The organism is Streptomyces sp. NPDC059224, assembly GCF_042754285.1.
GTDB lineage: Bacteria > Actinomycetota > Actinomycetes > Streptomycetales > Streptomycetaceae > Streptomyces.
In genome coordinates this window covers 81,924-133,321 of sequence record NZ_JBHZAN010000020.1, presented here as the reverse complement: position 1 = coordinate 133,321, position 51,398 = coordinate 81,924, and the positions used below count along the sequence as shown (strand labels likewise).

Below are 51,398 nucleotides of genomic sequence, written 5' to 3'. Positions count from 1 at the left end.
GGGTCATATGGGCGTCCGCGCCAGGGGGGGGGCGGGGGGGCGGCGGGGGGGGCTCGCGCTGGCGCGGAAGCGGTGTGCCCGCCGGGCGCCGGACACACGGCTTCCGGTGGTCCTCAGCCCACCGTCACTTCCTCCGGCTCCCCGCTGGACCGGGGCTCGGGCGGTCGTGTCGGCCGCTCCTCACGGTGTGCCGGGTCCGTCACCTCCCCCACCAGCAGTTCCAGCACGTCCTCCAGTGCCGCGAGGCCCAGAACCCTGCCGTGCGCGTCGGCCACCTGCGCAAGGTGCGTCGCGGCCCGGCGCATCACCGTGAGCGCGTCGTCCAAAGGCAGCTCCGCCCGCAGGGTCGTCATCGGGCGCCACAGCTGCTGCGGCACCGCCCGGTCCGAGTCCTCCAGGTCGAGCACGTCCTTCACGTGCACGTAGCCCATGAACGCGCCGGACTCGGCGGCGACCGGGAACCGGGAGTAGCCCGTGCGGGCGGTGAGCTCGACGATCTGGCCCGGGGTGACCGACGGCGGAACCGTGATCAGGGACTCGCGGCGCAGCAGGACGTCCGTCACCGGGCGGGAGCCCAGTTCCAGCGCGTCCTCCAGGCGCTCCCGCTCCTCCGGGTCGAGCAGGCCCGCCTGGCCGGAGTCCTCCAGGAGCCGGTTGAGCTGCTCGCTGGTGACGACGGCCTCGACCTCGTCCTTCGGCTCCACCCGGAACAGCTTCAGGATGCCCTGGGCACAGGCCCCCAGGGCGACCGTGATCGGCCGGCACACGCGGGCGAAGGCCACCAGGCCGGGACTCAGCCACAGCGCAGCCTTCTCGGGCGCCGCCATCGCCAGGTTCTTCGGCACCATCTCACCGATGACGAGATGGAAGAAGACGACCCCGGCGAGCGCGATCACATAGCCCAGCGGGTGGATCATGCCCTCCGGCAGCCGCACCGCCTCGAACAGCGGTTCCAGCAGGTGCGCCACCGTCGGCTCGGCGACCGCGCCGAGCGTCAGCGAGCAGACGGTGATGCCGAACTGGGCGGCGGCCATCATCTGCGGGAGGCGCTCCAGCCCGTAGAGCACCTGGCGTGCCCGGGCCGTGCCCAGCGGTTCGATCTGGCTGCGGCGAACCGAGACCAGCGCGAACTCCGCGCCCACGAAGAAACCGTTGGTGAGCACCAGCAGGGCGGCGAGGACCAGTTGGAGAACGCTCATCGGACGGCCTCCGCGACGGCGGGGGCGGTGCGGACCAGGCGGACCCGCTCGGCGCGGTAGTGGCCGACCCGGCGGACCGACAGCCGCCAGCCGGGCAGCTCGGCCCGGTCGCCGGGTGCCGGGATCCGGCCGAGCAGGTCGGCGACCAGGCCGGCGACCGTCTCGTACGGGCCCTCGGGTACGTCGAGGCCTATCCGCTGGAGGATGTCGACGCGGACACTGCCGTCGACGTCCCAGGCGGGCCTGCCGTCCTGGGCCGGGGCGGCCGCGAGTTCCGGCGCGTCCGGGCTGTCGTGCTCGTCGCGGACCTCGCCGACGAGTTCCTCGACGATGTCCTCCAGGGTGACCACCCCGGCCGTACCGCCGTACTCGTCGACGACGACCGCGATGGGCTGCTCGGACCGGAGCCGGGCGAGCAGCGGCTGGACCGGGAGGGTCTCGGGGACCAGCAGCGCCTTGCGGGCGATGCGGCCGACGGGGGTACGCAGCCGGTCGTGGACCGAGACCGCCAGGGCGTCCTTGAGGTGGGCCATGCCGACGATCTCGTCGATCTTCTCCCGGTAGACCGGGAAACGGGACAGGCCGGTGGCCCGGGTGAGGTTGACCACGTCCTCGGCGGTCGCCGAGTCCTGGAGCGCGCTGACCTTCACCCGGGGGGTCATGACGTGCTGCGCGGTCAGCTCGCCCAGGGACAGGGTGCGCACGAACAGGTCGGCCGTGTCCTGTTCCAGCGCGCCGGCCCGCGCGGAGTGCCTGGCCAGCGAGACCAGCTCGCCCGGGGTGCGGGCGGAGGCCAGTTCGTCGGCGGGCTCGACACCCAGGGCGCGGACGAGCCGGTTGGCGACCGTGTTCAGCGCGGCGATGACCGGCCGGAACAGGCGCGAGAAGCGGGACTGCGGGCCGGCGACGAAGCGCGCGACCTGGAGCGGCTTGGAGACCGCCCAGTTCTTGGGCACGAGCTCGCCGATCACCATCTGGATCGCCGAGGCCAGCAGCATGCCGATGACGACGGAGATGCCCGAGACCGCGCCGTCGGGCAGACCGGTCGCGGTGAGCGGGCCGCTCAGCAGTGCGGCCAGTGCCGGTTCGGCGAGCATGCCGACGACCAGGGAGGTGATGGTGATGCCGAGCTGGGTGCCGGAGAGCTGGAAGGACAGTTCCTTCAGCGACTCGACGACCGTACCGGCGCGCTTGTCGCCGTCGGCGGCGGCCTTCTCGGCCTCGGGTCGCTCCACGGTCACCAGACCGAACTCCGCGGCCACGAAGAAGCCGTTGGCGAGGATGAGCAGGAACGCGGCTGCCAGGAGCAGCAGGGGGGTGGTCATGATGCCGCCGCCTCCGAGCCTTCACGGACTGCGAAAAGGCGTTCCGCGGTATGTCGGGAGGGGGCGGCGCAGGTACTACAGGACGATCCGTCCATCGCCGGAGAGGGTCACTCCTCGGGTAGCAGGAACCCCTGTGCGCGGGGCGCGCGACAGGGGCGGAGGCGGGACGTGAAAAGCCTCCGCCAACAGATTAATCAAGACAGGGCCCGCAAGGGCAGGGTGGACGACCCCGAGGCGGCTCCGAAGTTGCGTGATTTCAGCCCTGGTGCTGCTCGGGGTCGTGGCTCGCGTGCGCCTCGGCGAGGGCCCGCAGCGCCTTGGCGTCGGCGATCGCGCGCTGCTTCGCGATGCCCGGCTGGATGCCGAGCGCGGGCAGGCTGGTGCCGTCGCTGAGGTTCAGGAACACCCACGGGTCACCCGGGCGGAGGTTCACCTGGACGATCTCCGCCCACTCCAGATGCCGCCGGCTGGCGACGTTGACGACGGTGACCCCCGACTCGTCGGCGACCACTTTCACCCGGGCCAGCTGGGCCAGCACCCAGAAGATCAGCGCGCCGGTGACGACGAAGCTGAGCTGCTCCCCCGGGCCGAGCTGTTCGAGGAGCAGCGCGACCGCGGTGATGGTGGCGAACATGGCGAGACCGGCGGTGAGCAGGATCACGCGGGTGTGGCCCGGCCGGAAGGTGACGGGCAGGGAAGGAAGCTCGGACATCTCTCGGGGGCGTTTCAGAGGCGGCAGGCGTGGATGGCCGTGGTCAGGATGGCGCGGGCGCCGATGTCGTACAGGTCGTCCATGATCCGCTGCGCGTCCTTGGCGGGGACCATGGCGCGGACGGCGACCCAGCCCTCGTTGTGCAGCGGGGAGACGGTCGGGGACTCCAGCCCCGGGGTGAGGGCGACGGCCTTCTCCAGCTGCTCGACCCGGCAGTCGTAGTCCATCATCACGTAGGTCCGCGCGACCAGGACGCCCTGGAGGCGGCGCAGGAACTGCTGGACCTTGGGTTCCTCGATGTCGGCGCCCGCCCGGCGGATGACGATCGCCTCGGAGGTCATGATCGGCTCGCCGAAGACCTCCAGGCCCGCGTTGCGCAGCGAGGTGCCGGTCTCGACGACGTCGGCGATGACCTCGGCGACCCCGAGTTCGATGGCGGTCTCGACGGCGCCGTCCAGGTGGACCACGGAGGCGTCGACGCCGCTGTCGGCGAGGTGCTTGGCGACGATGCCCTCGTAGGAGGTGGCGACCGTCTTCCCCGTCAGGTCCGTCAGGGCGTCGGCCGCGCCGGGCTTCGAGGCGAAGCGGAAGGTGGAGCGGGCGAAGCCCAGCGGCAGGATCTCCTCGGCGTGGGCACCGGAGTCGATGAGCAGGTCCCGGCCGGTGATGCCGATGTCCAGGCGGCCGGAGGAGACGTAGATCGCGATGTCCCGGGGACGCAGGTAGAAGAACTCGACGTCGTTGACCGGGTCGACGGTGCGGAGTTCCTTGGACTCCCGGCGCTGCCGGTAGCCGGCCTCATGCAGCATGTCCGCCGCAGGGCCTGAGAGGGAACCCTTGTTGGGGACGGCGATGCGCAGCATGAGGTCGGCTTCCTTCGCTCGAAAAAAAGGGGTTTGTCGGAAAAGGCTCTACAGGTGGGCGTACACGTCGTCCAGCGAGATTCCGCGGGCGACCATCATCACCTGGACGTGGTACAGCAACTGGGAGATCTCCTCGGCAGCGGCTTCCTTGCCCTCGTACTCGGCGGCCATCCAGACCTCGGCGGCCTCTTCGACGACCTTCTTGCCGATGGCATGGACCCCCTTCCCGACCAGCTCGGCGGTACGGGACGTGGCGGGGTCGCCGTGGGCGGCCTTGTGCTGGAGCTCGGTGAAGAGCTCCTCGAAAGTCTTGTTGGACATGGTGAGCGCCAGACTACGCCAAACCCCGCGTCGCTCAGTGCCAGGGTTCAGATACTGAGCGGAGCGTGGCCGCCGTCGCCACCGCCGCCGTCACCGCCTCGTGGCCCTTGTCCTCGCGGGAGCCTTCCAGTCCCGCCCGGTCCAGGGCCTGCTCCTCGTCGTCGCAGGTGAGCAGGCCGAAGCCGACGGGGACGCCGGTCTCGACGGAGACCTGGGTGAGGCCCTGGGTGACGCCCTGGCACACGTACTCGAAGTGCGGGGTGCCACCGCGGATGACGACCCCGAGGGCGACCACCGCGTCGTAGCCGCGGCCCGCGAGGACCTTGGCCGCGACCGGGAGCTCCCAGCTGCCGGGGACCCGCAGCAGGGTCGGCTCGTCGATCCCCAGGTCGCGCAGGGCGCGCAGGGCGCCGTCCACCAGACCGTCCATCACCTTCTCGTGCCACTGGGCCGCGATGACGGCGACCCGCAGGTCGCTGACATTGCGTACGGACAACTCCGGTGCGCCCTTGCCGCTCACGTCTCTCCTCCGTGCTCTTTCTTTACTGGTTGCCGCAGGTGGAAGCCGCCCCGGAAGGGGCGTCCAGCCACGGCAGGTCGTGACCCATCCGGTCCCGCTTGGTGCGCAGGTAGCGGAGGTTGTGCTCGCCCGCCTGGACGGGCATCGGCTCCCGGCCGCTGACCTTGAGGCCATGGCTGAGCAACGCCTCGGTCTTGTCGGGGTTGTTGGTCATCAGCCGCACGCTGCGGACGCCGAGGTCGGTCAGGATCTGGGCGCCGGCGGCGTAGTCGCGGGCGTCCGCGGGCAGGCCGAGTTCGAGGTTGGCGTCGAGGGTGTCGCGCCCGCGCTCCTGGAGTTCGTACGCGCGCAGCTTGGACAGCAGCCCGATGCCCCGTCCCTCGTGGCCGCGCAGGTAGACGACGACACCCCGGCCCTCGTCCTGGATGCGGTCCAGGGCGGCGTCGAGCTGGGGGCCGCAGTCGCAGCGCGCGGAGCCGAAGACGTCTCCGGTGAGGCACTCGGAGTGGACCCGGACCAGGACGTCCTCGCCGTCGCCGAGCTCGCCGTGGACCAGGGCGACGTGCTCGACCCCGTCGGTGGTGGAGTGGTAGCCGAACGCCGTGAACGCCCCGTGCCTGGTGGGCAGGCTGACCTCGGCCTCACGGCGGACGGTGGGCTCGGCGGAGCGGCGGTAGGTGATCAGGTCGGCGATGGAGATGATCGTCAGGCCGTGCTTGCGGGCGAACGGGATCAGCTCGGGAAGACGGAGCATCCGGCCGTCCTCGCCGGCGATCTCGACGATGGCGCCGGCCGGCCGCAGGCCCGCGAGCCGGGCCAGGTCGACGGCGGCCTCGGTGTGCCCGTCACGGGTGAGGACGCCACCGGGCCGGGCGCGCAGCGGGAACACGTGGCCGGGGCGGACCAGGTCCGAGGGCTCGGCTTTCCCGCCGGCCAGCAGCCGCAGGGTGGTGGCGCGGTCGGCGGCGGAGATGCCGGTGGTGACGCCGTGCGCGGCGGAGGCGTCCACGGAGACGGTGAACGCGGTCTTCATGGACTCGGTGTTGTCCTCGACCATCTGCGGCAGCTGGAGCCGGTCGAGTTCGGCACCCTCCATGGGGGCGCAGATCAGGCCGCGGCACTCGCTCATCATGAAGGCGATGATCTCGGGGGTGGCCTTCTCTGCGGCGATGACGAGGTCACCCTCGTTCTCGCGGTCCTCGTCGTCGACGACCACGATCGGCCGGCCGGCCGCGATGTCGGCGATGGCCTGCTCGACGGGGTCGAGGGTGAGGTCCTCGATGCCCTCGGTGCGGTAGAGGATGGGTGCCGCGGTCATGCGGGTGCTCCTTCCAGAGCGGGCCGCGTGCCCTGGCGGGAGCGCAGCCACCAGTCGCGCATGCCCCACAGGACGAGCGCGCCGTAGATGACGTAGACGAAGCCGGAGAAGGCGTAGCCGTTGGCGAAGTTGAGGGGGACGCCGACCAGGTCGACCAGGAGCCAGGCGATCCAGAACTCGACCATGCCGCGGGCCTGGGCGTACATGGCGACGACGGTGCCGACGAAGATGTAGGCGTCCGGCCAGGGGTCCCAGGACAGGGACGGGTAGGCCTTGAAGAGCAGGGCGACGGCGACGGTACCGACGGCCGCGGCGGCGGTCATCGCGCCGCGCTCGCGCCAGGTGGCGAACCGGGGCGCGATGTGGCCGTCGGTGCCCCCGCCCTTGTTCCGGTTCCACTGCCACCAGCCGTACAGCGCGACGGCCATGACGACGGCCTGCTTGCCGGCGCTGCCGGTCAAGTGGCCGTAGAAGGCGCCGAAGAGGATGAGGCCGGAGGCGAACTGGACCGGCCAGCTCCACAGGTTGCGGCGCCAGCCGAGCGCGAGGGCGATCAGACCGAGGATGTTGCCGATCATGTCCGACCACAGGATGTGCTGGCCGAACAGGACGAAGGCCTCGGAGTTCAGCCAGTTCACCGGCCTGCTCCCTGCGTGTTCGCGAGCAGCCGCTCCACGTACTTGGCGACGATGTCGACCTCGAGGTTGACCGGGTCGCCGGGCTGCTTGCGGCCCAGAGTGGTCAGGTCGAGGGTGGTCGGGATGAGGCTGACGGTGAAGTGGTCGGGGCCGGCCTCGACGACGGTGAGGCTGATGCCGTCGACGGTGATGGAACCCTTCTCGACCACGTAGCGGGCGAGGTCGGCGGGGAGGGAGATCTTGACGATCTCCCAGTTCTCGGACGGGGTGCGGGACAGCACCTGACCGGTGCCGTCGACGTGGCCCTGCACGATGTGGCCGCCGAGCCGGGCGCCGACGGCGGTGGGGCGCTCCAGGTTGACGCGGGAGCCGACCTCCAGCGCGCCGAGCGAGGAGCGCTTCAGGGTCTCCTGCATGACGTCGGCGGTGAACTCGTCGCCCTCGTGCTCCACGACGGTCAGACAGACCCCGTTCACGGCGATGGAGTCGCCGTGCTGCGCGCCCTCGGTCACCACGGGGCCACGGAGCCGGAAACGGGAGGCGTCGCCGAGGTTCTCGACGGCGGTGATCTCACCCAGCTCTTCGACGATTCCGGTGAACACTTCCCGGGTCCTCCTGCCTCAATAGGGCACGGACTCCGGGGCCTGTCGACGAACGACAGAAAGGACGGAAGAGCACACCGGGAACGACGCCGACAAGGTCCCGCCCCTGACGGACGAGACCAGATACGGCGGCGCGCACAGGTTCATGCTCGCCCGCCGCGCACTGCCTCCCATCCGGACTTTAACCGTCGGTCCAGGAATTTCACCTGGTCAACCGGCCGCTGGAAGCGGACGGGTCGCGGACTGTAACCGCCGGTTCGGACTTTCACCGACCCCGGAGTGCGCTGCTTCTGGTACACGGCCAGTGTGCCACGCCCGAAGGTGGTCCATGCAGGGGTGCCGTGTGGGCTGCCTCACAGACCGTGCCGCTGGACTTCCCAGACGGGCCGTCATATGCCCGAGCGGCACCCAACGGGCCCTCGGACCAGGCAACTTGACTTGATCCGCAACCCTTGACCCTACTGGTCTAGTCCATTTATCGTTCGGGCGGGCCCGGCGACGGTGACGACGGCCCTTGCCCGTCGCCGGGTCGCCCAGCCGGGCGGTCGGGTCAGCGGTCCCGCGGCGCGAACAGTTCGTCCTGCGCCCGCTCCCGCGCCGTCAGAAGCGCTCCGCGCAGTACGGCCCCGCCACCGAGGGCGCTCGCCCGAACCTCGGTGGCCAGCGGGGACATCCGGCGCAGCCGTTCCTCCACGCGGGTGGCGAGCGCGGTGCCGCCGGCCGCGCCGATCTCGCCGCCGAGGACCACGCAGCCGGGGTCCAGGACGGCGACGACTGCCGCGACACCGATGGCGACGCGGTCGGCGAGGGCGTCGAGGAAGCGGGCAGGGGATTCCAGGTGAGGTGGGCACCCGTCTGCGGCCAGGTCGTGGCCGGTCGCGCGGAGCCCCTTGCCCCCACGGGGCGCTGACGGGTCGTCGCCGGCTTCACCCGTGCGCCGGGCCGCCTCCCCCACCAGCCTCGCGGCCGCGGGCTCGGGGGCCGTCGACTCTGCCGGAGGCAACCCGTGTTGCCCGGCCAGCTCGGCGATCGCGGCCGCGCCCACCAGGGAGTGGTAGCCGCCGGCGCAGTCCGTCGCCGACGGCAGCGCGCGCGTGCACGGCACCGGCAGGAAGCCGATCTCGCCCGTGCCACCGGAGGCGCCCCGGCGCAGGCTGCCGTCCAGGACGACGGCCGCGCCGCAGCTGAGTCCCAGCCAGAGCAGCACGAAGGTGTCGCGGTCGCGGGCTGCGCCCTCCCGCTGTTCGGCCAGGGCGGCCAGATTGGTCTCGTTCTCGACGCTGACCCGAGCCTGCGGGAACCGCTCCTGGACGGCGGCGACCAGCCGGCGGTGCCAGGCCGGCAGGCCCGCCGAGTCGCGGAGCTCGCCGCTCGCAGGGTCGATGAGTCCGGGCGCCCCGATGCCGACGGTGTGCAGCCGCCCGCCGCCGCAGACCCCCGCCTCCTTGGCCGCCCGCTCCACCAGCTCCACCGCCCGCTCGACGGCCGCTGCCTCGCCCGCCTCCGGCCCGACCGGCACCGACCCCTGCGCCAGCACCCGCCCCACCAGGTCGGACACCAGCACCGAGACGCTCTCGGTGCACACATCGAGGGCGGCCAGACAGAAGCGGTCGGCGACGATGCCGTACAGCCGGGCGTTCGGCCCCCGGCGCTGTGCGCCGGACTCGCCGACCACCGTGATCAGGCCGGAGGCGGTGAGCCGTTCGACGAGGTCCGCGACGGTGGGCCGGGACAGCCCGGTCAGCTGCTTCAACTGCCCTGCCGTCAACGCGCCTTCCTGCTGGAGCAGGGTCAGCGCGAGCCGGTCGTTGATGGCCCGGGCGGTGCTCGGTGATGCGGGCATGACGGGCATCCTCCCAGATCTGCGCGGCCCAGGACGGCCGCATCGCTCCTATCTATCAGGCAGGGTCCCTGATAGTTTACGGCGCGACAGCGGGGCGGCACCCACCCGGGGAGGGGCAGGACCATGAGAGCCATGAGAGACGCGGACCACGGGGTGAAGCGGGCGCGGTACGCCGTCGCCGCCGTGTTCACCGTGCACGGTGCCGTCACCGGCTCGTTCGCGACCCGGGTGCCCTGGATCCAGGACCACGCCGGCCTGAGCACGGGGCAACTCGGCTTCGCGCTCGCCTTCACCGCGTTCGGCGCATCCTGCTCGATGCCGCTGGCGGGTCGGATCAGCCATCGCTTCGGCAGCCGTACGGCACTGCGCGGGCTGATCGCGATGTGGACGCTGTCGCTGGTCCTGCCGTCCCTCGCGCCGAACCTGTACACGCTCTGCCTGGCGATGTTCGTGTACGGCGCCAGCGCGGGCATGGCCGACGTCGCGATGAACGCCCTCGGCGTGGAGGTGGAGCGGCTGCTCGGGAAGTCGATCATGTCGGGACTGCACGGCATGTGGAGCGCCGGTGCCCTGATCGGCTCGGCGGCGGGCACCCTCGCCGCACACCTCGGCGCGGACGCCCGGCTGCACTTCGCGCTGGCCGCCGCCACTCTCACCGTGCTCGGTGTCCTGGCGGCCGGCTGGGTGCTGGACGTGCAACCCGCCGAGGACGAGGAACCGCCGCCGCGGTTCGCGCTGCCGCCCCGGTCCGCCCTGCTGATCGGCGCGGTCGGCTTCTGCGCGGTGTTCGCGGAGGGGGCCAGCCTGGACTGGTCGGCGGTGTTCCTGCGGGACCGGATGGACAGTTCGGCGGGGCTCGCGGCGGCCACCACCACGGGGTTCATGCTGACCATGGCGATCGCCCGGATCAGCGGGGACGCCGTGGTGAACCGCTTCGGCACGGTGCGTACCGTGCGCGCGGGGGGTGTGCTGGCCGCGCTCGGCGGGCTGCTGATCGTCCTCGCCGGGCATCCGGCGGTGGCCATGACCGGGTTCGCGCTGATGGGCCTCGGCATCGCCGTCGTCGTACCGCTGTGCTTCGCGGCCGCCGGGCACGCCGGGCCGAACCCGAGTCAGGCCATCGCGGGTGTCGCGACCATCACCTACACCTCGGGGCTGGTCGCGCCCAGTCTGATCGGCGGGGTGGCCCAGGCCACCAGCCTGGTGGTGTCGTTCGGTGTGGTCACGGCCCTCACCTGCGGTCTGGTGGTGTTCGCGGGCGTGCTGCGGGCCGGGGAGCGCGGAGCACCGGCGGAGGTCAGCCCGCCGGCCGCAGCAGTTCCCGGCCCGCGGCCCTGAAGCGCTCGCTCCAGGGGGCGGGGCGCAGGGTCGCCGCGTCCAGCCGGACCAGGACCCGGGTGCCGTGCGCGTAGGTGGTCCGGCCGTCCGCCGAGCAGAACCGGAAGCCGTAGGTCAGGCCGGTGTTGCCGAGCCGTTCCAGCCACAGGTGGACGGCGTAGGTGCCCGGCCGGGTGACCGGCGCCTCGTAGCCGATCCGGAGTTCCTTGACCGCGTTGCAGGCGTCCTCGGCCGCGGCCCAGTCGCCCTCGAAGGCGAAGCCGTGTTCCTGCCAGAGCTCGGCCCAGGCCCGCTCGACCATCACCGGGTAGCGGGCGTTGTGGAGCAGCCCGAGCGCGTCCAGGTCGTCGAAGTGGACGGTGACGGGGATCAGCCGGCCGTAGGACAGGGCGGGCGCGGGCGGGGCTTCGGCGGTCACGGGTGGGGCTCCTGGGCGTTGCTGACATTTCGCTGACCTTCAGCTGACGCCAGTCTAAGCGAGCGCTCAGGAACCCCGTCGGCGGCCTCAGCCCGCGATCGAGTCCAGCTGTTCGGCGGCCGGGCGCAGCGCCCAGAGGTCGCCGCCGGGGGGCGCCTCCAGCCGTCGCACCGCCCGCTGGGCCGCCCTGTCACCGGCGTCGGCGGCCGCGTGGACGACGTCGGACGCGGCGTAGCGGTGGAACTCCAGCTCCGGATACGGCCAGGCGGCGGCTCCGGTGGCGGCGGGCAGCAGGTAGTCCACGGCCTTGGACAGGCTCTGCCCGTCCGGTCCCCGGTAGGTCCAGAGGTTCACTCCGACATGCCGGCCGATGGCCGCGAGCCGGGTGTAGGCGACCAGGTCGAAGGTCGAGTAGTGCCAGCTCCTGGTCCGCGCCAGCTCCTGCGGCTGGCTCCCGTCGCCCGCGATCTGCGGGTCGATCCGCCCGGACCGGGCGTCCAGCACGGTCTCCCTCGCCAGCGCCTTGTCCCCGGTCGCGTAGGCGAGGGCGGCGAGCTGCATGTCGTAGAAGGTGCCGTGGTTGTTGGCGGCGGCGCCCTCCTCCTGTCCGAAGGCGCTGTTCTCCAGCCAGTCGCGGAAGTCCGTGTTCCAGCCGTGCATCCCGGCGCGGTCGGCGGCGCTCCAGCCGGGTGCGCCGGTGGCGAGGATCGCGAGCGCGTCGACCACGCTCGTGTACGACTGGGAGAAGTCGATGACGCCGATGGCCCGGCCGTCGTACTTGCACGGGATGAACTGGGCGTGGTCGAGGTTCGGGTTCATCCGGGTCGCCGGGTCGAGGAACCAGGTGCGCAGGACCCGCCCGGCCTTCTCGGCGTACTGCCGCTTGCCCGTGTAGTACCAGGCGAGGGAGAGGTCGTAGGCCGAGTCGAAGACCTTCTCGACGTCCTGGCGGTCGGTACCGGTGTCGACCTCGGGATTGCGCTGTCCGTCGCGCTGGACGTAGGGGCAGCCCCAGGGGTTGCCGGCGGTGGGCGTGGTGGTGGGCCACCAGTAGGGGGCCTGGCTCAGGTATTCATGGACGTCGCCGCCGGGGGCGGGCCTCGGCTTGTCGACGACCGTCCAGGGGCCCTGCCCCAGCCAGGCATCGGCGCGGCTCGTCAGGTCCTTGACGGCGCGGCGGAGCCGGGGGTCGCCGCGGTCCAGGTCGGCCTTGGTCCGCTGGAGGCGGGCACCGTCGAGCACGGCTGTGTCGGGGGCCTTCGGGGCCCGCGCGGTCGCGTGGGCGGAGGGAACGAGGACGGCCCCGATGGCCGCGAGTGCCGTCAGGACGACGGCCGCACGGGATCTTCCACTCATCGAGCACTCCGATCGGACTGGAACCGGACGAGAACCGGACTGGAGTCGGACTGGAATCGGACTGGAGTCGGACAGAGCAGTCGTTAATCAGATACGTGAACTTGGTTCACAGGTAGGACCGTGTGAGCGTAGGACGGCCAGGTAGCCATGACAATGGTCCGGACCGTCTTCACGTACGAAGCCGTCTTCACAGCACCTGGAAGAAAGCGAACCCCCACCATGGATCTCGGCGTGCGCTGGAAACTGCACGGAGACGGGCGCACGCCCGCGCCCGGAGCGGTGGTACGCCCCGACGAACGGCTCTCCTGGCCCCGCACGATCGGGCTCGGCGCCCAGCATGTGGTCGCGATGTTCGGCGCGTCCTTCGTGGCGCCGGTGCTGATGGGTCTGGATCCCAACCTCGCGATCATGATGTCCGGCGTCGCGACCGTGATCTTCCTGCTCGCGACCCGTGGCCGGGTCCCCAGCTACCTGGGCTGTTCCCTGTCTTTTGTGGGGGTCGCGGCCGTCATCCGCGCCCAGGGCGGCACCAGCGCCACCGTGACCGGCGCGGTCCTCGTGGTCGGCGCCGTGCTCTTCCTGGTCGGCCTGGCCGTCCAGCGCTTCGGCGCCCGGATCATCCACGCCGCGATGCCGCCGATCGTCACCGGAGCGGTCGTCATGCTGATCGGCTTCAACCTGGCCCCGGTGACCGCCTCCACCTACTGGCCGCAGGACCAGTGGACCGCCCTGCTGGTGATGGCCTTCACCGCTCTGGCCGTCGTCTGTCTGCGTGGTTTCTGGTCCCGGATCGCGATCTTCCTGGGCCTGGTCTTCGGGTACGTCCTGTCCTGGGCCCTCGACCGGATCTTCGGCCGGATCCACTCCACCGGCCCGGGCGGCAAGGTCACCGACCACTGGCGCCTCGACCTCTCCGGCGTCGGCAGGGCGGACTGGATCGGGCTGCCCTCCTTCCACGGACCGTCCTTCCAGTGGTCGGCTGTCCTGGTCGCCCTCCCGGTCGTGATCGCCCTGGTCGCGGAGAACGCCGGACACGTCAAGGCCGTCGGCGAGATGACCGGCGAATCCCTCGACGACCGGCTCGGCACGGCGATCTCGGCGGACGGGGTCGCCTCCGTGCTCTCCACCGCCGTGGGCGGCCCGCCGAACACCACCTACTCCGAGAACATCGGCGTGATGGCCGCGACCCGGGTCTACTCCACCGCCGCCTACTGGGCCGCCGCCGGCTTCGCGCTGCTCTTCGGCGTCTGCCCCAAGTTCGGCGCGGTCGTGGCCGCGGTCCCGGGCGGGGTGCTCGGCGGCATCACCGTCATCCTGTACGGCATGATCGGCCTGCTCGGCGCCCAGATCTGGCTGCACGCCAAGGTCGACCTGCGCAACCCGCTGAACCTGGTCCCGGCCGCCGCGGGCATCATCATCGGCGTCGGCAACGTCAGCATGACGTTCACCGACACCTTCTCCCTCAGCGGCATCGCCCTCGGCACCCTCGTCGTCATCGTCGGCTACCACACGCTGCGCGCCTTCGCCCCCGCCCACCTCAGGGGGCAGGAGCCTCTGCTGGACGAGGGCACCAGCTCCTACGACGAGACCCGGCCGTAGGCGCGCACCGGGGTCAAGGTCTGCGTCCCCCGTTCCGGGGAAGCGCCGGGCCCGTCGGCGCGTCGGCCGGCCCGGGGCTGGGACGCTTCCCCCATGGCGCAGTCGGAACACCTCATCGCTCCGGTCGGCACCGTCGTCTCCCGGATGCGCGCGCTGGACGCGGCCCTGCCCGGGCAGGACGGGGTCGCGGTCTTCAACCGTGTCTACCTCTCCGTCACGGAGGAGGTCGAACGGCGGCTGGACGCGGGCCGGTTCGGGGATCCCAGAGCCGCCGCGACGCTGGACGTGCGGTTCGCTGAGCGGTACCTGGCCGCCGTGGACGCGACGGAGGGCGACCGCCGTCCGCCGGCCTGCTGGCGGCCGCTGTTCCAGCTGCGCCGCCATCCCGGGGTACGACCACTGCAGTTCGCGCTGGCCGGCATCAACGCCCACATCGGGCACGACCTGGCGCTGGCCGTGGTGGACAGCTGCCATGCGCTCGACTGCGAACCGGCCGATCTGGAGGACGAGTTCGACCGCGTCGGCGAGCTGCTCGTCTCACTGGAGGAACGCATCCGCGAGGATCTGATGCCGGGCCCCGATCTGCTCCAGATCGCCGATCCGCTGACCCATCTGCTGGGTTCCTGGAGCCTGGAGCGGGCCCGGGACGCGACCTGGTCGGCGGCGCGGGCCCTGTGGGCGCTGCGCCGGTTCGGCGACCTGGCCGAGGAGTTCACCGAGCGGCTGGACGCGGCGGTGGGGCTGGCAGGGCGGATGCTGCTCACGCCGCTGTCCCGCTGAGACGGCCTGATCCGGTCGGTGTGCGAGCCGCCTCGGAATCACCTCGTGATCGTCCTACGTTGACGGCACGACCCGATTGCGAAGGAGCACCGGAATGACGACTCGGCTCGGCCTCAGCCTTCCCCAGATGCGGCAGTACTCCATCGGCACGGACGTCCCCGACGTGGCCCGTACCGCCGAGCGGACCGGCTACGACAGCCTGTGGGTCTTCGAGCGTGCCCTCTTCCCGGAGCCCGCCACGCAGGGGCTGTACAACATCGAGGGTCTCCCCTGGCCGGACTCGTACCGGGACGTGGCCGAGCCCCTGGTCACCCTCACCCTCGCCGCCGCGGTCACCGAGCGGGCGAGGCTGGGCACCAGTGTGCTGGTGGCGCCGCTGCACGTCCCCTTCCAGCTGGCCAAGTCGCTGGCCTCGCTGGACGCCGCGACCGGCGGCCGGGTGGTCGCGGGCCTGGGCACCGGCTGGTCGCTCGACGAGTACGCGGCCGCCGGAATCCGGCCGTTCGAGGAGCGCGGCAAGGTGCTCGACGAGCTGATCGCGGTGTGCCGGGCCGTGTGGGGCCCGGACCCGGTGAAGTACGACGGGGACCTGACGAGGATCGCCTCCGCCGTGGTCGGCCCCAAGCCCGCCCGGCCGATCCCGGTCCTGCTGGCCGCGGGCAGCAGGAAGGCGCAGCGGCGCCTGGTGGACCACGCCGACGGCTGGCTGCCGGTGGGCATGGGCGCCGAGCAGCTCGCCGCCCAGTGGCGGGAGTTGCAGGACCTGGCGGCCGAACGCGGCCGCACCGAACCGATCCAGACGGTCGTACGGGTCAACGCCGTGCACACGGCCAAGCCCTACGACGGCCCCGACCGGCAGCCCTTCCAGGGCAGCGCCGACCAGATCGTGGAGGACCTGGTGGCACACGCGGCGGTCGGTCTGGAGGAGATCCTGATCGACCTCCAGACCACTCCGCGCGACGCCCAGGAACTGAAGGACGTCGCCACCGAGGTCTACGAGAAGGCCCGGGCGGCCGGGGTCTGAGTCCTCGCCGGGCCCTAGTCCTCGGGGAGTTCGACCGGTGCGATCTCGTCGTAGACGTCACCGGGACCCGGGTTGGCCGGGTCGGTGGTGCCGCCGAAGTGGTGCATGACGCCCCAGACCGCGTTCAGCGCGGTCTGGACGGCGCCCTCGGCCCAGCCCGCCGTCCACGAGATGTCGTCGCCGGCGAGGAAGATGCCCCGCTTGTCCGCGGGCAGCCGGTCCTGCACGAAGTGCGTGAACAGGCGCCGCTGATAGCGGTAGTGGCCGGGCAGGTTGGCCTTGAACGCACCCATGAAGTAGGGCTCGTTCTCCCAGGAGACGGTCACCGGGTTGCCGATGACGTGCTTCCTGATGTCGACTTTCGGATAGATCTCGCCGAGCGACTTCAGCATCACCTCCATCCGCTCGTTCGCGGACAGCGGCAGCCACTTCAGGCTGTCGTCGCACCAGGTGTAGGAGAGACAGATGACGGCGGGCTTGTCCGGGCCGTCGTCCAGGAGGTACGTGCCGCGGGTCATCCGGTCGGTGAGCGTCATCGACATGACGTCCCGCCCGGTCTCCTCGTCCTTGTCGAGCCAGAACGGCCGGTCGACCGGGACGAACAGCTTCGAGGACTCCATGTAGTGGGTGCGCTCGATCGCGGTCCAGTGGTCGATCGGGAAGAGCGAGTCGTCGCAGGCGATCTTCGACAGCAGCATCCAGGACTGGGCCGTGAAGATCGCCGCGCGGTACGTGCGGATGTCGCCATGGGCGTCCGTCACGGTGATCCGGTTGCCGCTGGTGCGGTGCAGCCGGGTCACGGCGGGGCGCGGCTCGCCGTGGTCGTGCAGCTTCGCGAGCGAGGTGCCGTACGCCCAGTGCACGATCTTCTCCGGCTCGCGCTCCCAGAGCCGCAGCGGAAGCTGCTGGCTGCCGCCGACGATGCCCCGGTGGTGGTCGTCGGCCTCGGTGTAGACGACGCGCAGGATCTCCAGGATCGAGTTCGGGAAGTCCGTGTCCCAGCCGCCCGTGCCGAAGCCGACCTGGCCGAAGATCTCGCGGTGCCGGAAGGACTTGAAGGCCTCGGAGTCGCAGAGGAAGCCGTAGAAGGTCTGGTTGTCGAGCTTCTCGACCAGCCGGGACCAGATCTCGCGGATGCGCGGCACGTCCCGCTCGCACAGGGCGCGGTTCATGTCGGAGAAGTCGGCGCCCTCTTCGAGGCACCTGTTCCAGGCGTCGGCGACGTCACGGTAGACCTGCGGCAGGTCGGCGGCCGTCTCGGCGTAGTGCGACTCGCCCTTGAGGTCCACGACCGTCGAAGGGGTGGCCTCCGCAAGGGGGTTGGGGAAGGGACGGGTCTCCAGTCCCACCATGTCGATGTAGTGCTGGAGGGCGGTGGAGGAGGGCGGGAAGCGCATCGCGCCCATCTCGGCGGTCAGCGAGGGGTCGCAGCCCTCGAAGCCGACGGTCCGCAGCCGGCCGCCGATCTTGTCGGCCTCGTACACGACCGGCTTCAGGCCCATCTTCATCAGCTCGTACGCGGCCACGATGCCGGACAGCCCGCCGCCGATGACCGCGATCTCGGTGCCGTGCTCGGTCGCGGGTATCTGGCCGAGGCCCGCCGGGTGGGCGAGGAAGTCGTCGTACGCGTACGGGAAGTCCGGTCCGAACATGGTGATCGGCGGCTGCTGCTCGTCTGCGTGCTCGACGGCGTTGGGCACGGTGGACGTCATGGGGTACGGACTCCTTGCGACTTGCGACCTGCGAAAAGAACGGGGAGGAGAGGGGAAGGTCAGACCAGGGCCCCGTAGAGGCCGGGCCGGCGGTCCTTCAGGTAGGGGTTCGCCTCGCGGGAGGCGGCGAGCAGGGCGGAGTCGACGTCGGCGACGACGAGTTCCTCGCCGCGTCCGGCCCGGGCCCGTGTCACGCCGTCGGGGCCGGTCAGCCCGGACAGCCCGAAGAAGTCGAACTCGCCCTCCTGGCCGGCCCGGTTGACGTACGCCACGTACATCTGGTTCTCCCAGGCCCGCACCGGGACCAGGGACTCGGCGACGAACTGGAACGGGTGCATGTTCGCCGTCGGGACGACCAGCAGGTCGGTGCCGGCCAGGGCGTGCGCGCGGACCGGCTCCGGGAACTCCACGTCGTAGCAGATCATGATCCCGACGGTGAGACCGTTCAGTTCGGCCTGGACGACCGGCTGCTCGCCCGGTGTGAAGTGGTCGCGCTCGAAGCAGCCGAAGAGGTGGGTCTTGCGGTAGTTCGCGAGCCTGGTGCCGTCCGCGGAGATCAGCTGGGCGGAGTTGTATACCACGTCACCTGCGCGCTCCGGGTAACCGTAGGTGATCGCCAGGCCGTGCCGGTGGGCCAGCTCGGCGATCGCGTCGGCGCAGTCGCCGTCGGCCGGCTCGGCGAGGCGGCCGATGTCGTCGCCGATCGCGTAGCCGGTCAGGAACATCTCGGGTGCGACGAGCAGCGCGGCGCCCTCGGCGGCGGCCCGGCCGGCGGCCTCGTCGAGCGCCTTGAGGTTCTCGACGGTCGAGCCGGGGCGGCCGGAGCTCTGGAGCAGGGCGGTGCGCATGCGGGTCCTCACCGGGTACGGAGGGGGTCTGTGGCCATTTAGACGGTAGGTCGGCGGGCCGGGCCGGACAAGGAGGAGCCGTTGCGCGTGGCCGGACGGTTCGTTGCGTGATACAGGCGTATGGCGGCGATTCGTTGCGCCGGGCGTATCCCTACAGCTCCCTCAGCCGTTCGACGATCTCCTTCAGCAGGGCCGGGTCGGCGGCCGGACCGGCCGGTTCCACGCGGCGCGGCCGGTCGATGCGGACCAGGCCGGCCTCGGCGAGGTCGCCCAGCAGGACGCGGACGACGGTGAGCGGCAGGTCGGCGTCCGCGGCTAGCTCGACGACCGGGCGGGCGCCGCGCCGCACCAGGGCGAGCAGGGCGGCCCGGGCATGGTCGACACCCGTCTCGGCCAGGTCCGCGTCCACCGCCGTGACCTGGGACATCAGGTCGATGGTGAGCCGTTTGGACGGCTCGGTCCGCCCCCGGGTCACGGTGTAGGGGCGGACCAGCGAGCCGGTCTCGCCCTCGTACCAGTGCTCGTCGCTCACCGCGGGGTCACGGGGCCGAGCGCGCGGCCGCGTCCAGGTGACGGCCGAGGCGGCGGACGAGCAGTGCCATCTCGTGAGCCAGCTGGCCGATGTCGGTGCGGACGTCGCTGAGGACGGCGAGCCGGCTGCCGTGCCCGGCCGGGGTCACGAAGAGGTAGGCGTCGTCGAGCATCACCATGGTCTGCCGCACCTCTCCGGCGGCGAACCGGTCTCCGGCCGAGCGGGCCAGGCTGTGGAAGCCGGAGCAGACGGCCGCGAGATGCTCGACGTCCCGCCGCCGCATGCCCTCGGATTGGCTGAGCGGCAGTCCGTCCGCGGTCAGCAGCACGGCCTGGCGGACGTGGTCGGTCCGGGCGACCAGGTCGTCGAGAAGCCAGCCGAGGTCGCTGCCGGGCGGCGCGCCGGGGTCCGGGGCGGGGTGGTTGTCACTGGTCATCGGCGGAGGGCGTCCTTTCCTCGGGGCGGGTCGGCTCGTCCGTGTCACGGGGCAGTCCCCTGCGCCCCAGGTCCAGGCCGCGCTGGAACGCCCCGAAGACCGCCCGCATCTCGTCGGCGTCCAGGTCACGCCCTTGCCCGGACCCGGGCGCCGGTTCGGGCTCGGTGCGCAGTTCGGGGGCGAGGCAGGCCTGCCGCCTGCGGGTGGGCAGCGCGGGGGCGGCGGGGGCGCGGGACCCGCCGGAACCGGCCTCGGCCGTCCCGGCGCGCCCGCGCGGCAACGCGTCCGTCTCGGTCATCACGTCCGGCCCGTCAGGCCCGTCAGGCCCGTCAGGCCCGTCAGGGCGGGGGTCCGTCTCCGCCAGCACCGCCGCCGGCAGCAGCACCACCGCGGTGGTGCCGCCGTACGGCGACTCCCGCAGGGTCACCTCGATGCCGTGCCGGGCGGCCAGGCGGCCCACCACGTAGAGACCGAGGCGGTCGTGGCGGGCGGGATCGAAGGCCTCGGGGTCGGTGAGGGTGCGGTGCGCCTCGGCGAGCCGGCCGGCGTCCAGGCCGAGGCCCCGGTCGTCCACCTCCAGGGTGAAGCCGTGGCCGGCCCGGCCGGTGCGCACGGTGACCTGGGTGTGCGGCGGCGAGAACACGGTGGCGTTCTCCAGCAGCTCGGCGAGCAGGTGCACGACGTCGGCGACGGCCTCCGCGGCGATCCCCACCCCGGGCATCGGCGGCACCACGACCCGTGGGTAGTCCTCGATCTCGCCGACCGCCGAGGACACCACGTCGGCGACGGGCACCGGCCGCCGCCAGCGCCGTCCGGGGGTGGCTCCGGAGAGGATGATCAGGCTCTCCGCGTGCCGGCGCATCCGGGTGGTCAGATGATCGATGCGGAACAGCTCGCCCAGGACGGCCGGGTCGCCGGTGCGCCGCTCCAGGGTGTCGACGAGTTTCAGCTGCCGGTGGACGAGGGCCTGGTTGCGGCGTGCGATGTTGAGGAGTACCGCGAACAGGCCCCTGCGCAGCGTGGCCTGCTTCACCGCCGCCTCGACCGCGGCCAGCCGCGCCCTGTTGAACGACCGGCCGACGTCCCCGATCTCGTCGCGACCGGCCTCGCCGGCGGCCAGCGGCGGTGCCTCGGCGACCGGGTCCACGTCCTCGCCGGCGCTCAACCGGTCCATCAGGGCGGGAAGTTGGTGCGCGGTGAGCAGGTCGGCAGCGTCCCGCAGGTTCTCCAGCCGGCGTGAGACGCGGCGCGCCCCGCGCACCGCGAACCACAGCGAGAGCCCCACCGCCGCCAGCCCGACGACACCGACGACGGCGGCCCTGGCCAGCTCCCGGTAGGCGAAGGTCCGTCCGCGCTCCGCGGAGTTCCGGGCGGACTCTGTACACAGCAGCATGTACTGCCTGACGGCCCGGTCGGTGGTGGACCGCCAGGTGTCCGCGGCCACGGCCGCACCGGCCCGGTCCGCACCGGCCCGCAGCAGCGCGTCCTCGCCACGCTCCAGCGATCCGTACAGCTCACCGCGCTGGAACCGCTGGAACGGCGCCCGAGAGTCGGCGGGCAGGTCGGGGACGTAGGTCAGCTCGAAGACGCGGCGGTCCTCGATGGCCGCGGCGAGTTCCCGGTACTGTCCCCGGGTGAGCCGTCCGGCTGCCCTGGCCCCCGCGACCAGCGCGTCCTCGCGCGAGACGAACTCCCGCACCCGGACCAGCTCGACGACCACCTGCGCCTCCCGGGCCAGTTGTCCGGCCTGGAGGGCGGTGAGGGCGGACTGGACGCCGAAGCCGGGCTCCACCAGGGCGCTGTAGTCGGTGACGGCGGTGTTCCACGCGATCTTCCGGGACAGCACCCGCTCGCGCAGAGACTCCAGCCTGCCGGTGGCGGTCACCATCGCGTCCAGGGCCTGGCGCTGCCGGCCGCTGAGGCGTCCGCGGTCACCGCCCCGGACCGCGGCGCGCATGGCGTCCACGGCCCGGTCGGTACGCCGCTGCTGTGTCAGCAGGCCGGCGGCTGCCGCCGTGTCGAGCCGGGCGCCCAGGTAGGCCGCCGACAGGCGCCGTTCGATCTGGATCTGCCCGACGGCGGTGTCGACCGGGGTGCCGAAGTCGTCGTACACCCCCTGGACCCGGATCAGCGCGCGGAGTTCGGTGGTGACGGAGACCATGGTGGAGCTCCACAGAGCCGTCAGCGCGACGGCCGGGGCGAGGGCGAGCGCCACGATCCGCGCGCGGACGGTGGTGGGTCGGCCGACGGTCCAGCGCATGGATTGCCTACCGGTGTTACCAGCGAGTAAGGAGCCCGGCACAAACTACGGGATGCCCTCGGTCACCGCAATGGTTGCCTTCGGTAACACCGGGTCAGGACTCGACGGCGAACGTGCTGACGACGGCCGCGTGGTCGGAGGGCCAGTCGTTGCCCGCCACCTCCGGCCAGGACGCGGGCGCCCCGCTCACCCAGGTCCGGGAGTCGAGTACGCGCAGCCCCCTGTGCAGCACGTAGTCGATCCGGTCCTGCGGCTCGGGCCGCCCGCTGCCGTCCTCCGCCACCGGGTGGATCGGCGACCAGGTGTGCCCCGGCGCGGCCACCGGATCCGGGTGGACCTCCCGGTAGGAGTCGCGGAACCCGGCCTCCTCGGCGGCCTTGGTCACCGGCCACTCGACGTCCGTCCAGTCCAGGTGGGAGGGGCAGTTGAAGTCCCCCACGAGCACCACGGGCACCGTGCCGTCCCCGATCAGCTCCAGCGCCTCGCGCAGTTGCCCGAGCCGTACCTCCTCGTGGTCGATCAGTTCGGCCGCCCCGAGCCCGTCGAAGTGGAACTCGTAGGGCCCGTAGGGGGCGCAGTGCAGATGCGCGGTCCAGATGTCGACCTCCCGTCCGGGGCGTACGGCGATCCGCACCCCGGCGGCTCCGTAGAACCCCACCTCCGGGTCTCCGAGGCGGGCGGTGATCGGATACCGGCTGATGATCCCGAGGTTCTCGCCGGCCGTGTGGTGGTGCCAGCCGAGGGCCTCGGCCAGTTCCCGGGCCGAGGTGCCGGCGGTCTCCTGGAGGCCGACGACGTCCGCCCCCGCGTCGGCGACGGCCTTGATCTGCTTGGCCCGGTGGTCGTCGATCCGGCCGCCGCCGAGCCACAGGTTCCAGGACATGACCCGCAGTTCGGGTACCGCCATGTCACTGAGCTGCCGGGGAGTGACCCCGACGAGGCTGTCCCGCACGGTCCGGCCGGGGGCGTCGCCGATCGGCGCGAGCGAGGGCACGGCGAGGACCGCACAGCCGGCGGCCTCGGCGGAGGCGACCCCGGTCTCGGTGTCCTCGACGGCGACACAGGCCGCCGGGTCGACGCCGAGGGCACGGCAGGCGGCGAGGTACGGGTCGGGGGCGGGCTTGGTGCGGCCGGTGTCGTCGGCGGTGACGGAGGCGGCGAACCGGCCGGCGCCGAGCGCGTCGAGCACGAGGTCGGCCACCGCGCGTGGGGACGCGGTGACCAGGGCGGTGGGAACGCCGGCCGCGGCGAGCGCGTCCAGCAGGTCGAGGGCGCCGGGCCGGGGCACGATGCCGGTGCGGACACGGTCCGCGAACTCCCGGTGCAGCTCGGCCGCGAGGCCGGCGCCGGACCTGCCGGTGCTGCCGGCCAGCCAGTGGGCGGTGTGCTCGACCGGCCGGCCCAGCACATCGGGTTCGTCGGCCGCGCCGAGCGTCCGCCCGGCAACGCGTTCCACCGCCTCCCACCACAGCCGCTCGGTGTCGACGAGCGTTCCGTCCATGTCGAACAGGACGGCCTGGAGGGGGAGTCGGGGGTGGGGGGTCACGTTGTTGTCATTCCTCACGTCAGGGCTTGTGGACACATCCGGAGTTCCGGAGGCGCTACTTGTGGGTGCGGCTCGCCACCAGTACCGGCCGCTCGGGCAGCGACACGCTCACCGCGGCTCCGGCGCCCAGACCGGTGGCCTCGTGGGCGGCCAGGTCGGCCTTGGCCTCGGTGCCGTCGGCGAGCCGTACGGTGACCCGGACGACCGCGCCCAGGAAGGCGGTGGCGACGACGGTGGCCGTACCGGTGCCGTCCGCGCGCACCTGGACCGCCTCGGGCCGTACGAGCACGTCGACCTCGCTCGCGTCCGGCGCCGGCCCGTCGAGCGGCAGCCGCCGGCCCAGTACCTCGACCCGGTCGTCCTTGACGGTGCCCGGGATCCGGCTCATCGTGCCGACGAACTCGGCGACGAAGGCGGTGGCCGGCCGGCCGTACAGCTCGGCGGGCTCCGCGCACTGTTCGAGCTGCCCGGCGCGCATCACGGCGACCCGGTCGGCGACGGACAGCGCCTCCTCCTGATCGTGCGTCACGAACAGGGTGGTGATGCCGAGTTCCTGCTGGAGCCGGCGGATCTCCTCGCGGAGCGTCAGCCGGACCTTGGCGTCGAGGGCCGACAGCGGCTCGTCGAGGAGGAGCACCCGGGGCCGCAGGGCGAGGGCGCGGGCGAGCGCGATGCGCTGCTGCTGTCCGCCGGAGAGCTGGTGGGGGAACCGCTCCCCCTTGTCGCCGAGCCCGACCAGCTCCAGCAACTCGGCTGCCCGGGACCGCCGTTCGGACGTGCGGACCTTGCGCATCCGCAGCCCGAACGCCACGTTGTCGACGGCGTTCAGATGCGGGAAGAGGCTGTACGACTGGAAGACCATCCCGGCGTCCCGGCGGTGCGCCGGGACCGAGGTGACGTCCGAGCCGTCCACCAGCACCGCGCCGGAGTCGGGGTGTTCGAACCCGGCGAGCATGCGCAGCGCGGTGGTCTTGCCGCAGCCGGAGGGGCCGAGCAGGGCCAGGAACTCCCCCGGGCGGACGGTCAGGTCGAGTCCGTCGAGGGCGACGGTGGCGCCGAACTCCCGTCGCAGGGAACGGAATTCGACGGTGGCGGCGGTGGCGGCCTTCTCAGGCGTGCTGACACTCATGGTTCATCCCCGGGACGAAGCGGTACGGTCACGGCCGCCGGCACCGGCGAGCGCGAGGAGCAGGGCCCAGGTCACCAGGAGACTGAGCACGGACACGGCGACGGACATCTGGGCCTGCGAGCCGCCGACGTTGTAGATCCACACGGCGAAGGGCTGGAACCCGAGCAGCCGGGCGACGGTGAACTCGCCGAGCACCAGCGCCAGGGTGAGGAAGGCCGCGTTGAGCAGCGCCCCGCGCAGATTGGGCAGCACGGCCCGGACCAGGGCCTGCGGCCACGAGGCCCCGCAGCTGCGGGCGGCCTCGACCAGGGTGCGCACGTCGATCGCGCGCAGTCCGGCGTCCAGCGCCCGGTACACGAAGGGCAGCGCCATCACGACGTAGGCGAGGACCAGGACGACGGGGAAGTCCGGGTTCTGGATGGCGACGAACGTCTGGAACAGCGGGGTCCTGGAGAGGTGGTCCGGCCCCCACTTCAGGACGCTCGCGATGCCGGCGACGAACGCGATCGGCGGCACCACCAGCGGCAGCGAGCAGACGATCTCGACGACGGGCCGCAGCCGCGGCGCGCTCAGCCTGAGGGCGACCACGGCGGGCACCATCAGCAGCAGCACGACGACGATCGTGGCGAGGGCCAGTTCCAGCGAGAGCAGCAGGCTGGAGAGGAAGCCGTCGGCGGACAGGATCTGGCTGTAGGCGTCGAAGGTGACGCCCTGGCCGGGCACGTCGACGGTGAAGACGACGGAGGCGCCCAGCGGGACCAGGAAGTACAGGGCGGCGAGACCGAGGACGGCCCAGCGCCACGGGGTCAGGCGTCGAGCCATCGGGCACTCCGTCGTTGCAGGGGCAGGTAGACGGCCATCACCACGCCCGCCACCAGCACCATGTCCAGGCTCAGGGCGAGGGCCACGTTCTCCTGGCCGACCAGGACGTTGCCGGAGAGGGCGTCGGCGATCTGCAGGGTGACCAGCGGGACCGCGCTGCCGACCATCGCGGCGGCGGTGGCGTAGGCGGCGAAGGCGCTGCCGAAGAGCAGCACGAAGCCGCCGAGCAGCGAGGGCGCGAGCACGGGCAGGGCCACGAACCGCCAGTACTGCACGCCGGTGGCGCCGTTGTTGAGCGCCGCCTCCCGCCACTGCGCCCGGAGTCCGTCCAGGGCCGGCGTGATGGTGAGGACCATCAGCGGGATCAGGAAGTACAGGTAGACCAGGACGAGTCCCCAGAAGCTGTACAGGTTCCAGCCGTGGTCGGCGAGATGGAGGCGCACGGTCAGCACACCGGCGTTGCCGAGGGTCGCCACGAAGGCGAACGCCAGCGGCACGCCGCCGAAGTTGGCGAGCACACCGGAGGCGGTGAGCACGGCCTCGCGCAGCGCCCGGGAGCGCGAGCTGACCACGGCCTGGGCGAGCGGCAGTCCGAGGACGGCGGCGATCAGGGCGGAGAGCGCGGACAGCTTGACGCTGCCGACCAGGGCGGTGAGGTACGGCCCCTGGAGCGAGTCCGTGAGATTCCGCCCGGTGTACGAGGACACGCCGCTCGCCGGGTCCTTGACCGTGAAGGCGCCGTTCAGCATGGCCACGGCCGGCAGCCCGAACGCGACCGCCGTGAAGGCGAGCAGCGGGACGACGGCCAGCCAGCCGGGGGCGCGGCGCCGCCGCTTCTGGGAAGCGGCGGACGCCACGTCGGCCCGCGTGAGCGTGGCCGTCATCCGGAGACGGCCTTCGACCAGCCCGTCGAGAGGACCGTCTTGGCCTTGTCCTGCTGGGCCTCGGTCGGGAAGGACGGCGTGCCGGTGACCGCGGGCAGCTTGGCGGCCGCGGTCTTGTCCAGCGTGCCGGCCGACTCCATGGAGGTCATCAGGACCGGACGGGCGTAGCCCTTGAGCCACAGGTTCTGGCCCTCGGTGCTGTACAGGTACTCCTGCCACAGGCGGGCGGCCGCCGGGTGCGGGGCGTCCTTGTTGATGGCCTGCGAGTAGTACTGGGCGTACTGGCCGTCGGTCGGGATGCTGACCTTCCAGTCCACGCCCTTGGACTTGAACTCGTCGGCGTAGCCGGCGTTCAGGTAGTCCCAGTCGATGGAGATGGGCGTCTCGCCCTTCTCGACGGTGGCCGGGGTGGACTCGACGGGCGTGTAGTTGCCGTTCTTCTTCAGCTTGGCGAAGAGGTCCAGGCCGGGCTGGATGTCGTCGAAGGAGCCCTTGTTGGCGAGCGCGGCCGCGTAGACGCCGCCGAAGGCGGAGCCGGACTTGGTCGGGTTGCCGTTGAGGGCGACCTGGCCCTTGTACTGCGGCTTGAGAAGGTCGGCGAAGGTGGTCGGGCAGGTCTTGACGCGCTTGGCGTCGCAGCCGATGGAGATGTAGCCGCCGTAGTCGTTGTACCAGCGGGCCTGCGGGTCCTTCTGGGCGGTGGGGATGTCGCCGTACGTGGTCACCTTGTACGGCGCGAGCAGTCCCTGCTGGGCCGCGCTGAGCGCGAAGGAGGAACCGAGGTCGAGCACGTCCGGCGCCCGGTCCTGGCCCTTGCGGGAGGTCACGGCGTTGATCTCGTCCTGGCTGGAGCCGTCGGGGCTCTCGTCCTCGATCTTGATGCCGTACTTCTTCTGGAAGCCGTCGATGATGGCGCCGTAGTTGGCCCAGTCACGGGGCACGGCGATGATGTGCAGCGCGCCCTCCTTCTTCGCGGCGGCGACCAGCTTGTCCATGCCGCCGAGGTCGGCGGCGGAGGTCGCGGTGGCGGCGTTCTTGCCGTCGGAGGTGGTGGACGACGCGTTGTCGGGGGCGGCGCCGCAGGCGCTCAGGGCGAGCGCGGCTACGACGGCGAGGGAGCCGCCAAGGACGGCGGTTCTCGGCAGGGACACGGTCACGGTCTCTCCAGGGAGTACGCACGAGGGTGGGTGGCGCTGTGGGGGCGGCACTGTGGCGGGCACCGAGCGAACTTGTCTGAACAAGTTGACCACAGTACGCCCGGCGCGGGTGACCTGTTCATGAATACGACGGAAACACCGGGCCCTGATTCCCTGCACATTCGCGGCTGACACGAATCACCCCGGGACGTCGATTAGGCTGGTCACGCTGTGCACAACAGCCTGATCAGAGGGGAAGCATGACGGCGCGACACGAGGAGATCGCCGACGAGCTGCGGCGCGCCATCGGCCGCGAGGAGTACACCGTCGGCAGCCGGCTGCCCGCCGAGACGGAGCTGGCGGCGCAGTACGGAGTCTCCCGCGGCACCGTCCGCCAGGCCGTCGCCGCGCTCACCTCGGAGGGGCTGATCGGCTCCCGTCAGGGCGCCCGCCGGGTGGTGCTGGCCAGCCGGCGCAGCCAGAGCTTCGCGGAGCTGCGCAGTTTCGCGCAGTGGGCGAGGTCGATGGGCCGCGAGGCGACCGGACACGTGGTGTCCCAGGAATACCGCCCGGCCACCCAGGAGGACGCGGTCCGCCTTCAACTCTCCCTCGGTACGCAGGTGTTGCACGTACTGCGGGTGCGCGGTCTGGACGGCGAGCCGGTGTTGCTGGAGCGCACGGTGTACGCGGACTGGATCTCCCCGGCGGTGGCGGCGATAGAGCCGGAGTGCCCGTCGGTGACCCAACGCCTGTACGAGAACACGGGGTTGGTCTTCGCCTACGGCGAGCACGTGATCGACGCGGTCGCCTGCGGCGCGCGGGACGCCGAGCTGCTGGGGGTCCGCCGGTCGAGCCCGCTGCTGCGGGTGCGGCGGGTGACGACGACCCGGGAAGGACGCCCGGTGGAGTGGTCCGACGACCGCTACCGGTCGGACGCGGTGAGCTTCAGCGTCCACAACTCCATCGGCAGCAACGCGCTGGCCCGGATGACCGCGGAATAGCGGACCGGGTGCGCCGTCGTACGCCGGGTGCGGGTGGTTCGTGGCTAACCGCGCGACCGGCTCCCACTCGTCCGCACCCGGCATACGACAGCTCAGCCCGGGGCCCCCGAGGAGAACCTCCTCAGCAGCGGGGACAGCACCAGCACCGACTTGGTGCGTTCCACGAACGGCTCCCCCGCGATCCGCTCCAGGACCCGTTCGAAGTGCCGCATGTCCGACGCGAAGACCTGCACGACCGCATCGGCCTCACCGGTGACCGTGGACGCGGCCACCACCTCCTGGTACCGCTCCAGCCCCCGCTGGATCGTCTCGGGCGAGGTGTTGCGCCGGCAGTAGATCTCGACGAATCCCTCCGTCTCCCAGCCGAGGGCCGCCGGATCCACCCGCACGGTGAAACCGGTGATCGCTCCGGTGGCGCGCAGCCGGTCCACGCGCCGTTTGACGGCGGGCGCGGACAGGCCGACCAGTTGCCCGATGTCCGCGTAGGAGCGGCGGGCGTCCTCGGCGAGGGCGTGCACGATGCGTTCGTCGAGATCGTTCAGCAAGGGGACGTTCAGCTTTCAGGTGGTGCAGGACGGGACCGGCGACAGCCGTACCCGAAGTAGAACACGAGCCCGGCCGCCGTCCGCGAAGCGGCCAGGGCCTGTTGTTCGGATCAGGTCGCAGGACGGCGACGGTGCTGATCGGCGCCGGTGAGCGGGGTCTGGTGCGTGCGGCTGCAGGGCGGAGGAGGGGGTCGACGCGGTGGAGGCACCTCCCGGCCGAAGGCCGGGGGGCGTCGGCGACCGGCTACAACGCCGCAGACGTGCGCGCCAGACCCCGCGTCCGCGGGATCCAAACGACAGGTCCTAAGGGCTGTCCCGTAATCCCTGGTGGATCAGCGCGCGGCGTCAGATGCGGTGCATCGCAAGGCGGAGGGTCGTCCTCATACTGGGCGTATTCGGGCGAGCCCGACAACGCTGCGAGGTGCCGTAGCTGTCGTCGTGCGCCCGCCGGGGATTACGGGACAGCCCTTAGCTCCAGCTGGCGTGCAGCGGCTTGCCCTCCGCGTAGCCCGCCGCGCTCTGGATCCCCACGATCGCCTTCTCGGCGAACTCCTCCAGGGATCCCGCGCCGGCGTAGGTGCAGGAGGAGCGCACGCCCGCGATGATCGAGTCGATCAGGTCCTCCACGCCCGGCCGGGCCGGGTCGAGGAACATCCGGGACGTGGAGATGCCCTCCTCGAAGAGCGCCTTGCGGGCCCGGTCGTAGGCCGACTCGTCCGATGTGCGGTTGCGCACCGCGCGCGCCGAGGCCATGCCGAAGGACTCCTTGTACAGCCGCCCGTCGGCGGCCTGCTGGAGGTCGCCCGGCGACTCGTACGTGCCGGCGAACCAGGAGCCGACCATCACGTTGGACGCGCCCGCGGCCAGCGCCATCGCGACGTCCCTCGGGTGCCGCACACCACCGTCGGCCCAGACGTGCTTGCCGTACTTCCTCGCCTCCGCGGCACACTCCAGGACCGCCGAGAACTGCGGCCGGCCGACGCCGGTCATCATGCGGGTGGTGCACATGGCGCCGGGGCCCACGCCGACCTTGATGATGTCCGCGCCCGCGTCCACGAGGTCCTTGACGCCCTCGGCGGAGACGATGTTGCCGGCCGCGACCGGAACCTTCGGGTCGAGGCCGCGGACCAGCTTGATCGCGCTGATCATCGATTCCTGGTGGCCGTGCGCGGTGTCGATGACGAGCGTGTCGACCCCCGCGTCGAGCAGCTGCTTGGCCTTGTCGGCGAAGTCCCCGTTGATCCCGACGGCGGCGGCGATCCGCAGCCTGCCCCGCGCGTCGGTGGCCGGGGTGTACAGGGTGGCGCGCAGGGCGCCCTTGCGGGTGAGGATGCCGGCCAGCTTGCCGTCCCGGTCGACGGCGGGCGCGTAGCGGCGGTTGGCCGCGTCCAGCTTGTTGAACGCCTCGCGCGGGTCGATGTCCGCGTCGAGCAGCAGCAGGTCACGGGACATGACCTCGGCGAGCTGGGTGAAGCGGTCGACGCCGTTGAGGTCTCGGTCGGTGACGACACCGACGGGGCGGCCGTCCTCGTCGACGACGACGCCCGCGTTGTGCGCGCGCTTGGGCAGCAGGGCCAGCGCGTCGGCGACGGTCTGGTGCGGGGCGAGCACGATCGGGGTGTCCAGCACCAGATGGCGGCTCTTCACCCAGGTGATGACGTCGGTGACCACGTCGATCGGGATGTCCTGCGGGATGACGACGAGGCCGCCGCGCCGGGCCACCGTCTCGGCCATCCGCCGGCCCGCGATCGCGGTCATGTTGGCGACGACCAGCGGGATGGTGGTGCCGGTGCCGTCCGGCGAGTCGAGGTCGACGCCCTGCCGCGAGCCGACCGCGGAGCGGCTCGGCACCATGAAGACGTCGTCGTACGTCAGGTCGTACGCGGGCTGGATGTCATTGAGGAAACGCACGTGCCGCACATCCCGGTCGATCAGAGGTGACCCCCGGACCGGCCGGCCAAGGGGAAGAGCACGTACTTCATTGTCCCATGGCGACCGGTATGCGGTGCCCGGGACGAACATCCAGGCAGGTCAGGAGTGTCTGGGAGGAACCTCCAAGGGACCCGGGCAGGGCTTGCCGGGTCACCGCAGGGCGAGCGCCACCGTCAGTCGCGGTTCGTCGGCGGCCGCGTGGGCGAACACGTCCTGGGCGGTCTTCCACTCGTCCGGCCGGGTTCCGGCGTAGCCCTGCCAGCCGGTCACCACCAGGAGGAGCCCGCGGCCGGCCGCCTCGGGCGGCCAGAACGAGGGGTCGCGGAGGCTGTCGGTGAGGGCGTCCCAGTTGCGGCCGAACCAGTCGGGCAGGCCCAGCGCGGCGACGGCACGGTCCATGAGACCGGCCTTGTCGGCGACTCCGGCGAGGTCGAGCACGACCAGATGCGGACTCGTCGTCATCTCAGCACCGTCCGGGAGGAGTCGAAGGGTTCACCGTCGCAGTGGATCCCACCGGTGCGCCGGGAGACAACACGCACCCGCGTCATGCCTTCTCGGCGGCCACGGCAGCCTTGGGGGCCGCGGGCAGGTCGTCGAGGAAGTCGGCGGACGGCACGTGGAAGAGGGTGCCGGTGACCGCCGTCGAGAAGTCGAGGATCCGGTCGTGCCGGGCGTCCTGCGTGCCGAGGAACATGTTGCGCAGCATGTGCTCGATGACGTCCGGGGTACGTGCGTACCCGATGAAGTAGGTGCCGAACTCGCCCTGGCCGGGGCTGCCGAAGGGCATGTTGTCGCGCAGGATGTCCTGCTCCTGGCCGTCCGCTCCGGTGACGGTGTTCAGTTCGACGTGCGAGCCCGGCTCCTCCAGCTCGATGTTGGTGGCCTTGGTGCGGCCGATGATCCGCTCCTGCGTCTCGACCGGCAGCGCGTTCCAGGCGTCCAGGTCGTGCAGGTACTTCTGGACGACCACATAGCTGCCACCGGCGTGCGCCGGGTCCTCGGCGCCGATCAGGACGGCCCTGCGGGCTGCGGCGCCGACCGGGTTCTCGGTGCCGTCGACGAAGCCCAGCAGGTCGCGGGCGTCGAGGTACTTGAAACCCTGCACCTCGTCCTCGACGGTGACCGCGTCCCGCAGCCGGTGCATGATCTCGGAGGCCAGCCCGAAGCAGAGGTCGAAGCGGGTGGCCCGGACGTGGAAGAGGAGGTCGCCGGGGGTCGCGACGGCGGTGTGCCGAGCGCCTTCCAGGGGCTTGAAGGGGTGCAGTCCGGCCGGGCGCGGGTGGTCGAACAGCCGGTCCCAGGCTTCGGAGCCGATCCCCGCGACACAGCTCAGGGCGGCGTCCGGGGCGCCGAACCCGAAGCTGCGCCGGAGCGCGGCGAGATCACCCAGCACGTCCCGCACCGGCTCCTCCTGCCCGGGGCGGACGCTGACCACCAGGAAGATCGCGGCGGTGGTCAACGGCCCTAGCACCGGCTGTGGTTCGGCTTCCCGTGCGGGCTGGGGTTCAGTGGTCACCGCGTCCTCCCGATGCGATCGGCTCTCGGCCTGTCGTACACGTACGTCATACACATGATCGGGGTTCGGGGCGCCCGGCGGACGCAGACGCTCCCGTGCGACGGCGCGCCGCCGCCCCACTTCCCCGGAGATTTTTTCGCGCCACTGGAATAGACGGACCTGTCTATGGGGTTGACCAGCGCGTGTAGACAGACCGGTCTACTCACAACAGGCATCCGCGACCGATGATTCCGGCGCCGTCCCGCGAAGGATCTCTCCGATGAACCAGCTGGCACCGCACGATCGAACCAAGGCGCCGGGCAGGCCGATCCCGCCACGCGCGGCCTTCTACGTGCTCGCCTCCGTCGTCGTCTCGTTCCTCGCCGCCTCCAGCGCGCCGACCCCGCTCTACGCCTCCTACCAGGCGGAATGGGGCTTCAGTCCGATCACCACCACCGTGGTCTTCGGCATCTACGCGATCGCCGTGCTCTCCGGCCTGCTGGTCCTCGGCAAGCTCTCCGACCACGTCGGCCGCCGCCCCGTCCTGATCTCCGCGATCACCGCGCAGGCCGTCGCGATGGTGCTCTTCTCCACGGCCGGGGGCGTCGGCGAACTGCTTCTCGCCCGGGTCGTGCAGGGCCTGTCCACCGGCGCCGCGCTCGGCGCGGTCGGCGCCGCGATGATGGACATCAACCGCTCGCGCGGCACCGTGGCGAACGCCCTCGCCCCCGGTCTGGGCACCGCGACGGGCGCCCTGGTCAGCGGTTTCGTCGTGCAGTACCTGCCCGCGCCGACCCACGCGATCTACCTCGGCCTGCTCGGCGTGTTCGTTGCCCAGGCCCTCGCCATCGCCCTGATCGACGAGACCGTCACCCGCGCGCCCGGCGCCCTGGCCACGCTGGTGCCCGAGATCAGGCTCCCGCGCGCGGTCCGCGGTGCCGCCCTCGCCGCGGCACCGGTGATCTTCGCCGTGTGGGCGCTCGCCGGGTTCTACGGCTCCCTCGGCCCCGCCCTGGTCCGCACCCTGGTCGGCTCCGACTCCGCTGTCTGGGGCGGTCTCGGCCTCTTCGTCCTCGCGTTCGTCGCGGCCGTCTCCGTCCTCGTACTGCGCGACGCCCGGGCGACGACCGTGATGTACACCGGGATCGGCGCGCTGGTCGCCGGTGTCGCCGTCACGCTGCTGGCCGTCGGCCAGAGCGCACCGGTGCTGTTCTTCGTCGGCACGGCCGTCGCCGGCTTCGGCTTCGGCAGCGGCTTCCAGGGCGGCATCCGCACCGTACTGCCGCTGACCCGGCCGCACGAGAGCTCGGGCGTGCTCTCCCTGCTGTTCGTCGTCGCCTACCTCGGCATGGGGGTCCCCTCCGTCGTCGCCGGAACGCTGGTGGTGCACGGCGGCGGCCTGGTCCCGACCTCCGAGGAGTACGGCGCGGTGGTCATCGCCCTGGCACTGCTGGCCCTGGCGGCCCTGCTGCTGCGCCGCGGGCCGCGGAGCGCACCCGGGGTGCTGGTGGCCGCGGGCGGCTCGCCCGCCGTCCAGGCCCCGGAGACCGAGCGGGCCGACGCGGCGTCCCGGTGACCGAGTAGACCGGTCCGGCCAGTCGTAGAGTGAAAGTCCGAGAAGGTGGGTGGCATGACGAAGACGTTGAGTGCCAAGGCTCCCACGGCCCGCGAGCGGCTGCTCTCGGCCGCGAACGAGTTGTTCTACGCGGAGGGCGTGCAGTCGGTCGGGATCGACCGGATCATCGAGCGCGCCGGGGTCGCCAAGGCATCCCTGTACAACACCTTCGGTGGCAAGGAACAGCTCATCCGGGCCTATCTCGACTCCCGGTACGCCAGGATGTCCGCTCGCCTGCTGCGCGCCGTGGACGGCACCGAGGATCCGCGGGAGCGGCTGCTGGCGGTCTTCGACGCGCAGGCCGCGCTCTTCGCCGAGCAGGGATATCACGGGTGCGCCTTCGTGGCGGCCAGCGCGGAGGCCAAGCAGGGCAGCGCCATCGAGGAAGTCTCCGACACCTACCGCGCGTGGGTCCGGGCCCTGTTCACCGACCTCGCCAGGGAGGCCGGCGCTCCGGATCCCGGGAGCCTCGCCCGCCAGCTCCACCTGCTCTACGACGGGGGCGGGGTGTCCGCACGGATGGACCGCGACCCGTCCGCGGGCAAGTTCGCCCGGCAGGCGGCCACCGTCCTGATCGACGCGGCGCTGGCGACGGGCACCGTTCAGCCCGTTTCCTGACGGTGATCGCCGCGGCAGCGTTGTCACCGGTACCGGTGCCGCCGCGGCGATGGCCGTCAGGAACCGTCGGGGTCGGAACGGTTCAGCGTCGGCTTGGGCGTCGGCCCCGCCGTCATCAGGTAGTCGGCGGCCGAGGTGTCGGTGACCAGACTGGTGACCAGCCCCGACCTCAGCACCGCGTCGATAGCGGCCGCCTTGCGCTGCCCGCCCGCGATCGCGACCACCTCGGGGATGCGGCGCAGCTGGTCCGCCTTGACCGTGATGCACCGCTCCCCCAGGTCGCGTCCGACCCGGCGGCCCTCGGCGTCGAAGAGGTGCGCGGCCATCTCTGCGGCGACGCCGAGCGTGGCGTAGTGCGCGCGCTCCTCGTCACTGAGCATGTCGTGCACCGTCGAGATACCGCGCTCCCAGGACCCGATCGAGACACAGGCGACCGTGACCTTGTCGAAGTACTCGAAGGCCCGGGCGATGCCGGTCTGGTTGCGCAGTGCGGCCGCGGTGGCCGCGTCCGGCAGCAGCATCGGCGCGTAGATGGGGTGCGCGTCACCGCCGGACACCTGGGCGGCGCGCCGGACCGCCTCGACCGAACCGCGTTCGGAGGTCCCGGCGTCGTACACGCCCGTCAGCTGCACCACCGTGCACGGGGGCAGCCGGTCGAGCGCCGCCGCCATGTGGATGGTGGACCGGCCCCAGGCGAGACCGAGCACATCGCCCTCGTTGACGAGCTCGCCGAGCAGCTCGGCGGCCACCTCACCGAGGTTCTCGGGATCGGGGGTCTCCTCCGCCTCGGCCGGGGACTCGACCACGACGGCGTGCCGCAGGCCGTAACGGGCGCGGAGCGCGTCCGAGCGCTCGGCGTCCAGTTCGGCCGGTACACGGATCTCGATGCGTACGAGATCCCTTTCGAGGGCAGTCTCCAGGACCCGGGCCACTTTGAAGCGGCTGACGCCGAACTCCTCCGCGATCTGGATCTTGGACTTGCCCTCAAGGTAGAAGCGGCGGGCCATGGCCGCCGCCTGCACCAGCTCAGCGGGTCCCATCCGCATGGCTGACCGGCCCGCCGACATACCCGACACGGCCATCTCCTCACTGCTGTTCACACTCTGGATACGCCGTTCATCCTCGCAGATCCGGCGCAGTCGATCAGCCCTGATCGGAGCCGTTCACGTTCCCGTACCTCAGTGGTCGCACGCCCAGGACGCGGCAGCGGTGGCCGCCTCGGCCTGAGTGCGTAGTGCACGTACCGCCTCTGCCGGGTCGTTTGCCCCGTACACCGCCGAGCCTGCAACAAAAACATCGGCGCCGGCGTCCGCGCACCGCTCGATCGTCGTCGCCGAAACTCCTCCGTCGACCTGCAGCCACAGCTCCAGCCCGTGCTTGCCGATCAGTTCCCGGGTGCGGCGGATCTTCGGCAGCATGATGTCGAGGAACGCCTGGCCGCCGAAGCCCGGCTCCACGGTCATGATGAGCAGCATGTCCAGCTCGGGGAGCAGGTCCTCGTACGGCTCGACGGGCGTCGCGGGCTTGAGCGCCATGGAGGCACGCGCGCCCTTCGCCCGGATCTCGCGCGCGAGCCGCACCGGGGCCGCCGCCGCCTCCACGTGGAAGGTGACCGAAGAGGCACCCGCTTCGACGTACTGGGGGGCCCAGCGATCGGGGGCATCGATCATCAGATGGCAGTCCAGCGGGGTGTCCGTGGCCCGGGCCAGGGACTCTACGACCGGCACACCGAGCGTGAGGTTCGGGACGAAGTGGTTGTCCATGACGTCGACGTGGAGCCAGTCGGCGCCTTCGACCGCCTTGGCCTCGTCCGCGAGGCGGGCGAAGTCGGCGGACAGGATGCTGGGGTTGATCTGCGCGGCCATGCGTCAAGCGTGCCATGCCCCGCCGGGAAGGACTGCGTGGGGTTCGGGGGTGGTTGCGGTCGGGCCCCGGCCGCCGGCCGGCGGGGGCTGGTCGCGCCCACGCGGCGGCGGCCGCATGCGGAACGCGGCCCCGCGCTCCTCCGAGGGGGCCGGGGTCACGCCCGCCGAGTGCCCCTGCCTCAGCCGGTCCGGCGGATCAGGGCCAGGTACATCGCGTCCGTGCCGTGCAGATGCGGCCACAGCTGGACGTCGGGGCCCTCGCCCAGCGCGGGCACGCCCGGCAGCAGCGGACGCGCGTCCAGCAGCTCCGTGTCCGGCCGCTGCTTCAGCACGTCCTGGACCACCGCCCGGGTCTCCGCGAGGTGCGGCGAGCACGTGGCGTACCCGACGACCCCGCCGACCCGCACCGAGTCGATCGCCGTACGCAGCAGCGCGCGCTGCAGCGGGGCGAAGTTGTCGAGGTCCTCGGGCCGGCGGCGCCAGCGCGCCTCCGGGCGCCTGCGGAGGGCCCCGAGACCGGTGCACGGGACGTCCATCAGTACCCGGTCGAAGGTCCCCGGTCGCCACGGCGGCCGCGTGCCGTCGGCCGCGATGACCTGGTAGGGCCCCGGATTGCCGTGCAGCGCCTTGGCCACCAGGCCGGCCCGGTGCGGCTGCTTCTCCGAGGCGAGGAGGACGGCCCCGCGTTCCGCGGCGAGCGCGGCGAGCAGCGCGGCCTTGCCGCCGGGCCCGGCGCAGCCGTCGAGCCAGGTCGCGTCCGGGCCCTCCACGGGCGCGTTGGCGAGCGCGAGGGCCACCAGCTGACTGCCCTCGTCCTGCACTCCGGCCCGCCCCTCGCGCACGGCCTCGACGGCGCCGGGCTCCCCGCCCTCGCTGAGCCGCACCGCGAACGGAGACCAGCGCCCCGGCACGGCCGCCTCCTCCACGAGCAGTTCCTCGGTGGTGGCCCGCCCGGGCCGGGCGACCAGCGTCACCTCGGGCCGTTCGTTGTCGGCGGACAGCAGTTCCTCGATCCCCGCTCGTCCCCCGCCCAGCGAGTCCCAGAGCGCGGAGACGACCCATCGCGGGTGCGAGTGCACGACGGCGAGATGGTCCTCGGGGTCCTGCTCGTAGGGCGGTGCGACCTTCGCGAGCCAGCCGTCGAGATCGTCCTGCGCGATCTTGCGCAGCACGGCGTTGACGAACTTGGCCCGCCCGTCGCCCAGTACCACGCGGGCCAGCTCGACGGAGGCGGACACGGCGGCATGGGTGGGGATCCGGGTGCCGAGCAGCTGGTGCGCACCGAGGCTGAGTACGTCGAGGACCGGCGGGTCGACCTCGCGCAGCGGCCGGTCCACGCACTCGGCGATGATCGCGTCGTACGTCCCCTGCCGGCGCAGCGTCCCGTAGACCAGCTCGGTGGCGAGGGCCGCGTCCCTCCCGTCGAACTTGTCGGGGCCCTCCTTCTGACGCGCCTTGCGCAGCAGCGGCGGCAGGACGAGGTTCGCGTACGCGTCCCGCTCGTCCACGGCGCGCAGCGCCTCGAAGGCGAGGAGACGGACGGGGTCCTTCTGAGGACGGCGGTAGGGCTTGGCGGGCCGGCGCGGCCCCCGGGACTGCTGGCTCACGAAAAAGGTGCTCCGGGTATGGGAACGATGCGGCTCCCAGCGTACGCCGCGCGCACCGGAAAGCCGCTGCTGAGGAGGGGCCGCTCAGTCGCCGAGGGTCTCCTCGGCTCCGATCCGCACGCCACGCGCCCAGTCGGCGGCCCGCATCGGCTTCTTGCCCTGGGCCTGTACCCAGAGCAGTTCCACGGCGTACGACCCCGTCCCCACGTGCGCGCTGTTCTTCCCGACGGCGATCCGGCCCGGCGCGAGATCGGTGCGCTCGGGCACCGGCGTGACCTGGATCAGCTTGAGCCGCTCACCCCGGAAGGTGGTCCAGGCGCCGGGGGCGGGAGTGCAGCCGCGTACCACCCGGTCGATCCGCAGCGCGGGGGCCGCCCAGTCGATCCTGGCGTCCTCGACGGTGATCTTCGGAGCGAGGGTGATGCCCTCGGCCGGCTGCGGTACGGCCTTGAGCGCGCCGTCCTCGATGCCGTCCATGGTGGCGACGAGCAGTCCGGACCCGGCGAACGCGAGCCGGGTCAGCAGGTCGCCGCTGGTGTCGGTGGGGCGGATCTCCTCGGTGACGGTCCCGTAGACGGGCCCGGAGTCGAGGCCCTCCTCGATGAGGAAGGTGGAGGCTCCCGTGATCTCGTCGCCCGCCATGACGGAGTGCTGGACCGGCGCCGCCCCGCGCCAGGCGGGCAGCAGCGAGAAGTGCAGGTTGACCCACCCGTGGGCGGGCACGTCGAGGGCGACCCTGGGCAGCAGCGCGCCGTACGCGACCACCGGACAGCAGTCCGGCCCGATCTCCCTCAACCGCTCCAGGAACTCCGGATCGCGCGGCTTGAGCGGCCGCAGCACCTCGATGCCGGCCTCCATCGCCCGCTCGGCCACCGGCGAAGCGATCAGCCTGCGGCCCCGCCCGGCCGGTGCGTCGGGCCGCGTGACCACGGCGGCCACCTCGTGCCGCCCGGAGGCGATGAGCGCGTCCAGAGCGGGAACGGCGACTTCGGGGGTACCGGCGAAGACAAGCTTCATGGGCGAGTGAGGGCCTCTCGGACACGACGGACACGGGCAACACCCAAGTCTATGCGGCGAGGAGCGGGCCGCCGACGGCGAACACCCGGTGGGCCGCTCGGCCGCTCGGCCGGCCGGAGGGGCGGTGCGCGGGCGGGAAAGCCCGGCGTACGCATATGCCCATACGCCCCCACACCGTGACCAGCGGCGCGCCCACGCGTTGGTCAAGTGAGAGTTGACCACAACGGGCCGCATACGCGGCCCATTCCTTTCAACGCCGGTTCGAGAGGCTTGTTCATGGCCGACCACGCAACCCACGACGCCCAGGCCCGGGCCAGCCTGCACTTGTTGGTGCGGGACATCGAGCGGGTCCGCCGACAGGTGGACGCACTGCGCACGCTCACCGCCCAGTTGGGCAACGTCTACCGCCCGCGCCGTTCCGGCCCCTCCACGGGCTTCGTCGTCTACGGACGCGCTCCCGCCCCGACGGTCCGACTCGCCCAGGAACTCCGGGACAGTGTCGAAACCCTGGTCACGGCGGCCGTGGACTTCGACCGCTCACTCGGCTTCTCGTGGGACGCGGTGGGCTCCGCGCTCGGTGTGACCAAGCAGGCGGTGCACCGCCGTTACGGCGCCCGCCGCGCCGCGGCCCAGCAGGCACCGGCCGCCGAGACCGAACGGCCGACCGAGCCGGCCGGCACCCGCGCGCTCACCATGGGCGTGGGCCTGCCCACGGTACCCACGGTCCCGGCCGCCCGCTCCATGCCGACCCAGCCGACCGCGGGCAGCCCCGCCCTCCGTGACGAGGCGAGGCCGACAGCCTTCCCCGGCCCGCGCAACGGCTGACCTCAGGGCGTTGCCCCGCTCGCCCTCCGCCCTCCCGGCGCGCACCCGGGAGGGCAGCCGCCTTGCCGGCCATCGCTTCCGCTAGCCGATGTCGGGCGGATCGACCCGCACGCGGACGGCCTCCGAGCTGCCCCGTGCCATCCGCGCGGCCTGAGCCGTCTTCAGCGCGGCCGCCAGCGCGGCGCCGGTCCCGGGCGGCACCCGTACCAGCACCCGCTCCCAGTGCTCCCCGGCCGGCGGAGCCCCCGGCCGCCGCGGCGCCCCGGCCCGCGCCTCGGGCACCGGAACCGGCCCCAGCACCTCGGCGTCCGGCGGCAGTTCGGCCGCCGTGAGGAACTCCGCGAGCGCCTCCGCCGGACCCGACACCGCCGCCATCCGCGACACCGGGGGAAACCCCAGCTCGGCCCGCTCGGCGAGTTCCCGTACCGCGTGCCCCACGGGATCCCAGCGCACCAGCGCCTGCACCGGCCGCAGCGTCGGCTCCGCGACGACGACCACGGTGCCGCCCTCCTCCTGCGGCCGCACCAGCGCCCCGGCCGCGATCCACCGCCGCAGCGCGTCCTCACCGGCGCGCAGGTCGGGCCTCCCGAGCATCGCCCAGCCGTCCAGCAGCAGGGCGGCCGCGTAGCCGCCCTCGGCGACCGGTTCGGCGCCCGGTGTGCTCACGACCAGCGCGGGCGTCCCCGGCACGGTGTCCAGCACCTGCTCGCGCCCCGAGGTCCGCACGGGTACGGCGGGAAACGCCCGCCCCAGCTCCTCGGCGGTCCGCCGGGCGCCGACCACCTGCGCCCGCAGCCGGAAACCGCCGCACTCGGGACAGTGCCAGTCGCCCTCGGCCCGTCCGCACCACCCGCACCCCAGCGCCCCGGCCTCCCGCGCCTCCAGCGGACCGGCGCAGTGCCGGCAGCGCGCCGGAGCCCGGCACCGGTCGCAGGCCATCCGCGGCACGTACCCGCGACGGGGCACCTGCACCAGCACCGGCCCGTGCCGCAGTCCGTCCCGGACGGCCTGCCAGGCGAGCGTCGGCAGCCGCGCGGCCCGCGCGGCCTCGTCCCGCGCGAGGTCCCCGTCACCCACCGTCCGCACCAGGGGCGCGGCCCGCCGCACCTGTTCCCGCCCCGCCACCAGGGGCCGCGCCCAGCCGTTCTCCACAAGCTGCGCGGCCTCCACCGTGCAGCTCCAACTCCCCAGCAGGAAGCCGCACTTGTCCAGCGCGGCGCGCAGCAACAGCACATCCCGGGCATGCGGCTGCGGGGCGTGCTGCTCGCTGTGGCTGTCGTCCCCGTCGTCCCAGATCGCGACCAGCCCGAGATCCCGGACCGGCGCGAACATGGCGGCCCGCGTCCCCACCACCGCCCGCACCGACCCGCGGCTGACCGCGAGCCACTGCGCGTACCGCTTCTCGGGCCCGGCGTCGGCCGTGAGCAGCGCGTGCCGCCCGTCGCCCAGCACCCGCGTCAGGGCGGCGTCGACCCGCGCGGCGGCCCGCCCGTCCGGTACGACGACGAGCGCGCCGCGTCCCGAGGCGAGCGTGGCGGCGACGGCCCGGGCGGTCTCCTCGCTCCACCGGGGCCCGGGCAGGGCGTTCCACACCGCCCGGGGCGCGCCGCCGGAGGCCAGCGACTCGAGGAAGGCGACCCCGTGCTCGTACCGCGTCCAGGATCCGGCGTCGGGCACCGGCGGCGGCGGCAACGGTTCGGGGGAGGGCCGCTTCTCGGCCCGCGCGCTGCGCGGCGGCACGGCCAGCTGCAACACGTCCGCAAGGCTTCCCGCGTACCGGTCGGCGACGGCTCTGGCGAGCCGCAGCAGCTCCTCGCTCAGTACCGGCTCGGGCGACACCACCTGGGCCAGCGCGGCCAGCGGCCCCGCGTAGTCGGACTCGTCGAGCCGCTCCACGAGGAACCCGTCGATGAGCCCGCCGCCCTCCCGGCGCCCGTCCCGCACCCGATGCCGGCCGGCTCCGAACCGCACCCGGACCCGGACCCCCGGCTGTGCGTCGGCGTCCAGTTCGGCAGGGACGGCGTAGTCGAAGTACCGGTCGAGGTGCAGTACGCCCTTGTCCACGAGCACCCGGGCGACCGGCAGCCGCTCGGCCAGGGCGGCCCCCCGCCAGGTCCGCGGCTTGGCCCGGGGCACCCTGGCCCCCCGCACGCTCTCCCGGATGAGCGCGAGCTGCTCGGGCGGCGCCCCTTCGGCGCCCCCGCCCCCCTGCCCGTTCTCGCTGCTCACGCCTGCATTCTTACCAAACGCCACTGACAACCGGGACCGCCCGAGATCACTCCGGCCGCGGAACGCCGTACGGCGGTCTTCTGCCTTGGGCCGCTCGGCCGTACCGGTCCGGGACCGGCAACAGGATTCGAACCTGCGGGGGATCACCCGGAAGAAAGTATCCGAGACCTCGCACCGGGCGGTGCCGGTGTCCCGAGATCGGTTCGGCGGCGGTCGGAACGCAGCGGCTTCACCGCGCGCCCGAAGGCGCACTCCACGGAAGTAACCGCGGCCATCGCACCGGGACTGCACCACCGTACTGACCACCCCGTCTGCGCGGCGACCCGGTTTCCGCGGTCCTCGGACGCGACGAAGCCCGGCTCTCCCTTGAGGGGGAACCGGGCCGTCGTCGAGGTGGCTCGGGGTTACAGGCCCGCGGCCTTGCGCAGGGCGTCCACGCGGTCCGTGTTCTCCCAGGTGAACTCCGGGATCTCACGGCCGAAGTGACCGTACGCCGCGGTCTGCGCGTAGATCGGGCGGAGCAGGTCGAGGTCGCGGATGATCGCGGCCGGACGCAGGTCGAAGACCTCGTCGATCGCCTTCTCGATCTTCTCGGAGTCGATCTTGGCGGTGCCGAAGGTCTCCACGAACAGCCCGACGGGCTCGGCCTTGCCGATCGCGTAGGCCACCTGGACCTCGCAGCGGGAGGCGAGGCCCGCCGCGACGACGTTCTTGGCGACCCAGCGCATGGCGTAGGCGGCGGAACGGTCGACCTTGGACGGGTCCTTGCCGGAGAAGGCGCCGCCACCGTGGCGGGCCATGCCGCCGTAGGTGTCGATGATGATCTTGCGACCGGTCAGGCCGGCGTCGCCCATCGGGCCGCCGATCTCGAAACGGCCGGTCGGGTTGACCAGCAGGCGGTAGCCCTCGGTGTCGAGCTTGATGCCCTCGTCCAGCAGGGCCTTCAGCTCCGGCTCCACGACGAACTCGCGGATGTCGGGGGCGAGCAGCGACTCCAGGTCGATGTCGGAGGCGTGCTGGCTGGAGACGACGACCGTGTCGAGGCGGACGGCCTTGTCGCCGTCGTACTCGATGGTGACCTGCGTCTTGCCGTCGGGGCGCAGGTAGGGGATGGTGCCGTTCTTGCGGACCTCGGACAGGCGCTTGGACAGGCGGTGCGCCAGGAAGATCGGCAGCGGCATCAGGGTCGGCGTCTCGTCGGTCGCGTAGCCGAACATCAGGCCCTGGTCGCCGGCGCCCTGCTTGTCGAGCTCGTCGTCGTCGCCCTCGACCCGGTTCTCGTAGGCCGTGTCCACGCCCTGCGCGATGTCCGGGGACTGCGCGCCGATCGAGACCGACACGCCGCAGGAGGCGCCGTCGAAGCCCTTCTTGGACGAGTCGTAGCCGATGTCGAGGATCTTGTTGCGGACCAGCGTCGCGATGTCCGCGTACGTCTTGGTCGTGACCTCGCCGGCCACGTGCACCAGGCCGGTCGTGATCAGCGTCTCGACGGCGACCCGGGAGGTCGGGTCCTCACGCAGAAGCGCGTCGAGAATGGTGTCGCTGATCTGGTCAGCGATCTTGTCGGGGTGACCCTCGGTCACGGACTCCGAGGTGAACAGGCGACGGGACACAACGCTCCCTGGGGTTGCAGCGGCTGCTGGCTGATCATTGGCGGACGACACGGGGAGCTGCGCCCGGCATCATCCGGGAACAGTTTATCGGTCGCACCCTGCCGCAGGCCCACCCGTCTCGACACTCGGGAGTGCTGTGACCTGCGGCACGCGCATTCTGCCCAATGGGGGGCGGCGTTGAACAGGGCCCCCGCACCCGGATGTGGCGTCCGGAAAAGTGGACAGCGTGCCTGGGGAAGTCAACCCAATCGGGCCGCCGCCAGATCCCACACGATGTCGGCGAGGGCCTCCTTGGGCCCGTGCGGCACCGGCGTCTCGCTGCCGTCGGCGCCCAGCACCACGGCCTCGTTCTCCTCGGAGCCGAAGGTCTTGCGCTCCCCCACCTCGTTCACCACGAGCAGGTCGCAGCCCTTGCGCGCCAGCTTGGCGCGGCCGTTGGCGAGGACGTCGTCGGTCTCCGCGGCGAAGCCGACGATCACCTGTCCGGACCGCGCCCGTTCGGCCGAGATCTCCGCGAGGATGTCCGGATTGCGCACCAGGACGATCGGCTCGGGCTCCTGGCCGTCCTTCTTCTTGATCTTCCCGGCCGCGTAGACCGCCGGGCGGAAGTCGGCGACGGCGGCGGCCATGACCACGGCGTCGGCGTCGGCGGCCGCCTTCAGCACGGCTTCCCGCAGCTGTACGGCCGTACCGACCGGGACGACGTCCACGCCGGCCGGGTCGGGCAGGCCGGTGGTGTTGGCCGCGACCAGTGTCACCCGGGCGCCCCGCGCGGCCGCCGTGCGGGCGAGGGCGTATCCCTGTTTGCCGGAGGAGCGGTTGCCGAGGAAGCGGACCGGGTCGAGGGGTTCGCGGGTGCCGCCGGCCGAGACGACGACATGGCGGCCGGCCAGGTCGGGCTCCCGCACCCCCCGCGCGAGGACGCGGCGGCAGGCTTCGAAGATCTCCGCCGGGTCGGGCAGCCGGCCCTTGCCGGTGTCGACGCCGGTGAGACGGCCGACCGCCGGTTCGATGACGACGGCGCCGCGGCGGCGCAGCGTGGCCACGTTCTCCTGGGTGGCCGGGTGCTCCCACATCTCGGTGTGCATCGCGGGGGCGAGGACGACCGGGCAGCGGGCCGTCAGGAGGGTGTTGGTGAGCAGGTCGTCGGCGAGGCCGTGGGCCGCCTTGGCGAGCATGTCGGCGGTGGCGGGGGCGACCACGACCAGGTCGGCGTGCTGGCCGATCCGGACGTGCGGGACCTCTTCGACGTGGTCCCAGACCTCGGTGGAGACGGGGTTGCCGGACAGCGCGGACCAGGTGGCGGCGCCGACGAAGTGCAGCGCGGAGGCGGTGGGCACGACCCGGACGTCATGACCCGACTCGGTGAACCTTCTCAGCAGCTCGCAGGCCTTGTACGCGGCGATGCCGCCGCTGACCCCCAGCACGACCTTCGGCTTGTCCACCGGGCCTCCACTCGTTGAACCGACTCGTTGAACCGACTCGTTGAACCGACGAGTCCATCACACACCACAGGCCCGGCAGGGGGTCCCTCCCAGCGGTAGCTGGGGGAGTGACTGCCGGGCCTGAGGATAAGTCAATCGCAATCTGAAAGTACTACTGCGCCGGGCCCTCGATGGCCTCGGAGGTCAGCAGACCCGCGTTGATCTCACGCAGGGAGATGGAGAGCGGCTTCTCGTGGACGTGGGTGTCGACGAGCGGACCGACGTACTCCAGGAGACCCTCGCCGAGCTGCGAGTAGTACGCGTTGATCTGACGGGCACGCTTGGCCGCGTAGATCACGAGGCTGTACTTCGAGTCGGTGGCCTCGAGGAGCTCGTCGATCGGAGGGTTGATGATGCCCTCGGGCGCGGTGATGGAAGAGGACACGCTCTGCCTTCCGATGGATGGGAAAGATTCAGTCTGAATGATCAGCGACGATCACACAACGTCCATCAAGGCTAGCAGCTCGCGCGCCACGTCCTCGACGGAGGTGTTGACCAGCGTCTCGTCGAACTCCGGCTCGGCCGCCAGCTCGATCCTGGCCGCGTCCAGACGGCGCTCGATCACCTCGGGCGGCTCGGTGCCCCGTCCGGTGAGCCTGCGCACCAGCTCCTCCCAGGAAGGAGGAGCCAGGAACACCAGCCGGCCGTCCGGCATGGACTCGCGGACCTGCCGGGCGCCCTGGAGGTCGATCTCCAGCAGCACCGGCACCCCGGACTCCAGGTGTTCCAGCACCGCCTGCCGCGGGGTGCCGTAGCGGTTTCCCGCGAATTCGGCCCACTCGAGGAGTTCGCCGTTGGCGATGAGCTTGTCCATCTCCTCGTCGGAGACGAAGAAGTACTGCACTCCGTGCTTCTCGCCCGGGCGGGGCTTGCGGGTGGTGGCCGACACCGAGAGCCAGACCTCGGGGTGCACCTTGCGCATATGGGCGACGACCGTGCTCTTGCCGACCCCGGAGGGGCCGGAGAGCACGGTCAGCCGCGGACGTACGTCCGGGGGCTCGGGGGTCGTCCCCCGGAATGTTGCAGCCATGCAGCGATTATTCCAGCAATCGCGGGCTGCCCGGGACGGCTGTCCCGGACGGCCCGGTGATCAGGAGCCGGTGCTGCCGAACTCGCGCTCCAGGGACGCGATCTGGTTGGAACCGAGGCCACGCACCCGGCGGCTCTCGGAGATCCCGAGCCGCTCCATGATCTGCTTGGCGCGGACCTTGCCCACGCCCGGCAGGGACTCAAGGAGGGCGGAGACCTTCATCTTGCCGATGACGTCGTTTTCCTGACCCTGCTTGATGACCTCGTGGAGAGAGGCGCCGGAGTGCTTGAGTCGATTCTTGACCTCGGCCCGCTCCCGGCGAGCCGCGGCGGCCTTTTCGAGCGCGGCTGCGCGCTGTTCAGGGGTAAGGGGCGGAAGAGCCACGCCTACGTCACCTCGGATGTCGAACTGTCGGATACGGACCGGTGAGGAACCTAGTCGCCCCACACCTGAGGAGCCACGAGCAACACGCTCGCCCGTCGCCCCCCACTACTTAAAGGGTGTGGGGGTGCCCCCACTGCTCGGAGACTAGCGGGCAAGTGGGCCGGAGTCAGCGAGAACAGCGGAAAAGTCCTGGTCAGCCTCCGTGAGGCCGGACTTTTCGGACATACTGCCCTGCATTTGAGAATGTATTCACGCTCGGCCCGTCGCCGGAGCGCCCTCAGGAGCACTCCTCGGAGGACTCACCTACCTGCGACGACGTCCCGGATCTCGTCCGCGAACCGCTCCGCGGCCCCCCTCAGGGCTCCGACATCGGGACCGTGACGCAAAACACCTCGGCTCACGTTTGGAATCACGTTGCGCACCGCCGTCCCGAAGACCGCGGGAAGGTCGGCCGCCGTCGCCCCCTGCGCGCCGACGCCCGGCGCGAGCAGCGGACCGTTGATGTCGAGGTCGTACGACGACAGGTCACCGACCGTGGCCCCGACGACGGCGCCGAAGGAGCCCAGCGGCTCCTCCCCCGCGTTCTCGGCGGCCAGGTGGGCCAGCATCGTCGCGCCGACCGTCCGCCCGTCGCCACGCACCGCGTGCTGCACCTCGGGGCCCTCCGGGTTCGAGGTCAGCGCCAGCACGAAGAGGCCGGCCCCGCTCTCCCGGGCCAGCGCCACGGCCGGACTGAGCGAGCCGTAGCCGAGGTACGGCGAGACGGTCAGGGCGTCCGAGAACAGCGGCGCGTCCTTGCTCAGGAAGGCCTCGGCGTATCCGGCCATGGTGGAGCCGATGTCGCCGCGCTTGGCGTCCATGACGACCAGCGTCCCGGCGTCCCGCGCCTCGCGCACCACCCGTTCCAGGACGGCCACGCCGCGAGAGCCGAACCGCTCGAAGAAGGCGCTCTGCGGCTTCATGACCGCGACCCGGTCGGCCACCGCCGCCACGACGGTACGGCTGAACCGCTCGAGTCCGGCCACGTCGTCGTTCAGACCCCACTCGGAGAGCAGCGAGGCGTGCGGGTCGATGCCGACGCACAGCGGACCACGCTCGTCCATCACACGGCGCAGCCGCGCGCCGAAGGGTTCCAACGGGCTCATACGGTCTTCCTCACATCGGCGCCGACCGCGTCGGCGAGCGTGGCGTACGGGCTGGTGCGCAGGCGGGCCGCGAGCCCCTTGTGGACGGCACGGGGCCAGAAGGGCCCCTCGTAGATGAAGGCGCTGTAGCCCTGGACCAGCGTGGCACCGGCCAGGATGCGCTGCCAGGCGTCCTCGGCGTTCTCCACGCCGCCCACCCCGACCAGGGTGATCCGGTCACCCACGCGCGCGTACAGCCGTCGCAGCACCTCCAGGGACCGCGCCTTCAGCGGCGCCCCCGACAGCCCCCCGGTCTCCTCGGCCAGTTCGGGGCCGGAACGCAGCCCGAGGCCCTCGCGCGCGATGGTGGTGTTGGTCGCGATGATCCCGTCGAGACCCAGCTCGACGGCCAGGTCGGCGACGGCGTCGACATCCTCGTCGGCGAGGTCCGGGGCGATCTTCACCAGGAGCGGCACCCGGCGGTTCGCCGCCACCCGGTCGGCGGCCTCGCGCACGGCCGTCAGCAGCGGACGCAGGTGGTCGACGGCCTGGAGGCTGCGCAGGCCCGGCGTGTTGGGCGACGACACGTTCACGACCAGGTAGTCGGCGTACGGGGCGAGCCGCTCGGCGGACTTCACGTAGTCGCCGACCGCCTCGGCCTCCGGTACGGCCTTGGTCTTGCCGATGTTGACGCCCACCACGGTCCGGAAGACCGGCTCACGGGTGGCCAGCCGCGCGGCGACGGTCAGCGAACCGTCGTTGTTGAAGCCCATACGGTTGATCAGCGCCCGGTCGGCCACCAGCCGGAACAGCCGCTTCCTGGGATTTCCGGGCTGCGCCTCACCGGTCACGGTCCCGATCTCGACGTGGTCGAACCCGAGCATCGACATCCCGTCGATCGCGACGGCGTTCTTGTCGAACCCGGCGGCCAGCCCGAAGGGCCCGTGCATCCGCAGCCCGAAGGCCTCGGTGCGCAGCTCCTGGTGACGGGGAGCCAGCGCGGCGGCGACGAAGGTACGCAGCACGGGAACGCGGGCGACGAGCCGGATCCACCGGAAGGCCAGGTGGTGGGCGGCCTCGGGATCCATCCGCCGGAAGACGAGCTGGAAGAAGATCTTGTACATCGACTGTCCTCATACGGAGGGGGGACGCCGTCTCCGGTGTCCCCCCTCAGCCGAGCGCCCCAGAGGGCGCGGGGAACTGCGCGACCGGCCACGACCGGCCCGCAGTCTCGCTACGACCTTTCAGTCCCGAGCCGCGGTCAGCGTCTCCGCGTGCTCCTGGAGCGACCGCACCCCCACGTCCCCGTGGTTCAGCGCATCGATCCCCTGCACGGCCGCCGCCAGCGCCTGCACCGTCGTCAGACACGGCACCGACCGGGCCACCGCGGCCGTCCGGATCTCGTACCCGTCCAGGCGACCCCCCGTGCCGTACGGGGTGTTGACGATGAGGTCCACCTCGCCGTCGTGGATGAGCTGGACGATCGTCCGCTCGCCGTTCGGCCCGATGCCGTCGGACTGCTTGCGCACCACCGTCGCGTTGATGCCGTTGCGCTTGAGCACCTCGGCCGTGCCGGACGTGGCGAGCAGCTCGAAGCCGTGGGCGACCAGCTCACGCGCCGGGAAGATCATCGAGCGCTTGTCGCGGTTGGCGACCGAGATGAAGGCGCGGCCCTTGGTGGGCAGCGGGCCGTACGCCCCCGCCTGCGACTTGGCGTACGCCGTGCCGAAGACCGAGTCGATGCCCATGACCTCGCCGGTGGAGCGCATCTCCGGGCCGAGCACGGTGTCCACACCGCGCCCCTGGATGTCGCGGAAGCGCGACCACGGCATGACCGCCTCCTTGACGGAGATCGGCGCGTCGAACGGCAGCTCGCCGCCGTCGCCGCGGGCCGGCAGCAGCCCCTCGGCACGCAGTTCGGCGACGGTCGCGCCCAGCGAGATCCGGGCGGCGGCCTTCGCCAGCGGCACCGCGGTCGCCTTCGAGGTGAAGGGGACGGTACGGGACGCGCGCGGGTTGGCCTCGAGGACGTAGAGGATGTCCCCGGCCAGCGCGAACTGGATGTTGATCAGGCCGCGGACGCCGACGCCCTTCGCGATGGCCTCCGTCGAGGCCCGCAGGCGCTTGATGTCGAAGCCGCCCAGCGTGATCGGCGGCAGGGCGCACGCCGAGTCGCCGGAGTGGATGCCGGCCTCCTCGATGTGCTCCATCACGCCACCGAGGTACAGCTCCTGGCCGTCGTACAGCGCGTCGACGTCGATCTCGATCGCGTCGTCGAGGAACCGGTCGACGAGCACCGGCCGGGAGGGACTGATCTCGGTCGACTCGGCGATGTAGGAGGCGAGGCGGGTCTCGTCGTAGACGATCTCCATGCCGCGGCCGCCGAGGACGTAGGACGGCCGCACGAGCACCGGGTAGCCGATCTCGTCGGCGATGGCCTTGGCCTCGGCGAAGGTGGTCGCGGTGCCGTGCTTGGGGGCCGGCAGGCCCGCCTCGGCCAGGACCCGGCCGAAGGCGCCCCGGTCCTCGGCCGCGTGGATGGCCTCGGGGGACGTGCCGACGATCGGCACCCCGTTGTCCTTCAGCGCCTGCGACAGGCCCAGCGGGGTCTGTCCGCCCAGCTGGACCACCACGCCGGCCACCGGACCGGCCTGCTGCTCGGCGTGCACGATCTCCAGGACGTCCTCCAGGGTGAGCGGCTCGAAGTACAGCCGGTCGGAGGTGTCGTAGTCGGTGGAGACGGTCTCCGGGTTGCAGTTGACCATGACGGTCTCGTACCCGGCGTCCGACAGCGCGAAGGACGCGTGCACGCAGGAGTAGTCGAACTCGATGCCCTGGCCGATGCGGTTGGGACCGGAGCCCAGGATGATCACGGCCGGCTTCTCGCGCCGGGCGACCTCGGTCTCCTCGTCGTAGGAGGAGTAGAAGTACGGCGTCCTGGCGGCGAACTCGGCCGCGCAGGTGTCGACCGTCTTGTAGACCGGGCGGACGCCGAGCGCGTGCCTGACCTCGCGGACGACGTCCTCGCGCAGGCCGCGGATCTCGCCGATCTGCTGGTCGGAGAAGCCGTGCCGCTTGGCCTCGGCGAGCAGGTCGGGGGTGAGTTCGGCGGCGGCCGCCAGCTCGTCGGCGATCTCCTTGATCAGGAACAGCTGGTCCACGAACCACGGGTCGATCTTCGTGAACTCGAAGACCTCCTCGGGCGTGGCGCCCGCGCGGATGGCCTGCATGACCGCGTTGATGCGGCCGTCGGTGGGCCGCACCGCCTCGCGCAGCAGGGTCTCCTTGTCCCCGGGCTCGCCCACGAACGTGAACTGGCTGCCCTTCTTCTCCAGCGAGCGCAGCGCCTTCTGGAAGGCCTCGGGGAAGTTGCGGCCGATGGCCATCGCCTCGCCGACCGACTTCATGGTCGTGGTCAGCGTGGAGTCGGCCTGCGGGAACTTCTCGAAGGCGAACCGCGGGGCCTTGACGACCACGTAGTCGAGCGTGGGCTCGAAGGAGGCCGGGGTCTCCTGCGTGATGTCGTTGGGGATCTCGTCGAGCGTGTAGCCGACGGCCAGCTTGGCTGCGATCTTCGCGATCGGGAAGCCGGTGGCCTTGGAGGCGAGCGCGGAGGACCGCGACACGCGCGGGTTCATCTCGATGACGATGACCCGGCCGTCCTCGGGGTTCACCGCGAACTGGATGTTGCAGCCGCCGGTGTCCACGCCGACCTCGCGGATCACGGCGATGCCGATGTCCCGCAGGATCTGGTACTCGCGGTCGGTGAGCGTCATGGAGGGGGCGACGGTGATCGAGTCGCCGGTGTGGACGCCCATGGGGTCGAAGTTCTCGATGGAGCAGACGACCACGA

47 protein-coding genes and 1 riboswitch (1 of these 48 only partly in view) are annotated in these 51,398 nt (G+C 71.9%); of the genes, 8 read left to right on the top strand and 39 right to left on the bottom strand.

Translation table 11 applies throughout. From position 1 onward, the window contains the following. Nucleotides 1–113 precede the first annotated feature (113 nt). The 10 genes from ACFXI4_RS23315 to ACFXI4_RS23270 form a co-directional block, all read right to left on the bottom strand. Nucleotides 114–1,199, bottom strand: a complete 1,086-nt coding sequence (locus ACFXI4_RS23315; protein ID WP_384993955.1) for a hemolysin family protein — start codon at nucleotides 1,197–1,199, stop codon at nucleotides 114–116. Beyond that, on the bottom strand, nucleotides 1,196–2,524 hold the full coding sequence (locus tag ACFXI4_RS23310; RefSeq protein ID WP_384993953.1) for a hemolysin family protein: 1,329 nt from the start codon (nucleotides 2,522–2,524) through the stop codon (nucleotides 1,196–1,198). Before ACFXI4_RS23310 ends, ACFXI4_RS23315 begins: the two co-directional genes overlap by 4 nt. A gap of 256 nt (nucleotides 2,525–2,780) precedes the next feature. After that, nucleotides 2,781–3,236, bottom strand: a complete 456-nt coding sequence (locus ACFXI4_RS23305; protein WP_384993950.1) for a PH domain-containing protein — start codon at nucleotides 3,234–3,236, stop codon at nucleotides 2,781–2,783. Nucleotides 3,237–3,250: 14 nt separating this feature from the next. Then, nucleotides 3,251–4,099, bottom strand: coding sequence for an ATP phosphoribosyltransferase (gene hisG / locus ACFXI4_RS23300; RefSeq protein ID WP_384993947.1), 849 nt, complete (start codon nucleotides 4,097–4,099; stop codon nucleotides 3,251–3,253). Between the two features lie 48 nt (nucleotides 4,100–4,147). Beyond that, nucleotides 4,148–4,420 carry a phosphoribosyl-ATP diphosphatase gene (locus tag ACFXI4_RS23295; protein ID WP_030946750.1) on the bottom strand — a complete coding sequence of 91 codons (273 nt, stop codon included), beginning with the start codon at nucleotides 4,418–4,420 and terminating at the stop codon, nucleotides 4,148–4,150. Between the two features lie 34 nt (nucleotides 4,421–4,454). Continuing rightward, nucleotides 4,455–4,940: a 6,7-dimethyl-8-ribityllumazine synthase gene (gene ribH / locus ACFXI4_RS23290; protein ID WP_362722578.1), complete on the bottom strand. Its 486-nt coding sequence runs from the start codon at nucleotides 4,938–4,940 to the stop codon at nucleotides 4,455–4,457. Between the two features lie 22 nt (nucleotides 4,941–4,962). After that, nucleotides 4,963–6,258, bottom strand: a complete 1,296-nt coding sequence (locus ACFXI4_RS23285) for a bifunctional 3,4-dihydroxy-2-butanone-4-phosphate synthase/GTP cyclohydrolase II (protein WP_384993945.1) — start codon at nucleotides 6,256–6,258, stop codon at nucleotides 4,963–4,965. Continuing rightward, nucleotides 6,255–6,896 carry a nicotinamide mononucleotide transporter family protein gene (locus ACFXI4_RS23280; RefSeq protein ID WP_362722572.1) on the bottom strand — a complete coding sequence of 214 codons (642 nt, stop codon included), beginning with the start codon at nucleotides 6,894–6,896 and terminating at the stop codon, nucleotides 6,255–6,257. The genes ACFXI4_RS23285 and ACFXI4_RS23280 overlap by 4 nt, the downstream gene beginning before the upstream one ends. Beyond that, complete coding sequence (locus ACFXI4_RS23275; protein ID WP_384993942.1) at nucleotides 6,893–7,498, bottom strand: riboflavin synthase; 606 nt, start codon at nucleotides 7,496–7,498, stop codon at nucleotides 6,893–6,895. The genes ACFXI4_RS23280 and ACFXI4_RS23275 overlap by 4 nt, the downstream gene beginning before the upstream one ends. A gap of 156 nt (nucleotides 7,499–7,654) precedes the next feature. Continuing rightward, nucleotides 7,655–7,785: riboswitch (FMN riboswitch) on the bottom strand. 263 nt (nucleotides 7,786–8,048) lie between these two features. After that, entirely contained in the window at nucleotides 8,049–9,341 is a 1,293-nt protein-coding gene (locus tag ACFXI4_RS23270; protein ID WP_384993939.1) for an ROK family transcriptional regulator, read from the bottom strand. 123 nt (nucleotides 9,342–9,464) lie between these two features. Between ACFXI4_RS23270 and ACFXI4_RS23265 the strand changes: the two genes are divergently transcribed. Then, the gene (locus ACFXI4_RS23265) at nucleotides 9,465–10,679 is read left to right on the top strand and encodes an MFS transporter (RefSeq protein ID WP_384993937.1); all 1,215 of its coding nucleotides are present in this window, start codon (nucleotides 9,465–9,467) and stop codon (nucleotides 10,677–10,679) included. Here the strand turns inward: ACFXI4_RS23265 and ACFXI4_RS23260 are convergent. Then, nucleotides 10,639–11,097, bottom strand: a complete 459-nt coding sequence (locus ACFXI4_RS23260) for an acyl-CoA thioesterase (protein WP_384993934.1) — start codon at nucleotides 11,095–11,097, stop codon at nucleotides 10,639–10,641. The genes ACFXI4_RS23265 and ACFXI4_RS23260 overlap by 41 nt on opposite strands. Nucleotides 11,098–11,184: 87 nt before the next feature. Next, entirely contained in the window at nucleotides 11,185–12,453 is a 1,269-nt protein-coding gene (locus ACFXI4_RS23255) for an alginate lyase family protein (RefSeq protein WP_384993932.1), read from the bottom strand. A gap of 219 nt (nucleotides 12,454–12,672) precedes the next feature. Between ACFXI4_RS23255 and ACFXI4_RS23250 the strand changes: the two genes are divergently transcribed. From ACFXI4_RS23250 to ACFXI4_RS23240, 3 genes are all read left to right on the top strand, one after another. Beyond that, nucleotides 12,673–14,052, top strand: a complete 1,380-nt coding sequence (locus tag ACFXI4_RS23250; RefSeq protein ID WP_384993929.1) for a uracil-xanthine permease family protein — start codon at nucleotides 12,673–12,675, stop codon at nucleotides 14,050–14,052. A gap of 93 nt (nucleotides 14,053–14,145) precedes the next feature. Beyond that, on the top strand, nucleotides 14,146–14,832 hold the full coding sequence (locus ACFXI4_RS23245) for a DUF5995 family protein (protein ID WP_384993925.1): 687 nt from the start codon (nucleotides 14,146–14,148) through the stop codon (nucleotides 14,830–14,832). 94 nt (nucleotides 14,833–14,926) lie between these two features. Next, nucleotides 14,927–15,856 carry an LLM class F420-dependent oxidoreductase gene (locus ACFXI4_RS23240; protein WP_384993922.1) on the top strand — a complete coding sequence of 310 codons (930 nt, stop codon included), beginning with the start codon at nucleotides 14,927–14,929 and terminating at the stop codon, nucleotides 15,854–15,856. A 14-nt stretch (nucleotides 15,857–15,870) separates the two neighbouring features. Here ACFXI4_RS23240 and ACFXI4_RS23235 read toward each other — a convergent pair whose 3' ends face one another. The 10 genes from ACFXI4_RS23235 to ACFXI4_RS23190 all read right to left on the bottom strand — a co-directional run bounded on the left by ACFXI4_RS23235 (nucleotide 15,871) and on the right by ACFXI4_RS23190 (nucleotide 27,182). Next, nucleotides 15,871–17,568, bottom strand: a complete 1,698-nt coding sequence (locus tag ACFXI4_RS23235) for a flavin monoamine oxidase family protein (protein ID WP_384993920.1) — start codon at nucleotides 17,566–17,568, stop codon at nucleotides 15,871–15,873. 59 nt (nucleotides 17,569–17,627) lie between these two features. Then, nucleotides 17,628–18,416 carry a carbon-nitrogen hydrolase family protein gene (locus tag ACFXI4_RS23230; protein ID WP_384993916.1) on the bottom strand — a complete coding sequence of 263 codons (789 nt, stop codon included), beginning with the start codon at nucleotides 18,414–18,416 and terminating at the stop codon, nucleotides 17,628–17,630. 151 nt (nucleotides 18,417–18,567) lie between these two features. Next, nucleotides 18,568–18,948, bottom strand: coding sequence for a DUF742 domain-containing protein (locus ACFXI4_RS23225; RefSeq protein WP_384993913.1), 381 nt, complete (start codon nucleotides 18,946–18,948; stop codon nucleotides 18,568–18,570). Nucleotides 18,949–18,955: 7 nt separating this feature from the next. Next, on the bottom strand, nucleotides 18,956–19,384 hold the full coding sequence (locus ACFXI4_RS23220; protein WP_362733171.1) for a roadblock/LC7 domain-containing protein: 429 nt from the start codon (nucleotides 19,382–19,384) through the stop codon (nucleotides 18,956–18,958). Beyond that, nucleotides 19,374–21,644, bottom strand: coding sequence for a nitrate- and nitrite sensing domain-containing protein (locus ACFXI4_RS23215; protein WP_384993910.1), 2,271 nt, complete (start codon nucleotides 21,642–21,644; stop codon nucleotides 19,374–19,376). Before ACFXI4_RS23215 ends, ACFXI4_RS23220 begins: the two co-directional genes overlap by 11 nt. Nucleotides 21,645–21,738: 94 nt before the next feature. Continuing rightward, on the bottom strand, nucleotides 21,739–23,190 hold the full coding sequence (locus tag ACFXI4_RS23210) for an HAD-IA family hydrolase (protein ID WP_384993908.1): 1,452 nt from the start codon (nucleotides 23,188–23,190) through the stop codon (nucleotides 21,739–21,741). A 55-nt stretch (nucleotides 23,191–23,245) separates the two neighbouring features. Then, the gene (locus ACFXI4_RS23205; RefSeq protein WP_384993905.1) at nucleotides 23,246–24,319 is read right to left on the bottom strand and encodes an ABC transporter ATP-binding protein; all 1,074 of its coding nucleotides are present in this window, start codon (nucleotides 24,317–24,319) and stop codon (nucleotides 23,246–23,248) included. A gap of 3 nt (nucleotides 24,320–24,322) precedes the next feature. Continuing rightward, on the bottom strand, nucleotides 24,323–25,141 hold the full coding sequence (locus ACFXI4_RS23200) for an ABC transporter permease subunit (RefSeq protein WP_362717056.1): 819 nt from the start codon (nucleotides 25,139–25,141) through the stop codon (nucleotides 24,323–24,325). Beyond that, nucleotides 25,126–26,025: an ABC transporter permease gene (locus tag ACFXI4_RS23195; protein WP_362717058.1), complete on the bottom strand. Its 900-nt coding sequence runs from the start codon at nucleotides 26,023–26,025 to the stop codon at nucleotides 25,126–25,128. The genes ACFXI4_RS23200 and ACFXI4_RS23195 overlap by 16 nt, the downstream gene beginning before the upstream one ends. Further along, entirely contained in the window at nucleotides 26,022–27,182 is a 1,161-nt protein-coding gene (locus ACFXI4_RS23190) for an ABC transporter substrate-binding protein (RefSeq protein WP_384993901.1), read from the bottom strand. The genes ACFXI4_RS23195 and ACFXI4_RS23190 overlap by 4 nt, the downstream gene beginning before the upstream one ends. Nucleotides 27,183–27,421: 239 nt before the next feature. Between ACFXI4_RS23190 and ACFXI4_RS23185 the strand changes: the two genes are divergently transcribed. Continuing rightward, nucleotides 27,422–28,162, top strand: coding sequence for a GntR family transcriptional regulator (locus ACFXI4_RS23185; RefSeq protein ID WP_384993898.1), 741 nt, complete (start codon nucleotides 27,422–27,424; stop codon nucleotides 28,160–28,162). 92 nt (nucleotides 28,163–28,254) lie between these two features. Here the strand turns inward: ACFXI4_RS23185 and ACFXI4_RS23180 are convergent, their stop codons facing one another. The 4 genes from ACFXI4_RS23180 to ACFXI4_RS23165 all read right to left on the bottom strand — a co-directional run bounded on the left by ACFXI4_RS23180 (nucleotide 28,255) and on the right by ACFXI4_RS23165 (nucleotide 32,155). Continuing rightward, the gene (locus tag ACFXI4_RS23180; protein ID WP_046726552.1) at nucleotides 28,255–28,707 is read right to left on the bottom strand and encodes an Lrp/AsnC family transcriptional regulator; all 453 of its coding nucleotides are present in this window, start codon (nucleotides 28,705–28,707) and stop codon (nucleotides 28,255–28,257) included. A gap of 468 nt (nucleotides 28,708–29,175) precedes the next feature. After that, the gene (locus ACFXI4_RS23175; RefSeq protein WP_384993894.1) at nucleotides 29,176–30,618 is read right to left on the bottom strand and encodes a GuaB1 family IMP dehydrogenase-related protein; all 1,443 of its coding nucleotides are present in this window, start codon (nucleotides 30,616–30,618) and stop codon (nucleotides 29,176–29,178) included. A gap of 171 nt (nucleotides 30,619–30,789) precedes the next feature. Continuing rightward, entirely contained in the window at nucleotides 30,790–31,101 is a 312-nt protein-coding gene (locus tag ACFXI4_RS23170) for a barstar family protein (RefSeq protein ID WP_384993892.1), read from the bottom strand. Between the two features lie 82 nt (nucleotides 31,102–31,183). After that, entirely contained in the window at nucleotides 31,184–32,155 is a 972-nt protein-coding gene (locus ACFXI4_RS23165; RefSeq protein ID WP_384993890.1) for a Dyp-type peroxidase, read from the bottom strand. A gap of 259 nt (nucleotides 32,156–32,414) precedes the next feature. Between ACFXI4_RS23165 and ACFXI4_RS23160 the strand changes: the two genes are divergently transcribed. Together ACFXI4_RS23160 and ACFXI4_RS23155 are read left to right on the top strand one after the other, a co-directional pair. Next, on the top strand, nucleotides 32,415–33,710 hold the full coding sequence (locus ACFXI4_RS23160) for an MFS transporter (protein WP_384993887.1): 1,296 nt from the start codon (nucleotides 32,415–32,417) through the stop codon (nucleotides 33,708–33,710). A 54-nt stretch (nucleotides 33,711–33,764) separates the two neighbouring features. Beyond that, entirely contained in the window at nucleotides 33,765–34,367 is a 603-nt protein-coding gene (locus ACFXI4_RS23155) for a TetR/AcrR family transcriptional regulator (RefSeq protein WP_384993885.1), read from the top strand. Nucleotides 34,368–34,423: 56 nt separating this feature from the next. Here ACFXI4_RS23155 and ACFXI4_RS23150 read toward each other — a convergent pair whose 3' ends face one another. The 4 genes from ACFXI4_RS23150 to fmt form a co-directional block, all read right to left on the bottom strand. Further along, nucleotides 34,424–35,467 carry a sugar-binding transcriptional regulator gene (locus ACFXI4_RS23150; RefSeq protein WP_384993882.1) on the bottom strand — a complete coding sequence of 348 codons (1,044 nt, stop codon included), beginning with the start codon at nucleotides 35,465–35,467 and terminating at the stop codon, nucleotides 34,424–34,426. Between the two features lie 78 nt (nucleotides 35,468–35,545). Continuing rightward, on the bottom strand, nucleotides 35,546–36,232 hold the full coding sequence (gene rpe / locus ACFXI4_RS23145; RefSeq protein ID WP_384993880.1) for a ribulose-phosphate 3-epimerase: 687 nt from the start codon (nucleotides 36,230–36,232) through the stop codon (nucleotides 35,546–35,548). Between the two features lie 179 nt (nucleotides 36,233–36,411). Then, on the bottom strand, nucleotides 36,412–37,839 hold the full coding sequence (locus ACFXI4_RS23140; protein ID WP_384993878.1) for an RsmB/NOP family class I SAM-dependent RNA methyltransferase: 1,428 nt from the start codon (nucleotides 37,837–37,839) through the stop codon (nucleotides 36,412–36,414). A gap of 84 nt (nucleotides 37,840–37,923) precedes the next feature. Next, a complete protein-coding gene (gene fmt / locus ACFXI4_RS23135) occupies nucleotides 37,924–38,856 on the bottom strand; it encodes a methionyl-tRNA formyltransferase (protein ID WP_384993875.1) in 933 nt (310 codons plus the stop codon). A 276-nt stretch (nucleotides 38,857–39,132) separates the two neighbouring features. Here fmt and ACFXI4_RS23130 point away from each other — a divergent pair, with 276 nt between their 5' ends. Continuing rightward, entirely contained in the window at nucleotides 39,133–39,681 is a 549-nt protein-coding gene (locus ACFXI4_RS23130; protein ID WP_384993872.1) for a hypothetical protein, read from the top strand. An 81-nt stretch (nucleotides 39,682–39,762) separates the two neighbouring features. On the opposite strand, the gene ACFXI4_RS23125 is transcribed toward ACFXI4_RS23130, so the two are convergent. The 9 genes from ACFXI4_RS23125 to carB form a co-directional block, all read right to left on the bottom strand. After that, entirely contained in the window at nucleotides 39,763–41,910 is a 2,148-nt protein-coding gene (locus tag ACFXI4_RS23125) for a primosomal protein N' (RefSeq protein ID WP_384993870.1), read from the bottom strand. 404 nt (nucleotides 41,911–42,314) lie between these two features. Next, the gene (gene metK / locus ACFXI4_RS23120) at nucleotides 42,315–43,523 is read right to left on the bottom strand and encodes a methionine adenosyltransferase (protein WP_362723830.1); all 1,209 of its coding nucleotides are present in this window, start codon (nucleotides 43,521–43,523) and stop codon (nucleotides 42,315–42,317) included. A 239-nt stretch (nucleotides 43,524–43,762) separates the two neighbouring features. Further along, nucleotides 43,763–44,968 (bottom strand): bifunctional phosphopantothenoylcysteine decarboxylase/phosphopantothenate--cysteine ligase CoaBC, encoded by a 1,206-nt coding sequence (gene coaBC, locus ACFXI4_RS23115; protein ID WP_384993867.1) that lies wholly within the window; start codon nucleotides 44,966–44,968, stop codon nucleotides 43,763–43,765. Between the two features lie 151 nt (nucleotides 44,969–45,119). Then, entirely contained in the window at nucleotides 45,120–45,392 is a 273-nt protein-coding gene (gene rpoZ / locus ACFXI4_RS23110) for a DNA-directed RNA polymerase subunit omega (RefSeq protein WP_039649019.1), read from the bottom strand. A 51-nt stretch (nucleotides 45,393–45,443) separates the two neighbouring features. Next, nucleotides 45,444–46,037 (bottom strand): guanylate kinase, encoded by a 594-nt coding sequence (gene gmk, locus ACFXI4_RS23105; RefSeq protein ID WP_362723824.1) that lies wholly within the window; start codon nucleotides 46,035–46,037, stop codon nucleotides 45,444–45,446. Nucleotides 46,038–46,097: 60 nt separating this feature from the next. After that, complete coding sequence (locus ACFXI4_RS23100) at nucleotides 46,098–46,421, bottom strand: integration host factor (protein WP_003977346.1); 324 nt, start codon at nucleotides 46,419–46,421, stop codon at nucleotides 46,098–46,100. A 299-nt stretch (nucleotides 46,422–46,720) separates the two neighbouring features. Then, nucleotides 46,721–47,566 (bottom strand): orotidine-5'-phosphate decarboxylase, encoded by an 846-nt coding sequence (gene pyrF, locus ACFXI4_RS23095; protein ID WP_362723821.1) that lies wholly within the window; start codon nucleotides 47,564–47,566, stop codon nucleotides 46,721–46,723. Next, nucleotides 47,563–48,669 (bottom strand): quinone-dependent dihydroorotate dehydrogenase, encoded by a 1,107-nt coding sequence (locus tag ACFXI4_RS23090; protein ID WP_384993863.1) that lies wholly within the window; start codon nucleotides 48,667–48,669, stop codon nucleotides 47,563–47,565. Before ACFXI4_RS23090 ends, pyrF begins: the two co-directional genes overlap by 4 nt. Nucleotides 48,670–48,789: 120 nt before the next feature. After that, nucleotides 48,790–51,398, bottom strand: partial view of a carbamoyl-phosphate synthase large subunit gene (carB, locus tag ACFXI4_RS23085; protein WP_384993860.1) — the 3' portion only. Its footprint extends 700 nt past the window's final position; 2,609 of the gene's 3,309 nt are visible here — the last part of the coding sequence; the start codon falls outside the window, past its right edge — the gene reads right to left on this strand; it ends in the stop codon at nucleotides 48,790–48,792.

Excerpts from the sequence above, each read along its gene's own strand:
- ACFXI4_RS23315 (WP_384993955.1), bottom strand. The coding sequence starts at position 1,199 with ATGAGCGTTCTCCAACTGGTCCTCGCCGCCCTGCTGGTGCTCACCAAC.
- ACFXI4_RS23310 (WP_384993953.1), bottom strand. The coding sequence starts at position 2,524 with ATGACCACCCCCCTGCTGCTCCTGGCAGCCGCGTTCCTGCTCATCCTC.
- ACFXI4_RS23305 (WP_384993950.1), bottom strand. The coding sequence starts at position 3,236 with ATGTCCGAGCTTCCTTCCCTGCCCGTCACCTTCCGGCCGGGCCACACC.
- hisG (WP_384993947.1), bottom strand. The coding sequence starts at position 4,099 with ATGCTGCGCATCGCCGTCCCCAACAAGGGTTCCCTCTCAGGCCCTGCG.
- ACFXI4_RS23295 (WP_030946750.1), bottom strand. The coding sequence starts at position 4,420 with ATGTCCAACAAGACTTTCGAGGAGCTCTTCACCGAGCTCCAGCACAAG.
- ACFXI4_RS23285 (WP_384993945.1), bottom strand. The coding sequence starts at position 6,258 with ATGACCGCGGCACCCATCCTCTACCGCACCGAGGGCATCGAGGACCTC.
- ACFXI4_RS23270 (WP_384993939.1), bottom strand. The coding sequence starts at position 9,341 with ATGCCCGCATCACCGAGCACCGCCCGGGCCATCAACGACCGGCTCGCG.
- ACFXI4_RS23265 (WP_384993937.1), top strand. The coding sequence starts at position 9,465 with ATGAGAGCCATGAGAGACGCGGACCACGGGGTGAAGCGGGCGCGGTAC.
- ACFXI4_RS23255 (WP_384993932.1), bottom strand. The coding sequence starts at position 12,453 with ATGAGTGGAAGATCCCGTGCGGCCGTCGTCCTGACGGCACTCGCGGCC.
- ACFXI4_RS23250 (WP_384993929.1), top strand. The coding sequence starts at position 12,673 with ATGGATCTCGGCGTGCGCTGGAAACTGCACGGAGACGGGCGCACGCCC.
- ACFXI4_RS23245 (WP_384993925.1), top strand. The coding sequence starts at position 14,146 with ATGGCGCAGTCGGAACACCTCATCGCTCCGGTCGGCACCGTCGTCTCC.
- ACFXI4_RS23240 (WP_384993922.1), top strand. The coding sequence starts at position 14,927 with ATGACGACTCGGCTCGGCCTCAGCCTTCCCCAGATGCGGCAGTACTCC.
- ACFXI4_RS23235 (WP_384993920.1), bottom strand. The coding sequence starts at position 17,568 with ATGACGTCCACCGTGCCCAACGCCGTCGAGCACGCAGACGAGCAGCAG.
- ACFXI4_RS23230 (WP_384993916.1), bottom strand. The coding sequence starts at position 18,416 with ATGCGCACCGCCCTGCTCCAGAGCTCCGGCCGCCCCGGCTCGACCGTC.
- ACFXI4_RS23220 (WP_362733171.1), bottom strand. The coding sequence starts at position 19,384 with ATGACCAGTGACAACCACCCCGCCCCGGACCCCGGCGCGCCGCCCGGC.
- ACFXI4_RS23215 (WP_384993910.1), bottom strand. The coding sequence starts at position 21,644 with ATGCGCTGGACCGTCGGCCGACCCACCACCGTCCGCGCGCGGATCGTG.
- ACFXI4_RS23205 (WP_384993905.1), bottom strand. The coding sequence starts at position 24,319 with ATGAGTGTCAGCACGCCTGAGAAGGCCGCCACCGCCGCCACCGTCGAA.
- ACFXI4_RS23200 (WP_362717056.1), bottom strand. The coding sequence starts at position 25,141 with ATGGCTCGACGCCTGACCCCGTGGCGCTGGGCCGTCCTCGGTCTCGCC.
- ACFXI4_RS23195 (WP_362717058.1), bottom strand. The coding sequence starts at position 26,025 with ATGACGGCCACGCTCACGCGGGCCGACGTGGCGTCCGCCGCTTCCCAG.
- ACFXI4_RS23185 (WP_384993898.1), top strand. The coding sequence starts at position 27,422 with ATGACGGCGCGACACGAGGAGATCGCCGACGAGCTGCGGCGCGCCATC.
- ACFXI4_RS23170 (WP_384993892.1), bottom strand. The coding sequence starts at position 31,101 with ATGACGACGAGTCCGCATCTGGTCGTGCTCGACCTCGCCGGAGTCGCC.
- ACFXI4_RS23160 (WP_384993887.1), top strand. The coding sequence starts at position 32,415 with ATGAACCAGCTGGCACCGCACGATCGAACCAAGGCGCCGGGCAGGCCG.
- ACFXI4_RS23155 (WP_384993885.1), top strand. The coding sequence starts at position 33,765 with ATGACGAAGACGTTGAGTGCCAAGGCTCCCACGGCCCGCGAGCGGCTG.
- rpe (WP_384993880.1), bottom strand. The coding sequence starts at position 36,232 with ATGGCCGCGCAGATCAACCCCAGCATCCTGTCCGCCGACTTCGCCCGC.
- fmt (WP_384993875.1), bottom strand. The coding sequence starts at position 38,856 with ATGAAGCTTGTCTTCGCCGGTACCCCCGAAGTCGCCGTTCCCGCTCTG.
- ACFXI4_RS23130 (WP_384993872.1), top strand. The coding sequence starts at position 39,133 with ATGGCCGACCACGCAACCCACGACGCCCAGGCCCGGGCCAGCCTGCAC.
- gmk (WP_362723824.1), bottom strand. The coding sequence starts at position 46,037 with ATGGCTGCAACATTCCGGGGGACGACCCCCGAGCCCCCGGACGTACGT.
- pyrF (WP_362723821.1), bottom strand. The coding sequence starts at position 47,566 with ATGAGCCCGTTGGAACCCTTCGGCGCGCGGCTGCGCCGTGTGATGGAC.
- ACFXI4_RS23090 (WP_384993863.1), bottom strand. The coding sequence starts at position 48,669 with ATGTACAAGATCTTCTTCCAGCTCGTCTTCCGGCGGATGGATCCCGAG.